The organism is Streptomyces sp. NPDC007945 (assembly GCF_042958885.1).
GTDB lineage: Bacteria > Actinomycetota > Actinomycetes > Streptomycetales > Streptomycetaceae > Streptomyces.
The window spans coordinates 1,075,823-1,130,903 of sequence record NZ_JBIBJV010000001.1; the positions used below are offsets into that span (position 1 = coordinate 1,075,823).

Genomic DNA, 55,081 nt, shown 5'->3' on the forward strand with positions numbered 1-55,081 from the left:
GCGGGATCGTCGACGAGAAGACCCTCGCCGGCGGCGGCTTCCGGATCGTCACCACCCTCGACCCCGATCGGCAGGCCGCGCTCGTCCGCGCCGTCGAGGACCGGGTCACCCGGCGCCTCGACCCGGCCGCGAACCCCGCCGACCGGTACGTACGCGCCGGGGCCGCCGCCGTCGAACCGGCCACCGGCCGCGTCGTCGCCCTCTACGGCGGCGTCGACTACACCCGGCAGTACGTCAACAACGCCACCCGCCGCGACTACCAGGTCGGCTCCACCTTCAAGCCCTTCGTCCTCACCGCCGCCGTGCAGAGCGGCGCGCGGACCCAGCACGGCGAGCCGATCACCCCGTACACCGTCTACGACGGCACCGACCGCCGACCCGTCGAAGGCTGGTCCGGGGCCCCGTACGACCCCGCCAACGAGGACGGCGAGAGCTACGGCGAGATCCCCGTCACCGCCGCCACCGACCTCTCCGTGAACACCGTCTACGCCCAGATGGCCGTCGACGTCGGCCCCGCGCACGTGCGCCGCACCGCCGTCGCCCTCGGCCTGCCGGCCACCACCCCCGACCTCACCGCCTCCCCCTCCATCGCCCTCGGCCCGGCCACCGCCAGCGTCCTCGACATGGCCCAGGCGTACGCGACACTCGCCGCGCACGGCCGGCGCGGCGACCACACCCTGGTCACGGCGGTCTCCCGGGACGGGGAGCCGCTGCCGCTGCCCGCCGCCGAGCCCCGGCAGGCCGTGGGCCGCGAAGCCGCCGACACCACGACCGCCGTCCTGCGCGGCGTCGTCGAGTCCGGTACGGGCACCGCCGCGCAGGCCGCCGGACGACCCGCCGCCGGCAAGACGGGCACGGCGGAGGACGACAAGGCGGCCTGGTTCGCCGGCTACACCCCCGAACTCGCCACCGTCGTCGCCCTGATGGGCCAGGACCCGGAGACCGGCGGCCAGGAACCGCTGTACGGCGCCCTCGGCCTGCCCCGCGTCAACGGCGGCGGCCCGCCCGCCGAGATCTGGGCCCGCTTCACCCGCGAGGCCCTCGCGGACACCCCGGTACGCGACTTCGACCTGCGCCCGATGCCGGGCGCCGAACTCCCCGACGTACCACCGACACCGGACGAGCCGGCCCGGCCCGAGGACGCCACGGAAGACAGCGGGGAGGACGGCCGGGAGAACGGCACGGAGGGCGATGCGGAGGGCAGCCGGGAGAACGGCACGGAGGGCGATGCGGACGGGGAGCGGTACGAGCCCGGCGAGGCGGGACCGGGACCCGCGCAGCCCGGGAGGCCCGCGACGCCCCTGAAGCCCGGGAAGCCCGGCGGACCGGGCCGTCAGTGACCCGAGGTCGCCTTCAGACCGACCACGGCGACCAGCAGCAGGACGACGAAGAAGATCCGGGCGGCGGTCGCCGGCTCACCGAGCACCACCATGCCGAGCACCGCCGCACCGGCCGCGCCGATGCCGACCCAGACGCCGTAGGCGGTACCGATCGGAAGGGTCTTCGCGGCCTGCGACAGCAGCACCATCGAGGCGACGATCCCCGCCGCCGTGAAGACGCTGGGCCAGAGACGGGTGAAGCCCTCGGTGTACTTCATCCCGATCGACCAGCCGACTTCCAGCAGACCGGCGACGACGAGCAGAACCCAGGCCATGACGAGACACCTCCGCGAGACGGAACGGGAACGGTGCGTCGTCTTTTCCGATGACCCGGTACGGCGCGTCTCGTCGGGGTACCCCCAGCCTAGCAAGGAAGCACCGAAGGCCCTGGTGACACCGGTCACCAGGGCCTTCCGCGTACGCGCGCCGCTACAGATAGAGCCCCGTCGAGTCCGAGCTCTGGAACCGGTCCGCCGCCACCGCGTGCAGATCCCGCTCCCGCATCAGCACGTAGGCGACGCCCCGCACCTCCACCTCGGCCCGGTCCTCGGGGTCGTACAGCACCCGGTCGCCGATCTCGACGGTCCGGACGTTCTGCCCGACCGCGACCACCTCGGCCCAGGCCAGGCGGCGGCCGACCGCGGCGGTCGCCGGGATCAGGATCCCGCCGCCGGAACGCCGCTCCCCCTCCGGGGAATCGGTGCGGACCAGGACCCGGTCGTGGAGCATCCGGATGGGCAGCTTGTCGTGGGTGTTCTCGCTCACGGGAACGAACCTACCGGCCCGGCTCAGCCCTTGTGCTTCCGGGACGAGCTCAGCAGCAGCCCGACGACCGCCACGGCCACGAGGGCGACCGGGACGACCCGCTCCAGGCGGGGCGCGCCCTCCTCGTCGGTGAAACGCGCCTTCACGTCGGAGACGACGCGATTGACGGCGACGAACGCCCGTCCCGCGGTCTCGTCCACGGTCGAGGCGACCCTGGCCTTGGCGTCCCCGATGATCGTCTTCGGGTGCATCCGAATGCCGATCTCGTCGAGCGTGACGGCGAGCTGCTCGCGCCGGCGGACGATGTCCGCCTCGATCTGCGCAGGGGTCCTGGCGTCCGACACCACGCTGCCTCCGTAGTCGTATTCCGGTCGATGGTGGACAGTCTGTCAGTTCCGCCGCCGGGAGGCTGTCCCCGACCCCCATTAGGCTCATCGCGTACGCGCACACCCCCCGAGGAGAGCGAGCCATGAGCGAGCGACTGCAGCCCGGCGACACCGCCCCCGCCTTCACCCTGCCGGACGCGGACGGCAACGAGGTCTCCCTCGCCGACCACAAGGGCCGCAAGGTCATCGTCTACTTCTACCCGGCCGCCCTCACCCCCGGCTGCACCAAGCAGGCCTGCGACTTCACCGACAACCTCGACGTCCTGGCCGCCGCCGGCTACGACGTCATCGGCGTCTCCCCCGACAAGCCGGAGAAGCTCGCGAAGTTCCGCGAGAAGGAGAACCTCAAGGTCACCCTGGTGGGCGACCCCTCCAAGGAGGTCCTGGCGGCCTACGGCGCCTTCGGCGAGAAGAAGCTCTACGGCAAGGTCGTCACGGGCGTCATCCGCTCCACGGTCGTCGTCGACGAGGAGGGCAAGGTCGAACACGCCTTCTACAACGTCAAGGCCACCGGCCACGTAGCCAAGATCATCCGCGACCTGGGCATCTAGGTTCTGTCGTCAAATGTCACGCCCACATCAGGAGTGACGCGAGGGTGACGGCTGCTTTGTAGGACTCGGCGGTCTTGTCGTACCGGGTGGCGATACCCCGCCACTGCTTCAGGCGGTTGAAGCACCGTTCCACCACGTTGCGGTGCTTGTATGCCTCGCTGTCGAAGGCCGGCGGGCGGCCTCCGCGGCTGCCTCGTCGGGCCCGGTTGCGGACCTGGTCGGCCCGCTCGGGAATCGTGTGTGCGATGCCCTTGCGGCGGAGCCAGGATCGGATCGCCTTCGAGCTGTAGCCCTTGTCGCCCAGGACGTGATCGGGCCGGACCCGGGGGCGCCCCGGTCCGATCCGGGGCACCCGGATCGCTTCCATCACGGCGGTGAACCGGGTGCAGTCGTTTGTGTTGCCGCCCGTGACGACGAACGCGAGTGGACGGCCCCGCCCGTCGCAGGCGAGGTGGATCTTGCTGGTCAAACCGCCTCGGGACCGGCCGAGGGCCGGGTCGCGGAGCCCCCTTTTCGGGCCCCGGCCGCATGCTGGTGAGCCCGGACGATCGTGGAGTCGACCGACACCAGCCACTCGACGTCGCCCGCCGCGTCCGCTTTCGCCTGGGCGGCCCGCAGCATCCGGTCGAACGTTCCGTCCGCCGCCCACCTGCGGAAACGCGTGTGCAGTGTGGCCCACGGGCCATAGCGCTCGGGCACGTCCCGCCAGGCCGTCCCGGTCCGGAACTTCCACACGATCCCGTTCAGGACCCTGCGGTCGTCCAGCCGCTTGCGTCCCCGCAACGACTCGGGCAGCAGCGGCCGGACGAACTCCCACTCCGCATCGGACAGTTCATGACGACGTATCACGACACCATCATCCACCAGGCAAGATCATTTGAAGACACTGCCTAGCCCCCGCGCCCCCACGACGGGCCCGCACCCCGCCACCCGGGGCGCGGGCCCGTCCGCGTCCCGTGCGCGACACGGCGCAACCGTCCGATTTTCGACTCGTCGATCCGTGCGAGATCCGTACTGGGGAGGGGGTCTGCTCCGATGGGGGCGGGCCGATCCGATGCGTCGGCTCGGAGTCGGGAAGAGCCGGCGGCGCATCACGGCGGCCGGGATCGATCACATCAACGGAAACCGGCTCGACAACCGCCGGGGGAACCTGCGCCACCCGTGCCCCAACTGCCACTCGATGGCCGAGGCCCGGTGCCGCGGAAAACATCGGCGCACCCCACGGAGGGGCAGCACGTGACCGCTACGATGGCTGTACTGGCGGCCGTGTCGTAACTGGCAGCCGAGCTGGGTTTAGGTCCCAGTGGGGTAACACCCGTGTGGGTTCGAATCCCACCGGCCGCACATGCGCGAAGGGCCGTCCGCGTCGGACGGCCCTTCGTTCTGGCAGCGGCCCTCAGCCCAGCAGCTCCCGCACCACCGGGGCCAGCGCGCGGAACGCCTTGCCTCGGTGGCTGATGGCGTTCTTCTCCGCGGGGGTCAGCTGGGCGCAGGTCACGTCGTGGCCCGCCGGCTGGAGGATGGGGTCGTAGCCGAAGCCGTGGGTGCCCACGGGGGCGTGGCGGAGGGTGCCTTCCATGCGGCCTTCGACGACGCGCTCGGTGCCGTCGGGGAGGGCGAGGGCCGCGGCGCAGGCGAAGTGGGCGGCCCGGTGTTCGTCGGCGATGTCGGAGAGCTGGGCGAGGAGGAGGTCCAGGTTGGCCTTGTCGTCGCCGTGGGTGCCGGACCAGCGGGCGGAGAAGATGCCGGGGGCGCCGCCCAGGACGTCGACGCAGAGGCCGGAGTCGTCGGCGACCGCCGGGAGGCCCGTCGCCCGGGCCAGGGCGTGGGCCTTGAGGAGGGCGTTCTCCGCGAAGGTGACGCCGGTCTCCTTGACGTCGGGGATGTCGGGGTACGCGTCCGCGCCGACGAGTTCGAGGTCGAGGCCGGCGTCGGCGAGGATCGCGTGGAGTTCGGTGATCTTGCCCGCGTTGCGGGTGGCGAGGATCAGGCGCTGTCCGGTCATGCCCCCAGTATCTACGGGGTGCAGACCTTGCCGATCTCGGCGGCCGCGTCGGTGACCGGGGTGATGTCGGGGCTGGTGTCGCCGTCCTTGACGGCCGTGCGGACCGATTCGACGCCCTTGGTCAGGTCGTCGACCGCCTTGGAGAGGTCGGCGTTGTCGGTGGTGCCCTTGAGGTTGCCGAGCTCGGTGGAGATGGAGTTCAGGGATTCCTCGATCTGCGTGACGTCGTTGGAGGCGTTGGAGACGGCCTGCTGGAGCTTGCCGACGGAGGTGGCTATCGCGTCGGCGGTCTTGACGCAGTCCATGGCCTTGTCGAGGGCTCCGCAGCCGGTCAGGGCGAAGGCGGTCACTGCGGCCGCCGTGGCGACGGCGAGACTGAGGGTGCGGCGGCGCTTCACTGTTCGGGTCCTCCCCTGGCTGCGTACGTTCGACGGGGCGCACGGTACGGCCGCGCGCCCCTTGCCGTAAAGGACGCACCGGCCGGAGGGGCAGTTGCTCGGGGTTTTCCCTTAGGGGATGGGCTCAGAGGGTGGCTTCGAGGGCCTTGCGCTGGAGGTCGGCGAGGTCGGCGCAGCCGGCGGCGGCCAGGTCGAGGAGGGCGTTGAGCTCGGTGCGGTCGAAGGGTTCGGCCTCGGCGGTGCCCTGGACCTCGACGAAGCGGCCGTCGCCGGTGCAGACGACGTTCATGTCGGTGTCGGCGCGGACGTCCTCCTCGTAGCAGAGGTCGAGGAGGGGGGTGCCGCCGACGATGCCGACGGAGACGGCGGAGACGGTGCCGGTGAGGGGCTTGCGGCCGGCCTTGACGAGCTTCTTGGTCTGGGCCCAGGCGACGGCGTCGGCGAGGGCGACGTAGGCGCCGGTGATGGCGGCGGTGCGGGTGCCGCCGTCGGCCTGGAGGACGTCGCAGTCGAGGACGATGGTGTTCTCGCCGAGCGCCTTGTAGTCGATGACGGCGCGCAGGGAGCGGCCGATGAGGCGGGAGATCTCGTGGGTGCGGCCGCCGATCTTGCCGCGGACGGACTCGCGGTCGCCGCGGGTGTTGGTGGAGCGGGGGAGCATGGAGTACTCGCCGGTGACCCAGCCCTCGCCGCTGCCCTTGCGCCAGCGGGGGACGCCTTCGGTGACGGAGGCGGTGCAGAAGACCTTGGTGTCGCCGAAGGAGATGAGGACGGAGCCCTCGGCGTGCTTGCTCCAGCCGCGTTCGATGGTGACGGGGCGGAGCTGTTCGGGGGTACGGCCGTCGATGCGAGACATGGGACGAGCCTAGTCCCATCGGCGGGGGGTCCCGGCCGGTGGCGGGGTGCGCACGAGGGCCCGTTCCCCTGCCGGAACGGGCCCTCGTCAGCTGGTGTCAGCTGCTCACATCATGTCTTCGATCTCGGCGGCGATCGGGTCCGCGTCGGTGCCGATGACGACCTGGATGGCGGTGCCCATCTTCACGACGCCGTGGGCGCCGGCGGCCTTGAGGGCGGCGTCGTCGACGAGGGCGGCGTCGGCGACCTCGGTGCGCAGGCGGGTGATGCAGCCTTCGACTTCTTCGATGTTGTCGATGCCGCCGAGCCCGGCGACGATCTTCTCAGCCTTGGTGGCCATGTCTTTCTCCCTGTCCGTCTCTGTTCGCGGGATACGCGAATCTCGGCGCACCGACGGTCCGCTGTGTCACGGTAACCCACGGTTGGCCCAACTTCGCGAGCGAATGCCGCCGTTCTGTCGAATGATGACGATCACCGGCGGCCTGTCCTCAGCGGGCTCCCGGAGCCTACCGCAAGTGGTCTACACCAGTGTGCAACGAGCCGCGGCCCCGGGGTGTTCCGGGTCAGGGAGGTCGCCGATGAGTACCGACAGCGCAGCAGCCGGCTCCAGGAAGGTCTCGTGGGGAGGTTTCTTCCAGGGGCTGCAGAAGATGGGCCGCAGTCTGCAGCTGCCCATCGCCGTGCTTCCCGCCGCGGGCATCATCAACCGGCTCGGGCAGCCGGACGTCTTCGGTGCCGACGGTCTGGGCTGGGACAACGTCGCGAAGGTGATGTCCGGCGCGGGCGGCGCGCTGCTCGACGGGAGCCTCGGCCTGCCGCTGCTGTTCTGCATCGGTGTCGCGATCGGCATGGCGAAGAAGTCGGACGGGTCGACCGCGCTGGCCGCGGTGGTCGGCTTCCTCGTCTACTACACGGTGCTGCGGCAGTTCCCGAAGGACTGCCCGACGGGGACGGAGGACATCGGCGGCGGCTGCCTGGGCGCGGACGACGCGTTCGCGGGGTACACGTACCAGAACCCGGGTGTCTTCGGCGGCATCGTCATGGGTCTGCTGGCGGCGTACCTGTGGCAGCGGTACCACCGCACGAAGCTGGTCGACTGGCTGGGCTTCTTCAACGGCCGCCGGCTGGTCCCGATCATCATGGCCTTCGTCGGCATCCTGTTCGCCGCACTCTGCCTGTGGATCTGGCCGCCGATCGGTGACGCCCTGGAGAGCTTCAGCGACTGGCTGGTCGGTCTGGGCGCGTGGGGTTCGGGCATCTTCGGCGTGGCGAACCGGGCGCTGCTCGTGATCGGTCTGCACCAGTTCCTGAACGTGCCGATCTGGTTCCAGTTCGGTTCGTACACGAAGCCGGACGGCACGGTGGTGCACGGCGACATCAGCATGTTCCTGGCGGGCGACCCGGAGGCCGGTCAGTTCCTGACGGGCTTCTTCCCGATCATGATGTTCGCCCTGCCGGCGGCGGCCCTGGCCATCACCCACTGCGCGCGGCCGAACCGCCGCAAGGAGGTCGGCGGTCTGATGCTGTCGGTGGCGCTGACCTCGTTCGTCACGGGGATCACGGAGCCGCTGGAGTACTCGTTCCTCTTCATCGCGCCAGTGCTGTACGCCATCCACGCGCTGCTGACGGGCGTGTCGATGGCGGTGACGTGGGCGCTGGGCGTGAAGGACGGCTTCAGTTTCTCGGCGGGTCTCATCGACTACGTCATCAACTGGAACCTGGCGACGAAGCCGTGGCTGATCATCCCGATCGGCCTGTGCTTCGCGGTGGTGTACTACGTGATCTTCCGGTTCGCGATCACCAAATTCGATCTGCCCACTCCGGGCCGTGAGCCCGAGGAGGTCCAGGAGCAGCTGGAGCGCGACAACGTGAAGTAGTGCCGGGCGGACGCGTCTGTTCCGGGGCCTTTCGGGCCCTGCGCGGAAGGCTGACAGGGCCCCTGGACCTCTTGGTCCGGGGGCCTTTTGTCACGCCTTCATCACTATGGCCCCGCACCGAAAATTCGCAGGTTCCTTATCTAAGTCTCACGTGCTAAAACTGGTCTACACCACTCATTGGTGTAGACCACGCGGTCCAGACCACCGCGTTCCACGAGACGCCGCCGTCCCCCCGTATCACTGTCCTCTGGCGGCGCCTTGCCTACTGGAGGAAGTTGATGAGTACGGCCACCGCCCAGGCCGCCGCTCCCGCGAAGAAGCGCGGATCCGGCCTGTTCCAGGGCCTGCAGAAGGTCGGTCGCAGCCTGCAGCTGCCGATCGCCGTGCTGCCGGCCGCGGGTATTCTGCTCCGTCTCGGCCAGGCCGACGTCTTCGGCAAGGACGGCCTCGGCTGGGACAAGGTCGCGTCGGTCTTCGCCACCGCCGGTGGCGCGGTCTTCGACAACCTGCCCCTGCTCTTCTGTATCGGCGTCGCCATCGGCTTCGCCAAGAAGGCGGACGGTTCCACCGCGCTGGCCGCCCTGGTCGGCTTCCTGGTCTACAGCAACGTGCTGAAGGCCTTCCCCGTCACCGAGGCCGTGGTGAACACCACCGCCAACAAGGGCGTCGACGTCGCCGCGACGTACAACAACCCCGGCGTCCTCGGCGGCATCCTCATGGGTCTGCTCTCCGCGGTCCTGTGGCAGAAGTTCCACCGCACCAAGCTGGTCGACTGGCTCGGCTTCTTCAACGGCCGCCGCCTCGTCCCGATCATCATGGCCTTCGCCGGCACCGCCGTCGGCGTGGTCTTCGGTCTGGTCTGGGAGCCGATCGGCAACGGCATCTCGAACTTCGGCGAGTGGATGACCGGCCTCGGCGCCGGCGGCGCCGGCCTCTTCGGCCTCATCAACCGCGCGCTGATCCCGGTCGGCATGCACCAGTTCGTGAACACCGTCTCCTGGTTCCAGATCGGTGACTTCACCAACGCCGCCGGCGAGGTCGTCCACGGTGACCTCAACCGCTTCTTCGCCGGTGACCCGAGCGCCGGAATCTTCATGTCGGGCTTCTTCCCGATCATGATGTTCGGCCTCCCGGCGGCCGCGATCGCCATCGCGCACGCCGCCCGCCCGGAGCGCCGCAAGGCCGTCATGGGCATGATGCTCTCGCTCGCGCTGACCTCCTTCGTCACCGGCATCACGGAGCCGATCGAGTTCACGTTCATGTTCATCGCGCCGGTCCTGTACGCGATCCACGCGGTCCTCACCGCGGTCTCGATGGCCGTCACCTGGGCGTTCGGCGTCCACGCCGGCTTCACGTTCTCCGCGGGCGGCATCGACTACCTGCTGAACTGGAACCTCGCGACCAAGCCGTGGATGATCATCCCGATCGGCCTCGTCTTCGCGGCGATCTACTACGTGCTCTTCCGCTTCGCGATCACCAAGTTCAACCTCCCCACCCCGGGCCGCGAGCCCGAGGAGGAGGTCGAGGACCTCACCAAGGCGTGAGCCTCGCCCCGTACGCCGAAGGGCCCCGGAACCTCGTGGTTCCGGGGCCCTTCGGCGTGTCGTCACACCTCGTAGACCGCGCCCGCCTTCGCCAGCTCCGCAGGGCCCCCGTACACCGCGCGCGCGTCCGCGAGGTTGCGCTCGCCGTCCGTCCACGGCGGGATGTGGGTGAGGACGAGACGGCCCACGCGGGCCCGGTCCGCCTGCGCGCCGGCCTCCCGGCCGTTGAGGTGGAGCTCCGGGATGTCCTCCTTGCCGTGGGTGAAGGACGCCTCGCAGAGGAAGAGGTCCGCACCGTCGGCGAGCGAGTGCAGGGCCTCGCAGACCCCGGTGTCGCCGGAGTACGCGAGGGCGCGGCCGCCGTGCTCGACGCGGATGCCGTACGCCTCCACCGGGTGGCACACCTTCGCGGTGCGGATCGTGAACGGGCCCAGTTCGAAGCTGCCGGTGGTCAGGGTGCGGAAGTCGAAGACCTCGCTCATCGCCGTCGGCGAGGGGGTGTCGGCGTACGCCGTGGTCAGGCGCTGCTCGGCGCCCTCGGGGGCGTACACCGGCAGGGCGTCGCAGCGGCCGCCCTCGTGCCGGTAGTAGCGGGCGACGAAGTAGCCGCACATGTCGATGCAGTGGTCCGCGTGGAGGTGGCTGAGGAAGATCGCGTCCAGGTCGTACAGGCCGATGTGGCGCTGCAGCTCGCCGAGGGCGCCGTTGCCCATGTCGAGGAGCAGCCGGAAGCCGTCGGCCTCGACGAGGTAGCTCGAACAGGCCGATTCCGCGGACGGAAACGACCCGGAGCAGCCGACGACGGTGAGCTTCATAGGAGCGAGAACCTCCGTGGACGGGTGCGGTCAGGCACGCGGAAAAGGGGAGGGGAGGCCGTGCGGTCAGACGAGAGTAAGGCGCACGGGGGCCCGTCGCTCCTTCGTGGCGTCCCGTTGTGGGGCAACTCACGGGCTCTGTCACCGGTTCGGATGGACGGCGGGGCGCGGCGGCGCGGCCCGGTCGGCGCCGGTAACGTCATGGGGTATGGACACGTCGTGGTGGCCCGCGCTGGTCGCGGTCGTGGTGATCGCGCTGGTGGTGGCGGTCGCGGGCGGAAGGTCGCGGACCTCCGCGCGGACCCGGCCGCCGGGGCGCCCGTCGCGTCGGCCGCCGTCCGGTGCGTCGACCCGCCCGTCGGGGCGGACCCGGCCGCCCGCGCGGAAGTTCGGGGGGCGCGCGCCGCGGGCGCGGGAGATCTGGTGGGCGGAGGTGCCCTTCGAGGACGGGCCCGGTGCGAAGGACCGGCCGTGCCTCGTGCTGTCCGTGCGCGGGGACAGCGCGCTGGTCGCGAAGATCACCAGCAAGTACCACGACGAGCGGCCCGGGGTCATCGCGCTGCCGCCGGGGGCGGTGGGGGACGCGCGGGGGCGGGCGAGTTTCCTGGAGCCGGACGAGCTGCGGGACGTGCCGCTGTTCGGGTTCCGGCGGCGGGTGGGCGAGGCGGACCCGGTCGTGTGGGACCAGGTCCGCCATCTCGCGCGCTAGCGGCGCGGGCCCGGGGGCGAGTCGGCGTGACGTTCCGGTGCGGCCGCCCGGGGCGTCAGGCCCAGAGCTGGCCCTGGACCGTGGCGATGGCCTCTTCGGTCGTCGCGGCGGTGTAGAGGCCGGTGGACAGGTACTTCCAGCCGCCGTCGGCGACGACGAAGGCGATGTCGGCGCTCTCGCCGGCCTTGACGGCCTTGTTGCCCACACCGATCGCGGCGTGCAGGGCCGCGCCGGTGGAGACGCCCGCGAAGATGCCCTCCTGCTGGAGGAGTTCGCGGGTGCGGGTGACGGCGTCGGCGGAGCCGACGGAGAAGCGGGTGGTGAGGACGGAGGCGTCGTACAGCTCGGGGACGAAGCCCTCATCGAGGTTGCGGAGGCCGTAGACGAGGTCGTCGTAGCGGGGTTCCGCGGCGACGATCTTGACGTCGGGCTTGTGCTCGCGCAGGTAGCGGCCGACGCCCATGAGGGTGCCGGTGGTGCCGAGGCCCGCCACGAAGTGGGTGATGGACGGGAGGTCCGCGAGGATCTCGGGGCCCGTGGTGGCGTAGTGGGCGCCCGCGTTGTGCGGGTTGCCGTACTGGTAGAGCATCACCCAGGTCGGGTTCTCCGCCGCGAGCTCCTTGGCGACGCGCACCGCCGTGTTGGAGCCGCCCGCCGCGGGGGACGAGATGATCTCCGCGCCCCACATGGCGAGCAGCTGCCGACGCTCCTCGCTGGTGTTCTCGGGCATGACGCAGACGATGCGGTAGCCCTTGAGCCTGGCGGCCATGGCCAGCGAGATGCCGGTGTTGCCGCTGGTCGGCTCCAGGATGGTGCAGCCGGGGGTGAGCCGGCCGTCCTTCTCCGCCTGCTCGATCATGTGGAGCGCGGGGCGGTCCTTGACCGAGCCGGTCGGGTTGCGGTCCTCCAGCTTCGCCCAGATGCGGACGTCGTCCGAGGGCGAGAGCCGGGGGAGGCGGACGAGCGGGGTGTTGCCGACCGCCGCCAGCGGGGAGTCGTAGCGCATGGGATCAGACCATGCCGCCGGCGACGGCCGGCAGGATCGTGACGCTGTCGCCGTCGGACAGCTTGGTCTCGATGCCCTCCAGGAAGCGGACGTCCTCGTCGTTCAGGTAGACGTTGACGAACCGGCGGAGCTTGCCGTCGTCCACGATGCGGGCCTCGATGCCGGTGTGGCGGGTCTCCAGGTCGGCGAAGAGCTCGGCGAGGGTCGCCCCGCTGCCCTCGACGGCCTTCTCGCCGTCGGTGTAGGTGCGGAGGATGGTCGGGATGCGGACCTCGATGGCCATGGGCGTGGGCTCCTGTCGGAAGGACTCTTACGTGTCGTGGTGGGCGCGCTGCTGGGGCCCCCGCGCGGAGGGGGGTCGCACGGTGAGGTGCGCTCGGCCGGTCGGTCAGAGCGCGGCGCGGGATGTACAGATCGCGCCGGCGACCCGGCACAGGTCGACGTGCAGGCGGGCCACGAGCAGCACGGTGCCCGGAGTCTCTTCGCTCACGTCGTGGGAAACCATGGGCTCATCGTATCGATTCCCGGTCCGGGTTCCGGAATGTGATCTCAGATGGTGGACGTTTTCCGATCGCCTGTCGGACAGGGGCCGCGCGGGGCCGCTCCCTGGGCCCATGCGCGGGCCTCTCCTAGGCCCCTTCGTAGGCCTCCACGACCTTGATCTCCTCCTCGGTCACGACGCCGTCGACGATCGTGTACGAGCGGAACTGGAAGGGGCCGGCGGCGTCGGTGTCCGCGGTGGAGACCAGCACGTAGTGGGCGCCGGGCTCGTTGGCGTAGGTGATGTCGGTGCGGGACGGGTACGCCTCGGTCGCCGTGTGCGAGTGGTAGATGATCACCGGCTCCTCGTCCCGGTCGTCCATCTCGCGGTAGAGCTTGAGGAGGTCGGCGGAGTCGAACTCGTAGAAGGTGGGCGAGCGGGCCGCGTTGAGCATCGGGATGAACCGCTCGGGGCGGCCGGAGCCGACCGGGCCCGCGACCACGCCGCAGGCCTCGTCGGGGTGGTCCGCCCGGGCGTGTTCCACGATCCGGTCGTACAGGTCTCGGGTGAGCGTCAGCATGCCGACAGGATAAGCAGACGGGCCGCCCCGTACCGAGGAGTGGTACGGAGCGGCCCGGATGCCGGGACGGCGCTGGTCAGGAGCGCTTGGCGAAGGCCGCGCCCTCGGGGTTGCGCGCCTTGAGCACCAGGTAGGCGACGGCGAGCAGCAGGCCCCAGACGGGGGCGCCGTAGAGGGCGACGCGGTTGCCGGCGTCCATGCCCATGGTGACGACGACCAGGCCGATGAAGGCGAGGGCGAAGACGCTGGCCCAGATGCCGCCGGGGGCCTTGAAGGAGGACTGGGGCAGTTCGCCCCGGTCGGCCTTGAGGCGGTAGCGGATCTGGCAGACCAGAATCATGATCCAGGCCCACATGCCGGAGATGGTGGCGAAGGAGACGACGTAGTTGAACGCCTCGCCGGGCCACTGGTAGTTGATCCAGACGCCGACCATCATCAGCGCGGCGGAGAACGTGGTGCCGATGAGCGGGGTGCCGCTCGCGGTCAGCCGGGTGAAGAACTTCGGTCCCTGGCCGTTGAGCGCGAGGTCGCGCAGCATGCGGCCGGTGGAGTACATGCCCGAGTTGCAGGAGGACAGGGCCGCGGTGAGGACGACGAAGTTGACGATCGCGGCGCCGATGCCGAGGCCCATCTTCTCGAAGGCGGCGACGAACGGCGAGACGCCCGGCTGGAACTCGGTCCACGGCACGACCGACAGGATCATGATCAGCGCGCCGACGTAGAAGACGGCGATGCGCCACGGCACGGTGTTGATGGCCTTGGGCAGGACGGTCTTCGGGTCCTTCGACTCGCCGGCGGTGACGCCGACCAGCTCGACCGCCAGGAAGGCGAACATGACCATCTGGAGGGTCATGAGGGTGGAGGCGATGCCGTGCTCCCCGGCGAAGAAGCCGCCCAGGTCCCACAGGTGGGTGATCGAGGCGGTGTCACCGGCGTCGGAGAAGCCGAGGGTGAGGATGCCGGCGCAGATCAGGATCATGCCGATGATGGCGGTGACCTTGACCATGGAGAACCAGAACTCCAGCTCGCCGAAGAGCTTCACGGAGATCAGGTTGGCGCCGTACAGGATGACGGTGAAGACCAAGGCGGACAGCCACTGCGGGATGTTCCACCAATAGGTCATGTAGGTGGCCGCCGCGGTGACTTCGGTGATGCCGGTGACGACCCAGAAGAGCCAGTACGTCCAGCCGGTCACGAAGCCCGCGAAGGGGCCGATGAACTCCCGCGCGTACTCCGAGAAGGAGCCGGAGACGGGGCGGTACATGAGGAGCTCGCCGAGCGCCCGCATGATGAAGAAGATGACGAGGCCCGCGAGGGCGTACGCGAGGATCAGGCTGGGTCCCGCCTTGGAGATGCCCTTGCCCGCTCCGAGGAAGAGGCCGGTGCCGATGGCGCCGCCGATCGCGATCATCTGGATCTGGCGGGCGCCGAGTGCCCGGTGGTAACCCTCGCCGGAGGCGGAGTCCGCGGCCTCATTGCCGTCGTGCTGCTTGTCGACCCGCACTGAGGTCATGGTGGTGCGCCTTTCTCCATGCTGATCCGCGCGACTGCGTCTGCTGCGGATCAGGTCCTGATCCCCCCGGATGTGGATGGAGTGCCACCGGCGGTCAGCCGGCCGAAGCGCCCTCGGGAACAGGGGTGGCGTCCCCGAGTGGTCGTGAAGATTTATCACGGGGCGGGGGGTGATCGACGGAGATGTGTGTGGTGCGCGCCACAAAAAAATATGGACATAAGTGATTCAAGATGACGAGGTGCCCGGTCAGATAACGAGTTCGTTATCCGGATTTGAGCGTCCGCTGAGCGAACACCCCGTGAAGCCCGTCCGTCAGGACATCAGCGTCTCCACCAATGACTCCTGAAGGGCGCCCAGCCAGAGGTACGCCATCACCATCGGCTTGCGCGGATCGCTGTCCGGCAGCCGGTAGAGCCGCTCGCTCTCCTCGTCCTCGGTGATCTCCAGCCGGGTGGCGATGGTGAGCCGCAGGTCGTTGAGGGTGCCGAGCCAGGCTCGAGACTCGTCCGGGGTCAGCTTCAGGAGCGCGGACTCCTCCGGGCCCTCGCTGACCATCCCGTCCAGCGCGCGCACCACGGAGAGGGCGTCCTCGCGCTTGCGGGTCCGCAGGTCGTTCTCGGTGTAGCGGCGGAAGTCGGCGGCGGCCGCCCGCAGCTCCTCGGTGTCGTCCCCGTACGCGTCCGGGAAGAGCCGGCGCAGGGCGGGGTCGGAGGGCGGCTCGCTGGGCCCCTCGGCGAAGAGGGCGGCGAGCGGGTCGGCGTCCGCCCCGAGTTCCTCGCCCGGGCCGATCAGCTCCAGGAGCTGGACGGCGAGGGAACGCAGGATGGAGACCTCGACCTCGTCGAGCGCGACGGCCGCTCCGCCGCCCGGCACGGCCTCGAAGTGGCCGGCCATCAGCCGCGGTCCTGGGAGAGCGTGGCCCACAGTCCGTAGCCGTGCATCGCCTGCACGTCCCGTTCCATCTCCTCGCGGGTGCCGCTGGAGACCACCGCGCGGCCCTTGTTGTGCACGTCGAGCATCAGCTTGTGCGCCTTGTCCTTGGAGTAGCCGAAGTACGTCTGGAAGACGTAGCTGACATAGCTCATCAGGTTCACCGGGTCGTTGTGCACGAGGGTGACCCAAGGGACGTCGGGCTCGACGACCGCGGAGACCTCCTCGGCCGACTCGGTCCGTTCGATCTCGATAGGCGCGATGCTCACTTACCCCATGCTGCCACCCGGGGCCCCCTGTCGCACAAACGGGGCACCGTCCGGGCCCCGTCACCACCTCCCCGGGCGCGCCCGGCGCTTGCCCCGGCGCCCTCCCCGACACCTCCGCGCCACCTCTCCGACGCCTCCCGGACCGACTATTCGTCAAACTGACGATTTCTGCGCTAGCATCGTCCCCATGAACGCTGTGGACCTTGGGCTCCCGGTGGACGTGCCGTCGACCGCGCTCTTCACCGACCAGTACGAGCTGACCATGCTCCAGGCCGCCCTCAGGGCCGGCACCGCCGACCGGCACTCCGTCTTCGAGGTGTTCACCCGGCGGCTGCCCGAGGGGCGGCGGTACGGCGTCCTCGCGGGCGTCGGCCGGGTCCTGGACGCCGTCGAGAACTTCCGCTTCGACCCGGCCGTCCTCGCCTTCCTGCGCGAGCGGGGGATCGTCGACGAGCCGACCCTGAAGTGGCTCGCCGGATACCGCTTCTCCGGCGACATCTGGGGCTACCCGGAAGGGGAGGTGCACTTCCCCGGCTCCCCCGTGCTGCGCGTCGAGGGCTCCTTCGCCGAGTGCGTGCTCCTGGAGACGGTGATCCTCTCGATCCTCAACCACGACTCGGCCATCGCCGCCGCCGCCTCCCGCATGTCGGCCGCCGCCGGCGGACGGCGGCTCATCGAGATGGGCGCCCGCCGCACCCACGAGCTGGCCGCCGTCGCCGCCTCCCGCGCCGCCTACGTCGGCGGCTTCGAGGCCACCTCCGACCTCGCCGCGGGCTTCCGCTACAACATCCCGACCGTCGGCACCTCCGCGCACGCCTTCACCCTGCTCCACGACAGCGAGCGGGACGCCTTCCGGGCCCAGGTCGACAGCCTGGGCCGGGGCACCACCCTCCTCGTCGACACCTACGACGTCACCGAGGCGGTCCGCACCGCCGTCGAGATCGCCGGCCCCGAGCTCGGCGCCGTCCGCATCGACTCCGGCGACCTGCTGCTCGTCGCCCACCGGGTGCGGGCGCAGCTCGACGAGCTCGGCGCCCGGGACACCAAGATCGTGGTCACCTCCGACCTCGACGAGTACGCCATCGCCTCGCTGGCCGCCGCGCCGGTCGACGCGTACGGCGTCGGCACCCAGCTGGTCACCGGCAGCGGCCACCCGACCTGCTCGATGGTCTACAAGCTGGTCGCCCGCGCCGCCTCCGACGACCGCAGGGCACCCCTCGTGCCGGTCGCCAAGAAGTCGCTGGGCGGCAAGGCGTCCGTCGGCGGCCGCAAGTGGGCCGCGCGCCGCAAGGACGCCCACGGGGTCGCCGAGGCCGAGGTCGTCGGCACCGGACCGGTCCCGGACGCGCTCGCCGCCGACCAGCTCCTCGTCGAGCTGGTCAAGGGCGGCGAGGTGGTGGCCAGGGAGCCGCTGGAGGCGGCCCGCACCCGGCACATCGCGGCCCGCGCCGGGCTGCCGATGTCGGCGGTCCAGCTGTCGCGCGGCGAGCCGGTGCTCCCGACCGAGTACCTGTAGCGTCCGCCCACCGCGCGCCTCCGGGCGGACGCGTCCGTCTGGAGATACGTCCAGAGCCCGGGGCTTCCCCTCCCGGACCGGAGGGGAAGTCTCTAGGCTCGGCCCCATCCCACCGCCCCGACCACCCGAGGACACCCGCCATGCACCGCGCACTGATCGTCGTGGACGTACAGAACGACTTCTGCGAGGGCGGCAGCCTCGCGGTGACGGGCGGCGCGGACGTCGCCGCCGCCATCACCGAGCTGGTGGGCGAGGCGGCGGGCTCCGTCTACCACCACGTCGTCGCCACCCGCGACCACCACATCGACCCGGGCGCGCACTTCGCCCCGGCCGGCGAGGCGCCGGACTACGTCACCTCCTGGCCGCGGCACTGCGTGGCCGGCACCGAGGGCGTCGGCTTCCACCCGAACTTCGCCCCGGCGGTCGCCGGCGGCGCGGTGCAGGCCGTCTTCGACAAGGGCGCCTACGAGGCCGCCTACAGCGGCTTCGAGGGGCGGGACGAGAACGGCGGCACGCTGGCCGGGTGGCTGCGGGAGCGGGAGGTGACCGAGGTCGACGTCGTCGGCATCGCCACCGACCACTGCGTGCGGGCCACCGCCCTGGACGCGGCCCGCGAGGGCTTCCGCACCCGGGTCCTGCTCGACCTCACGGCGGGCGTCGCCCGCGCGACCACCGACCGGGCGCTCACCGAGCTCCGGGAGGCGGGCGTCGAGCTCAAGGGCGAGCCGGTCGTCGCCTAGGGCCCCCCGCGCGCGGCTCGTAAGGCTGGCGCGCCCGGATCCGGGCTTTAGGCCGCCGGGGCCTTCGGCAGGGCCCTGGCGGGGTGCCACAGCTCCTGGGCGGCGCCCGGGGTGGACCTCCACAGCAGGCCGTCCGGGTGGTGGAGGACGGCGGTGATCTCGTCGCCGGTGGGCGGCTCGGCGTTCCCCCGCAGGTAAACCGACCGCAGGCCCAGGTTTCGCAGCCTGGTCAGGGCGCGGGCCCGGTTCGCGGCGTGGACGAGGAAGCGCACCGTGGCGCCGTCGCCGGCCGGACTGGGCAGCCCTATCGCCACCACCACACTGCCTCCCGGCAACTTGCAGAACCCGCCACCGGGCATGCGGAACCACTCCCCCGTGAGCCGACTGTCAATAAGGAGTCCCTGAGGACTCGGTCAGCTGCACCTAAACACGATCGGCCGTCGCCCGCTAGGGGGCGACGGCCGATCATGCTGTGACCTGCGGTTCTACTGTGAAGCTAGTCGATCAACGAGTCGACGGGCCCACGCGGACCGTGACCGTCTGGCCGTTCTTCGGCTCCTTGACGACCTCGATCTTGGTGTTGGTGTCAGTGACCTTCACGCCGGCGCGCTCGGTCTCCGGGTACCAGTAGGTGCCCTTGCGGTCGTCGAAGACCGGGTTGCCCGGCTGCGAGCGGATCCAGGTCGGGACGTCCTTCAGGTGCAGCTGGAAAGCGTCCGTCCGGTACGTTCCGAAGGTGGAGTCGTACGCCTGGACACGGTTGCGCATCAGGGTGCCGTCGCGGAACTTCAGCGGGGTCGGGTGGGCGTCGACCGGAAGGATCAGGCCCTGGCCCGGGTGCTGGGAGGTGTTGTTGTCCTTCTGGGACAGGTCCCACTTCCAGATGAGCAGACCGTTCTGGTACGGGTAGTGCTCGACCCAGCTCGCCTTGTCGCCGGTGAAGCCGAAGTTGTACGGGCCGACCTTGAGGGTGGCGTCGTACGAGACGTACTGGCGGTTCTCGGCGATGTAGTACTGCTCGTACTCGTTGGTGAAGCCCTTGCCCATCCGCTGGAAGCCCTTGGCCGTCCAGCCGTTGTCACCGTTCTCCGCGTTGTCGGAGAAGACGGTGGCACCGTCGGCGGTCAGCGAGATGGAGTCGGCCGCGAAGCCCTTGAGCGCGAGGCCGCCGTCCGTCTGGTAGCGGAAGCGGAGGTCGAACTTCTTGCCCGCGTACGCCGACAGGTCGAACGAGAGCGACTTGTAGGCGCCGGAGACGCTGGAGAGCGCCGGGGTGCCGGCCGCGTCGCGGTCGATCGGCTTGCCGTCGGCCGTGCCGTCCAGGGCGGTCCAGTTGGCGCCGCCGTCCGTCGACACCTCGGTGTAGAGGTAGTCGTACTCGGCCTCGATGTCGTACCAGCCCTTGAGGTTCAGGGTGGCGGACGACTTGCCGGTGAGGTCGACCGGGCGGGTCAGGGTGTTCTTGAGGTCGTCGCCCATGCCGCTCCACCACTGCGTGGCGCCCTCGGCGGGCTGCACGATGTCGGTGGTGACGGCCTTCTTCGGCAGCTCGACGAGGAGCGCCTGCGGGTTCTTGGTGTTGTACTCCGCCACGCCCAGCTTGTGGGTGGACTTCTCGGCGCGCTGCTCGTCGCTCACCTTGGTGTAGTTGAGCCAGCCGAGCTGGAGCTTGTCCCAGGCGTTCATGTCGCCGGGCATGTCGCCGATGGACTCCTTGCCCAGGCCGAGCCAGGAACCGGAGGACATCAGGGACCAGTAGCCGGTCGAGTTCTCGCCGCCCGCGGTGTCGTACAGGTCCGGCAGGCCGAGGTCGTGACCGTACTCGTGCGCGAAGACGCCGAGGCCGCCGTTCTCGGGCTGCATCGTGTAGTCGCCGACCCAGATGCCGGTGTCGCCGATCGGGGTGCCGCCGGCCTTGTTGTTCGCGGGGCCGGTCTTGCCCGCGCTGGTGCCGAAGGCGTACCAGCGGTGGGCCCACAGGGCGTCGGTGCCCTGGGCGCCGCCGCCGGCCGACTCGTCCTCGCCCGCGTGGACGATCTGGAAGTGGTCGATGTAGCCGTCGGACTCGTTGAAGTTGCCGTCGGCGTCGAAGTCGTAGCGGTCCCACTGGTCGTAGGACGCCAGGTCGGCCTTGATCTGGGCGTCGGTCTTGCCCTTGGCCTTCTGGTCGGCGACCCAGGCGTTCACGCCGTCGCGGACGGTGTCCCACACGTTGGCGCAGTTGGTCTGGCCGCAGTAGTTGGAGCCGTAGCGGGCCTCGTTGTACGGGACCTTGACCCAGTCGGAGACGGCGCCGTCGACCGAGTACCGGCCGGACGAGGTGCGCTCGTAGTAGGTCTTGAGGGAGTGCTTCTGCTGACCGGTCTTCGGGTCCTTGCCGGTGCCGAAGTACAGGTCCTGGAAGTGCTTCTGGTTGTAGTCGGCCTGCCACGCGGTCGAGTTGTCCTTCGACCGGTCCGGCTCGGCTATCCGATTGTGCAGCGGGCCGGGCTGGCCGCCGAACTTCGGCTTCAGCTCGTCCGTCTCGTCGTCCTTGCGGTCGACGAGGGTGGTGTTGTCCACCTGGTCGCCGAACTCGACGAGGATCGTGAAGATCTTGTCGGTCTTCTCGCGGCCCAGCTCGACGTACTTCTTCGCGTCGAGCTTCACGACCTGCGAACCGCCGCGGCGCTCGACCTTGGCCTCGCCGCTGAGCACCTGCTCCAGGGCGGCCTTGCGCTGCGCCGCCTGCTGCTTGCTGAAGGGGCCGTCGAGGTCGTGGTCGACCGTGGTCTTCTCGTGGCTGTGGCCGTCGCCCGGAGCCGGGTCGTGGCGGACGTCCGCCGCCGAGATCCTGCCGTCCTCGTTCGCCCACGCGGTGCTGAAGGTCGAGGCGGTGGCGGCCGTGGCCGCGAGCGCCACGACCACCGCGGACGCCCGAATCGCCCGTCGTCTGTTGGTCACTTGGTGTCGTTCCTCCCCGGCGCCCGCGCCCTCGGACCAGGAAGGTGGGGTGTCCGTCCGGGCGGGTCGCGCGTCACAAGTGACGACATTCGACCGGAGAGCGAGCAGAAAAGACAGATCTTGACTTGCACACACCAAGTGCACTATGCGGGTGTCGAAATCCGGTATGCGGACGGTCGGGAGGGGGAAGCGAAGCCGAAGTCCGGGTGCCGGCCCCGGCGTGCCACCCGTGCGCCCCCCGTGCTCCGGCACCGTGGGTCAGGTCACGCTTACCCGGCGTCCCCCGCGGGCATCGAGCGTCGTAGAGTCGACCGCGAGTCCGGAGGGGCGGTATCCGTCATGCAGCGTCCGAACGCAGCGCAGTACGCCTACGGTTCGGCCGTCGTGGTCCTCGCGACCGCCGCGCTCCTGCTGGTGACCGGGGCCACCGGGCCGCCGGCCGTCGCCGCGGCCTGTCTCGCCGGGCTGGTGCTCGGCGTGCTCGTGGCGGTGACGATGCCCTCGGCGGCGCGGCCCGTCAAGACCCCCGACGCCCCGGCGCCCGCCGCCGGGAACGACGCGGTCCGGGTACCGGCCGCGCGGATGGGCGCGGGAGCCGATACCCGGACCGGTCGGTGAGTCCGTCCGTGCCGCCGGCGGCTACCTCGGCACGGTGACGACCACCGTCTTCGCCGCCTTGTCGTGCAGGCCCTGCTTGTAGGGCTTGTCGACGAGGATGAGGATCAGGATGAGCAGCGGCCACAGGCAGGCGCAGCAGATCAGCGCCGGCAGCCAGAGCACGACGGCCCGCAGCAGCGACTGGCTCATCGGGGGCGTGGAGCCGTCGTTGAGCATGGCGACGCGCAGCTTCATCAGCCGCTTGCCGACGGTCTGCCCGTCCCGCGCCGTGAGCACGGTGTCGTACGTGACGTACGCGACGATCGTCAGGAGCTGGAAGACCAGCTGCCAGCCGCCGGTCCAGGTGGCCTGGAAGTCGTCGCCGTCGACCGTCGCCCGGTCGTAGATGTCGAACGGGATGCCGATGATCGCGAGCGGCACCGCGATGATCAGCCAGTCGATGAGCCGCGCCAGGACCCGGCGGCCGGTCTCGGCGAGCGGCGGCATCCCGGAGAGCGGGTCGGTGCCGCCGTAGCCCCCGCCGTAGCCGCCGTACGGGGGCGGGGGCGGGTACGGCGAGTCGTACGGGCTCCCGGGCGGCGGGGGCCCCGGCGGCGGGCCGTAGGGCGGTTCCCCGGGCGGTTCCTGGGGCCGCTTGGCGAAGGGGTCGTCGTCGGGGGGCGGGCCGGGCGGCGGCTGGTCGGTGCTCATGGGGGCATCGCATCCCGGCGGCCGGGCGGCCGCAACGGAAGGGCCCCCGTTCGGGGGACCGCCGTCCGCCCCGCGGCGGGCCGGCGGTCCGTGCCCCGGCGGGTCAGGTCCTCGCGACGAAGGTGCCGGCCGCCTTGTCGTGCCAGCACTGGCGCCACGGGCGGTCGAAGACGCACCAGAGCGCGTCGAGGACGCCGATCACCAGCAGGCCCAGGAAGGTGTGGACGAACCAGCGGCGCAGCGACCGCCCGAGGGTCGGCGGCTCGTGCGCCTCGATGTCCCTGACCTGGACGCCGCACAGCTTCTTGCCGAGCGTGCGGCCCCACTTGGCGGTGGGCAGCGCCTCGTACAGCAGGCCGAGGACGAGGAAGAGGCCGAGGGCGATGCCGAACTGGACGGAGGTGGTGCCGTCGACGAGCCACACCTGCACGGTGACGCCGGAGCGCTCGGCCGCGTCGATCTTGGCCTGGATGTGGTCCAGGGCGGCGGTGACGAAGGGGAAGGCGGCCCCGGCCGCCATCGCGCCGAGCAGGAGGGTGTCGATCACCCGGGCCACCAGCCGGCGCCCGAGCCCGGCCGGCGGCGCGGAGGACTGATCGCGGACGGCCGCGAGGAAGGGGTCCTCGACCGGCGGCTTCCACGGGACCACGGGCTGCTGCCCCTGCGCCGGCTGGGGCTGCGGTGCCTGCGGCTGGAGTGGGGACTGGAGCTGCGCCGGCTGGGGGTGGGGGTGGGCCCAGGAGGGGGCGACGGGGGCGGAGGCCTGCGCCTGCACGGGGGCGGGCTGGGGCTGCGGCTGTACCGGGGCGGGCTGCGGCTGCGGCTGTACGGGGGCGGGGGCCGGGGCCTCGTGGACGGGCGCCGGGGCCGGGGCGGGCGCGGGGGGCTCGTGGGCCGGGGCGGGGGCCGGGGTGACGGGCATGCCGCCGAGGCGGGCGGGGGCGCTCGGGACGCGGGGGTCCACGGCGGGCGCCTCCGCCTGCGCCGGGGCGGTCGGCCACTCGACCGGGGAGCGCGGGTCGGGCACGGCGGCCGCGGGGGCCTCCCAGGCCTCCGGCTCCTCGTCGAAGAAGACGGGCCCGGTCTCGTCGACGGCGGCCCGCGCGGGGGCGACGGCCGCGGGGGCGGGCTCGGGAGCGGGCGCGGGGGCCGGCGCCGGGGCGGGCTCGGGCGCCGCGGCAGGGGCGGGGACGGCCGGCGCGGGGGCGGGGCTCGGCGCGAGGACCGGCCCGGCCGGCATGGCCGGGGCGGGCGGCACGGGCGCGCCCTCGCCGTCCTTGGGGGCGGGCCGGCTCGTGCCGGGCACCCAGGAGCCGCCGTTCCAGTACCGGATGTATCCGGGAATCGACGGGTCCGGGTAGTACCCCGCCTGCGGTACCTCGCCGCCGCCTCCGGGTGGAGTAGCCACTGCCCCGACTCCGTTCAGTCACAACGTTCCGTCACCACACTAAGGAGGCACAGTAACGAAGAACCTCCGCCAGGGAGGAAAGAGCCCGCGAGAAAGCCCGCCTTCACGCGAAGGAGGACGGAATCGCTCACTCCCCGTGAGGTTCGGGCCCTGGGCCGGGGTCCCGGGCGGCCGGAGGAACTCCCCGAAAAAAACTTCCCCGAAGTCGCGTAATGCACCGCGTCCACCGCGCTCTCTCCAGGTGAAGGCCCGTCCGGGGCCCCTACGCGAGAGGCAGCAGTCATGCGGAACAACACGGAGCACACCACCGTCGAGCGCGAGCTGGAGCTGAAGCTGGTCCTGTCCCCCGAGCGCTCGGTCCCGGTGCCCGCCCGGCTCGCCTACCGCACCGACGACCCGTACGCCGTCCACATGACCTTCCACATCGGCTCCGAGCACCCGGTGAACTGGACCTTCGCCCGCGAGCTGCTCGTCGAGGGCGTCTTCCGGCCCTGCGGCCAGGGGGACGTGCGGATCTGGCCGACGAAGGTCGACGGCCGCAGCGTCATCCTGATGGCCCTCTCCTCCCCCGACGGCGACGCGCTCCTGGAGGCCCCGTCGGCGCAGGTGTCCGCCTGGCTGGAGCGGACCCTGCGCACGGTGCCGCCGGGCACGGAGTCGGAGCGGCTCGGCATCGACGACGGCCTGGCGGAGCTGCTGGCGACCACCGCGGTCGGCGACGACCTGTGGCTGCGGGACCCGTGGGGCTCGGACGACGCACAGGACGGCGAGCTGTGACGGACCCCCGGGGTCAGAACAGCTTTCCGGGGTTGAGGAGGCCCAGCGGGTCGAAGACGCGCTTGATCTCCCGCTGGAGTTCGAGTCCGACCGGCCCGAGTTCGCGGGCCAGCCACTCCTTCTTCAGGACGCCGACGCCGTGTTCGCCGGTGATGGTGCCGCCGAGGGAGAGGCCGAGCGCCATGATCGCGTCGAAGGACTCGCGGGCGCGCCGGGACTCGTCCTCGTCGGTGGGGTCGAAGCAGACGACGGGGTGGGTGTTGCCGTCGCCCGCGTGGACGCAGACGCCGATGGTGAGGGCGTACTCCTCGGCGATGGCGCTGGTGCCGGTGAGCATCTCGGCGAGCCGGGTGCGGGGCACGCAGACGTCGTCGATCATCGTGGCCGGCTTGAGGGTCTCCAGGGCGGTGAGGGAGAGCCGGCGGGCCTGGAGGAGGAGTTCGGACTCGGCGGCGTCGGCGGCGGGGACGACCTCGGTGGCCCCGGCGGCGGCGCAGAGCGCGCCGACGGCGGCGAGGTCGGCGGCCGGGTCCGGGGTGTCGAAGGCGCACAGGAGGAGCGCCTCGGTGGTCTCGGGGAGGCCCATCCGCGCCATGCGGTTGACGGCCTGGACGGTGGTGCGGTCCATGAGTTCGAGGAGCGAGGGCGTGTGTCCGCGCTCCATGATCGCGCAGACGGCGGCGCAGGCTGCGTCCGTGGAGGGGAACTCGGCGGCGAGGACGAGCTGGGCGGGCGGCTGCGGCTTGAGCGCGAGGACGGCCTTCACGACGACGCCGAGGCTGCCCTCGGAGCCGACGAAGAGCCGGGTGAGGTCGTATCCGGCGACGCCCTTGGCGGTGCGGCGCCCGGTGGTGAGGAGGCGTCCGTCGGCGAGCACGACGTCGAGGCCGAGGACGTACTCGGCGGTGACGCCGTACTTGACGCAGCACAGGCCTCCGGAGGCGGTGCCGATGTTGCCGCCGATGGTGCACGACTCCCAACTGGAGGGATCCGGCGGGTAGGACAGGCCGTGTTCGTTCACGGCGCGGGACAGGACGGCGTTGACGACGCCCGGTTCGACGACGGCGACGCGGTCGACCGGGTCGATCTCCAGGATCCGGTCCATCTTGACGAGGGAGAGCACGACACAGCCCTCGGAGGCGTTGGCGCCCCCGGACAGTCCGGTGCGGGCGCCCTGCGGCACGACCGGGACGCGGTGCGCGGTCGCCGTCCGCATGACGTGCCGGACCTCTTCGACGGTGCGCGGCAGCACGACGGCGGCGGGGGTGCCGGCCGCGCAGAAGCTCGCCATGTCGCGGGCGTAGGAGGCCGTCACGTCCGGGTCGGCGAGGACGGCGTCGGCGGGGAGTCCGGCGCGGAGGTCCACGAGGAGGGCCGCACGGGGATCCGGGCGGGGATCCCGGTGGGGCGTCTGGAGATCGTCCATGGTCCCAGCGTGGCACCGGGGGCCGATGGTGTGAACCCGCCGGAGCGGGCGGCTCGTGCGCTCTTCGTACGAGCGCGAGCGGGCGCACAGTGAGGCGCATGAGCGCGATGAAGAGCCAGAACGTGTCGCGGCTGGTGCTGGCCTCCGGGGCGGTGGCGGTGCTCGCGGCGACGGCGCTGCTGTACCTGCCGGAGCTGCTCGGCGGGGACCCGCCGCCGCGGCCCCCGAGGCCCGCCGAGCGGGCGGCGAGCGCGGCCCACGCGGGGGCGCCGGCGGCGCTGCCGGACCTCGTGGCGCTGATCCGCGACCGGGAGGAGTGGCTGGCGGACCACCCGGACGACGCCGCGTCGTGGGCGGTGCTCGGCGCGGCCTACACGGAGCGGGGCGCCCGGCTCGGCGACGTACGGGACCTGCCGAGGGCCGAGCGGGCGCTGAACCGTTCGCTGGCGGAGCTGCCGGCCGGGCGGGGGAACGTGGACGCGCAGCTGGGGCTCGCGGCGCTCGCCGGGGCCCGGGGCGACTGGAAGGGCGCCGAGGAGTGGGGCGAGCGGGCCAGGAAGGCGGCGCCGAAGCGGTGGAACGCGTACCCGCTCCTCATCGACGCGTACAACGGCCTCGGCGACTACGCGGCGGCCCGCAAGGCCATGGAGCGCCTCGACGAGCTGCACGGCGGGGCCATGGTGCGGGGCCGGGCCGCGCAGGTCTACCGGGACCGGGGCTGGCGGGAGGACGCCGACGCCACGGCGCTGGACGCGGCGGCGCTCGCGGCGTCGGACGCGGAGAAGGCGGAGGCGTACGCGCGCCTCGGGCGGTTCTCGTGGGAGCGGGGCGAGCCGGCCGAGGCCCTGGAGCGGTACGGGACGGCGCTGCGGTTCGTGCCCGACCACGGGCCGGCGCTCGCGGGCCGGGCGCGGGCGCTCGCGGCGCTCGGCCGGACCGGCGAGGCGCGGCGGGAGTGGCGGGCGGCGCTGGCTCGTCAGCCGCTCCCCGAGTACGTCCTGGAGGCCGGGGAGCTGGCGGAGTCACTGGGCCTGGACGCGGACGCGCGGGCGGCGTACCAGCGGCTGCGGGAGGGGAGTTGGGCCGCGGGGGACGTCGTCCTCGGGCTGCTCGACGCCGACCACGGCGATCCGGCCGCGGCGGTGGCCCGGCTGAAGGCCCTCTGGGGGAAGGGGCACCGGTCGGTGGCGGTGGCGGACGCGCTGGGTTGGGCGCTGCACCGGGCGGGCGAGTCGGAGGAGGCGCTGCCGTACGCCCGCGGGGCCACCGAGGAGGGGCTGCGGAGCGCCTCGTTCACGTACCACCTGGGGGAGATCGAGCGGGCGCTGGGGCGGACCGGTCAGGCGCGGCGGCACCTGGAGGAGGCGTTGCGGATCCACCCGTCGTTCTCACCGCTGCACGCGCCGCGGGCCGAGGCGGCGCTGGCGGAGCTGGGCGAGCCGGATCCGGAGGCGGTGCCGAAGGACGCGCTGCCGGTGCGGGCGGCGGCGGTGGAGGGGGACGCTCCGCCGGTGGGGGCGGCGGCCCGGGGGGACCGCTGAGCGGGGCGAGGAGGTGACCGCGTGTCCGGGACGGGCCCCGTGCCCCGCCCCGGACGCGCCGGCCGGTCCTACAGGTTGCCGCGCTTGTCCTGCTCGCGCTCGATGGCCTCGAAGAGGGCCTTGAAGTTGCCCTTGCCGAAGCCCATGGAGCCGTGGCGCTCGATCATCTCGAAGAAGACGGTCGGGCGGTCCTGGACCGGCTTGGTGAAGATCTGGAGCAGGTAGCCGTCCTCGTCGCGGTCGGCGAGGATCTTCAGCTCGCGCAGCTCGTCGATCGGCACGCGGGTGTCGCCGACCCACTCGCCGAGGGTGTCGTAGTAGGCGTCCGGGACGGACAGGAACTCGACGCCGGCGGCGCGCATCGAGCGCACGGTGGCGACGATGTCGTTGGTGGCGAGGGCGATGTGCTGGACGCCGGGGCCGTTGTAGAACTCGAGGTACTCGTCGATCTGCGACTTCTTCTTCGCGATCGCCGGCTCGTTGATCGGGAACTTCACCTTCTTGGTGCCGTCCGCGACCACCTTCGACATGAGGGCGGAGTACTCGGTGGCGATGTCGTCGCCCACGAACTCCTTCATGTTGGTGAAGCCCATGACGTCGTTGTAGAACGTCACCCACTCGTTCATCTTCCCGAGCTCGACGTTGCCGACGCAGTGGTCGATCGCCTGGAAGGTGCGCTTGGCCGGCGGCTCCACGATCGGGGCGGCAGCGGTGTACCCGGGGAGGTACGGGCCGGTGTAGGCCGAGCGCTCGACGAGGGTGTGGCGGGTCTGGCCGTAGGTGGCGATGGCGGCGAGGACGACGGTGCCGTGCTCGTCCTTCAGCTCGTACGGCTCCACCAGGCCGGTGGCGCCCTGCGCGACGGCGTGGGCGTACGCGGCGCGGGCGTCGGGGACCTCGATGGCCAGGTCGATCACGCCGTCGCCGTGCTCGGCGACGTGCGCGTCGAGGAAGCGGCCCCAGTCGCTGCTCGCCTTGATGACGGAGGTGAACACGAAACGGGCGGCGCCGTTGGTGAGGACGTAACTGGCGGTCTCCCGGCTGCCGTTCTCCGGTCCGGAGTAGGCGACCAGCTTCATGCCGAAGGCGGTGGAGTAGTAGTGCGCGGCCTGCTTGGCGTTGCCCACGGCGAAGACGACCGCGTCCATGCCCTTCACCGGGAAGGGGTCGGCCTCGCGCGCGGTGGAAGGGGTGTGGTCAAGGGTCTCAGTCATGGGGTCAGCGTCCCGCCGACCTGCAAGGTGCGCAATAGTTCGCAGTTGGGGTGGGCAAGATGTACAGCGCCACGCGAGTATGGCCGGGCGACTTGTACATCGTGACCACTCGGAGGGCGTCGTGGCGATCGATCATTTGGACGGGCGGCTGATCGTGCTCCTGGCGAGGGAGCCGCGCATCGGCGTCCTGGAGGCGTCGCGGCGGCTCGGCGTGGCCCGGGGCACCGTCCAGGCCCGCCTCGACCGCCTCCAGGCGAGCGGGGTGATCCGCGGCTTCGGCCCCCAGGTGGACCCGGCGGCGCTCGGCTACCCGGTGACGGCCTTCGCGACCCTGGAGATCAAGCAGGGCCAGGGCGCGGACGTCCGGGAGCACCTGGCGACGGTGCCGGAGGTCCTCGAACTGCACACCACGACGGGCCACGGGGACATGCTGTGCCGGCTGGTGGCGCGGTCGAACGCGGACCTCCAGCGGGTGATCGACAAGGTGGTCGCCTTCGAGGGGATCGTGCGGGCGTCGACGGCCATCGTGATGGAGAACGCGGTGCCGCTGCGGATCATCCCGCTGGTGGAGCAGGCGGCGGGCGGTGAGCCGGAGCAGCGGGGACGAAGGGGTTGATGCAAAGAAACCCTTGCAACGCTTTCTTTGCATCTCTACGCTCAGGGCATGCCCGAGCCCGAAGAGGCCGCGAAGGCCCCGCCCGAGCACGTCACCCGCGCGCTCGACCCGCGCTCCCTGCGCGGCCTCGCCCACCCGCTCCGCCTGCGGCTCCTCCGCACCCTGCGCCAGTACGGCCCCGCCACCGCGTCCCGGCTCGCCGAACGCCTCGGCGAGTCCAGCGGCGCCACCAGCTACCACCTGCGCCAGCTCGCCGCGCACGGCTTCGTCGAGGACGACCCGAGCCTCGGGAAGGGGCGGGAGCGGTGGTGGAGGGCCGCGCAGGAGGGCATCAGCTGGGACGACTCCCTGGTCGGGAACGCCGACCCCGAGGTGCGGGGCGCCGCCGACCTCCTCCTGCACGAGGTCGCGACCAACCACACCCAGGAACTGTCCACCTGGATCGCCACCCGGCACGAGTGGCCCGCCTGGGCCGGCGCCTCCGACATGAGCGACTTCACCCTGCGGCTGCCGCCCGCCGCCGCGCGCGAGCTCGGGGAGCGCCTGCACGCCCTGATCGACGAGTACCGGCACGTGCCCGAGGCCACCGCGCCGAACGCGGAGCGCGTACGGCTCCACCTGCACGCGTTCCCCCAGCGGGAGGAGTGAGCCGGGGGCGGCCGGAGTGAGCGGGCGGAGCGGTCCGGGGCCGGCGCGGGGCCGCTGCGCGCGGCCCACTCCCCCCGTCCCTGGACCCGCACCAGCCACGAACCGACCACCACGGAAGGGACCGCGAGACACGTGCGTGCCACCGGGAACAAGACCAGCAAGCGCCCCCTCGTCACCGTCCTCGCGGCCAACGCCATCTCCATCGCGGGGAATTCGCTCACCCTCATCGGCGTGCCGTGGTTCGCCCTGGAGACCACGGGCAGCCCCGGCAAGGCCGGGTTCGTCGCGTTCTGCGCGGCGCTCCCGGTGGTCCTCTCCGCGGTGGCGGGCGGGCCGCTCGTGGACCGGATCGGGCGGCGGCGGGTCAGCGTCGCGTCCGACCTGGTGTGCGGGCTCGCGCTCGCCGCGATCCCCCTGCTGCACCACACCGGACACCTCACCTACGGGCTGCTCTGCGCGCTGATGGCGGTCAACGGCCTCTTCCACGCCCCCGGCGAGACCGCCCGCCACGTCCTGGTGCCGCATCTCGCGGAGCGGGCCGGGACCCCGCTCGCCCGGGCCGCGAGCCTGTACGACGCGGTGTCGCGCGGAGCCAGGATGGGCGGCGCCGCGCTCGCGGGCGTCCTGGTGGCGACGGCCGGCGCCGAGACCGTCCTCCTGTTCGACGCGGGGACCTTCACGGTCTCCGCGCTGCTCGTCGCGCACGGGCTGCGCGGCGTACCGGCGGCCGAGCCTCGGCGCGACGGGCCCCGCCTCTCGGCGGAGCGCTATCGGACCGACCTGCGCGAGGGGTACGCCTACCTCTTCGGCGACCGGCTGATGCTCGGCATCACGCTCCTGGTGATGGTCACCAACGGACTCTCCCTGAGCTGGAGTTCGGTGCTGCTGCCGCTGCACGCCCGGGAACACCTGGGCGGGCCGGCCGCCCAGGGCCTGCTGGTCGCCGTCTTCGCGGGGTGCGCGCTCGCCGCGGCGCTGCTCTACGGGGCCGTGGGACACCGCTTCCCGCGCCGGGCGGTCTTCACCACCGGCTTCCTCCTGACCGGCGCCCCGCTGTTCGTGGTCGCGGCGACGACGGAGACGGTCGCCCCACTGCTCGTGACGGCGGTGGTGGCCGGTCTGGGGGCCGGGGTGCTCAACCCGGTGCTGACGACCGTGATGTACGAGCGGGTGCCGGAGGCGCTGCGGACCCGGGTCGCCGCGGCGTCCACGGCCGGGGTGCTGATGGCGACGCCGCTGGGCGGGCTGGTGACGGGTCTCGTGGTGGAGGCGGCGGGGCTGACGGCGACCCTGCTGGGGGTCGCCGCGCTCTACTTCCTGGTGACGCTCGCCCCGGCGGTCTTCCCCACGTGGCGTGCCATGGACGAGGTCTCCGTCAGCAGCTCGGGACCTTCGACTCCTGGCCCTGCCCGAGTGCCCGCAGCGAGTCCACCGCGTCGGTGAGCGCGGTGACGGGCACGAGCCGCATGCCGTCCGGGAGTTCGGCCCGCGCGTCGGAGCACTCGTCCTTGGGGACCAGGAAGACGGTGGCGCCGTCGCGGGAGGCGGCCTGCGTCTTGAGGGAGACGCCGCCGACCGCCCCGACCTTCCCGTCCGGCGCGATCGTGCCCGTACCGGCGACGACCCTGCCGCCGGTGAGCTGGCCACCGTCGCCGTCGCCGTCGAGCTTGTCGACGACGCCGAGGGCGAAGAGCAGGCCGGCGCTGGGGCCGCCGACGTCGGCGAGGTGCAGCTCCACCTTCACCTTCGCCGGGTCGAGCTCCAGGTACCTCAGGGCGGCCATGGCGGCGGCGTCCTGGGACTCCTTCATCTGCCCGATGTTCCGCTTCTCGATCTCCGCGTCGGACTTGCCCGGCGGGTAGACGGAGTCGTGCGGGAGCACCGCGCGGTCGGTGCGGAACCAGGCGTCGGCGACGTCCCCGAAGTCGATGTCCGTGCCGGGGCCGGTGGCGAGGATCGTCGTCATCCGCAGCTGCCCCGTGGTGGGCCGGACGGGGGCGCCGGTGATCGTGATGATCTCCCGGCCCCGGTCCCTGCCGAGGACGTCGGCGGTGCTGCCGGGCTGGGCGATCGCGAACGGCAGCGGCGCGAGCCCCGCCACGGCGACCAGCGCGACGACGGGCACGGCGCACGCCGCGAGCACACGGGACCGGGGCATACGGGAGAGACGCGAGAGCACGCGTCCAATCTACTGGGCCGGGCTCAGCGGCGGGCGCCGCCCGCCTCCCGGCCGGGGACACCGCGCCGCTCCCGGCCGGAAGCGCCCCGCAGCTCCCGGCCGAAGAAGCGGCGCAGCTCGTGGCGGACGGCCGCGAAGGAGTCCGCCGCGTCGCCCGGGCCGACGAGCCCGTCCCGTACGGCGTCCGGCACGAGCCCGGCGGCGTGCAGCCGGGGGACGATCGCCGCGTGATCGGTGAGGACCCAGTGGTTCGCGGCCCGCAGGGTGCGGCGCCGGGCCCGCAGGCCCGCCCAGGAGCGTTCGATCCGGTCGGCGCCCTCGAAGCCGTCGGTGCGGAGCAGGAGCAGCGGCCGGTCCCCCGGCCAGGGCTCCACGTCGAGATAGCCCTCCAGGTTCGCCACGGCCCGGATCCGGGGGTCGCGGGCGGCGAGCAGGGCGGCGGCGGTGCCACCGGCGGAGTGCCCGGCGATCCCGGTCCCGCACGGGTCCATGACGGCGGCGTGCGGCAGCTCGGCGAGCCGGTCGAGGACGAGCCGGAGGTCGGCGACGCGGGTGTCGACCATGGTGCGGAAGGTCTCCGGGTCCGGCGGCCCGTGGAGCACGGTCTCCCGGACCGTGCCGTCGGGCAGCTCCACCTGACTCGCCTCGCCGGGGTGGTCGACGAGGACGACGACCGCCCCGTGGCTCGCCAGGTCCTCGGCGAGGCCGGTGCCGAGGGTGCGGGCGTCGCCGCCGCCGGGCGTGTACAGCACGACCGGCCGGCGGCCCGGCAGCGGCGGCGCGCCGGCGTGCGCGTGGGTGAGCGTCCCGGCCCAGTCGACGCCGGTGGCGGGAAGCCCCCGCGCCATCGGGGCGAGCTCCCCGAACACGGCCGCCTCGCCGGGCGTGAGCTGCGGGGCCCGGGAGAACCCGGCGACGCTCCGGGCCGGGTACACGACCCCGACGACGACCTGCCGGGCTCCGAGCGCCGGATCCCACGGGTCGGTGCGCGCCGGGTCGGTGAACGCGTGCCGGACGACACCGACGGCGTACGGCCCGGTCGGCGCGGGCAGCACGGGCATGAGCCCGGCCGAGGCCCGCGCCGGGAGGGCGGACAGGCCGGCGGAGGCGGCGCCGAGGAACGCGGCGCCGAGGACGGTCCGGCGGGAGGGGGCGGTCCGGCGGGAGGGGACGGGGAGCGGGAAGGTGTCGTTCATGCGGGCATGCTGCTTCCCGTCCACGCCCGGGGACGAGCCTTTCGGCGGGGGCCTAAAGGCTCGTCCGGGGACGGTGGCGCGGACGGGGGCGTCTGTCGGACCGGGAGGTCCGTCCGGACCAGAACGTCCGTCCGCCCGGAGGGGAACGTCTGCCCGGGCGGGTGGCGGACGATGAGGGCCGCGCACGGTGGGAGGTGCGGGACGGTGAGAGCCGTGGACGGTGAGGGGCGCCCACGGTGACAGCCGTAAGCGGTGAGGGGGCGGAGTGCGGGTCCACTTCTCGGTGGAGGACTGGGGGCGGTTGCGGTACGCGCCGCGGCCCTCTCCCGTGCCCGAGCTGCACGCGGCGCTGCTGATGCTCGGCGCGCCGCACGAGGCGCTGCTGTTCGGGCGGTGGCGGGCGAGGACGGCCCGGGCCCTGTCGGCCGCGGCGGGGCCGCTCGCGGACCTGGTGCCGGGTGGTTCCGCGCCGGTGTTCCTGGACGTGCTGGGCGAGACCCGGCAAGAAGGGTTCGCGGAGATGCGGGCGGCCCCTCCGGAGCTCGTACGGTCCGAGCTGGAGCGGGTGTACGCGGGTCACGGCGGCCCGGCTCCGGCGTGGGTGCGGTCGCTGCACGCGGGCGGACCGGAGGGCTGGCGGACGCTCGCGGGCGCGCAGCGGGCGGCGTACGAGGCGGTCCTGGCGCCGGTGTGGGGGCTGGTGCAGGACCTGCACCGGGCGGAGTTCGCCCGGCACGCGGTGGCGCTCGCGGAAGGCGGGCCCGGGGCGGCGCTGACGGCCCTCGCGCCGGGCTCGGTCCTCCAGGGCGGGGTGTGGACCTGGCCGGCCGGGTCCGGGAGCCGGGAGGTGCGGCTCGGGGGGCGGGGGCTGGTCCTGCTGCCGACCTTCCACTGGCGGGGCGCGCCGCTGGTGCAGGACCGGCCGGGCCGACCGGTCGTGATCGCCTATCCGGCGGGCCCGGGGCTGCCTCCCGTACCGGCGGAGGCCCCTGGCGGGTCGCGGGAGCCGCTGGCGGGCGTCCTGGGCCCGACGAGGGCGGCGCTGCTGCGCGCCCTGCCCGGGCCGCGGACGACGACGGAACTGGCCCGGGCCCTGGGGGTGTCGGCGGCCACCGTCTCCGGCCACACGGCGGCGCTCCGCGAGGCCGGCCTGTTGACCACCGTCCGGACGGGCCGCTCGGTGCACCACGCCCGCGCAGCGGTCGCGGAGCTGCTCCTCAGGTAGGGCCGTGCGGGCCCGTACACGCGCCGCAGGGGTACCCGTGGTGCGTACGGGTACCCCCGCGGCGGATGCGGGCGGGGCGGCGGGCACTGGCGCGGGGGCACCCGTGGTGCCTACGGGTCCCCTTCGGCAGCCGGGCGTGGGCAGCGGGCACCAGCGCGGCGGTACCCCTGGCGCGTACGGGTACCCCCTCGGCAGAAGCGGGCGCGGGCGCGGGCTAGCGCAGCGCGTCCGCCACTTCCCGGGCCGCGTCGACGACGCGGGGGCCGACGCGCTCCGGCACGGCGTCCGCGAGCATGACGACGCCGACGCTGCCCTCGATGCCGGTGACGCCGACGAGCGGCGCCGCCGCCCCGCTCGCCCCGGCCTCCAGCTCGCCGTGGGTGAGGGTGAAGCCGGGTTCGATGAGGGTGCCCTGGCGGGCGGCGAGGATGGCGCGGCCCGCCGCGCCGCGGTCCAGCGGGTGGCGGAAGCCTGCCCGGTAGGCCACGTGGTAGTCCGTCCAGGTGGGCTCGACGACGGCGACGGCGAGCGCCTCCGCCCCGTCGACGAGCGTGAGGTGCGCGGTCGCGCCGATGTCCTCGGCGAGCGAGCGCAGGGCGGGCAGGGCCGCCTCCCGCACCAGCGGATGCACCTGGCGGCCGAGGCGCAGCACGCCGAGGCCGACACGGGCCCGCCCGCCGAGGTCGCGGCGGACGAGGGCGTGCTGCTCCAGGGTGGCGAGCAGGCGGTAGACCACGGTCCGGTTGACGCCGAGTTTGTTGGACAACTCGGTGACGGTCAGGCCGTGGTCGGTGTCGGCGAGCAGTTTGAGGACTCTGAGTCCCCGGTCGAGCGTCTGGGAGGTCTCCGCGGTCACGACGCCCTCTCCTTCGGAAAGTGAGTGGCGGCGGCTCCCACGGGGTTCGCGGCGCCGGTCCCGTCGGCGACGCACGTCAGAGGCCGCCGGCAGGAAGGGGTACACCGGCTGCGCTCCGCGGCGGCGCTGCCACGGGGCGGTTGCTTTGTGCCGGGACAGTAGCGACCCGCTCCGCTCAGCGGAAGACCTCGTCCAGAATCCGGGCGCGGGCGACCGGATGCGGACGGTTCAGGACCTTCGTCGGCCCTCCTCGGGACTTTGGCTGACAAGGACGGCTATGTCGTGCACGTAGCGTGGAGGGTGCCGGACGGCCGTCCGTGGGGGCCGGCCCCGGTGCCGTCCCGCCGTGCGCGGGACGCCGGAGAGGCCCGTACGACCGCCGTCGTACGGGCCTCTCTCACCTCGGAGGACCGGGGTCACCGCATCCGGGTGGCCCACTCCTGGACCTTCTTGATCCGTTCGCGGATCTGGCCGGCGGTGGCCTCGGCGCTCGGCGGGCCGCCGCAGACGCGCCGCAGCTCGGTGTGGATCACGCCGTGCGGCTTGCCGCTCTGGTGGACGTACGCGCCGACCATGGTGTTGAGCTGCTTCCGCAGCTCCAGGAGCTCCTTGTGGGAAACGACGGGCCGCCGCTCGGCCGGAAGCTCCAACAGGTCGGCCTCGGTGTCCGGCTTCTTGCGGCTGTGCGCGATCTGCCGGGCCTGCCGCTTCTGGAGGAGGAGCTGCACCTGGTCGGGTTCGAGGAGGCCGGGGATGCCGAGGTAGTCCTGCTCCTCCTCGCTGCCGGGGTGGGCCTGCATGCCGAACTCGGCGGCGTTGTAGAGGACGCGGTCGAAGACGGCGTCGGACTCCAGCGCCTCGAAGGGCAGCATGTCCTGCTCGCCGGTCTCCTCGTCCTGCTGCTTCTCCGCCTCCGCCAGCTCCTTCTCGGACTCGGCGTACGGGTCCTCGTCCTCGCCCGCCTTCTTCGGCTTGTCGAGGACGTGGTCGCGCTCGACCTCCATCTCGCTGGCGAAGCCGAGGAGGCTGGGGATGGTCGGAAGGAACACGGAGGCGGTCTCGCCTCGCCTGCGGGATCGCACGAAACGGCCGACGGCCTGCGCGAAGAACAGCGGCGTCGAGATCGTCGTCGCGTACACGCCGACGGCGAGGCGGGGCACGTCGACGCCCTCGGACACCATGCGGACGGCGACCATCCAGCGGTCGGTGGACTCGCTGAACTCGTCGATGCGCGCGGAGGCGGCCGCCTCGTCGGAGAGGACGAGGGTGGCCCTGGTGCCGGTGATCTCGCGGATCAGCTTGGCGTAGGCGCGGGCCGAGTCCTGGTCGGAGGCGATGACGAGGCCGCCCGCGTCCGGGATGGACTTCCGCACCTCGGTGAGGCGCTGGTCGGCGGCGCGCAGCACGTTCGGCATCCAGTCGCCGCGCGGGTCGAGCGCGGTGCGCCAGGCCTGCGAGACGGCGTCCTTGGTCATCGGCTCGCCGAGCCGGGCGGCGATCTCGTCGCCGGCCTTGGTGCGCCAGCGCATGTTGCCGCTGTAGGAGAGGAAGATGACCGGCCGGACGACGCCGTCGCCGAGCGCGTTCCCGTACCCGTAGGTGTAGTCGGCGGAGGAGCGGCGGATGCCGTCGTTCCCCTCCTCGTACGTCACGAAGGGGATCGGGTTCGTGTCCGAGCGGAAGGGCGTGCCGGTGAGGGCGAGCCGGCGGGCGGCCGGGTCGAACGCCTCCAGGCAGGCCTCGCCCCAGGACTTCGAGTCACCGGCGTGGTGGATCTCGTCGAGGATGACGAGGGTCTTGCGCTGCTCGCAGCGGTTGCGGTGGAGCATGGGCCGCACGCCGACACCGGCGTAGGTGAGGGCGACGCCGTCGTACTCCTTGCTGAGCGGCCCGGCGCTGTACTCCGGGTCCAGCTTGATCCCTATCCGCGCCGCGGCCGCCGCCCACTGCTTCTTCAGGTGCTCGGTGGGGGCGACGACGGTGATCTGCTGCACCACGTGGTGGTGCAGCAGCCAGGACGCGAGGGTCAGGGCGAAGGTGGTCTTGCCGGCGCCGGGCGTGGCGACGGCGAGGAAGTCACGGGGCTGTTCCTGGATGTACTTCTCCATCGCGCCCTGCTGCCAGGCTCGCAGCTTGTTGGCGGTGCCCCAGGGGGCACGGCCGGGGAAGGCGGGAGAGAGGTGATGAGAGGAGGTGGCGGTGGTGGTAGTCACGATCTCCGGTCACGGTTCGACGCTCGTCCAGACGCTCGTCCAGATATGACAACCGGGCCACCTTACCGGCGGGCCCACCGGAACCTCGATCGAACACGGGTCGGCCGACGCGCTGACCTCGGGCCGTGCGGTGAGCGTCACATCCGCCCCACGGCCCGGCCCCGGCTCAGCGGGCGAACCTCGGGAGCTGGGCGGCGATCTTGGGCACGTCGAGGGCGCCCTGGCAGACGTCCAGGACGAACGCCTCGGCCTCGTCCACGTCGAAGTCCGCGTCGAGCGGGTGCCCGTTCAGGTGCAGGAAGACCCAGGTCGCGTACCAGGCGATGCGCTTGTTGCCGTCCACGAGGCCGTGGTTGCGGGCCAGCGACTCCATGAGCGCGGCGGCCTTCTGCCACACGTCGGGGTACGCGTCCTGCCCGAAGACGCTGGACCGCGGGCGGGCCAGGGCGGAGTCGAGCAGGCCGTAGTCCCGCACCTCGTCCGCGCCCAGCCGGCCCGCGAGCTTCAGCAGCTCGGGCAGGGTGAGGTAGTACGTCACGCGAGCCTCCGGTTCAGCTCCTCACTGACCTTCAGCACGTGCTCCGCCGCCTCGTCGAAGAGGCGCGCGTGCTCGTTCACGGCCCGGATCACGGCGTCGTGGGCGAAGGACTGCATGCTGCGCCCCTCGGCCTCCGCCCGCTCCCGCAGCGCGTCCAGCTCTTCCTCGGTGAACCTGACATTCAGACCGGCCATACCTCACGGTACCGCGCGGTACCACACGGTGTCATGCGCTCTCCGACGCCGCCCGCAGCCGCGTCGCCACCCACGCCCCCACCAGCGCGACCCCCGCCATCGGCAGGAAGACCACGGCGAAGGCGGCGGGGTGCGAGGCCCCCGAGGCGGTGGAGGAGACGGCGTGGCCGACCGCCCCGCCGCCGAGGGCGGCGAAGGCCGCGCCGCCACCGGTGAGCAGCAGCACGTTCGACAGGCCGTCGGAGATCTGGAGCGCGGCGGAGTTGGCGCCCGCCTCCTCCGGCGGCGACAGCTTCATCAGCAGCACGCTCGTCGACGCGATCACCAGGCCCATGCCGAGGCAGCCGAAGCCCCAGGCGGTCGCGACCACGCCCACCGGCACGGCGGGCAGCAGCACGCTCGGCACGGCGGCGATGGCGAGGGCGACGAGCAGCATCCCGAGCACGACGAGCCGTTCCCGGTACGGCTCCGTCCACGGCCGCGACTGGATCCAGGATCCAAGCGCCCAGGTCAGGCCGCCCAGGGCCAGCGACAGCCCGGCCAGCGTGGGGCTGACCCCGCGCTGCGTGACGAGCATCAGCGGCACGAAGGACTCCGCCGCGATGAACGACCCGGCCGCCACGCCCCGCAGCAGCACCACGGCCGGCAGCCCGCGCGCCGCCCGCACCGTGCCGCGCGGCAGCAGCCCCCGCACGGCCGGCACCAGGAGCGCCACACCCGCGGCGGCGGGCAGCAGCGACAGCCAGCGCGGCTCCTGCCCCGCGTACTGGAGCAGCGCGGCGCCCGCCGATATCGCCAGCGCCAGCAGGACCCGGCGCCGGTCCCAGGGCGCGCGCGGCGCCGACGGGTCGGCGGGCCCGGAGGCGGTCCGCCGGATCGCCGGCAACGCGAGCGCCAGCGGCAGCACCACGAGGAGGGGGATCCCGACGAAGACCCACCGCCACCCCAGGCGCTCGGTGATCGTCCCCGAGACCAGCGGCCCGACCACCGACGGCACGACCCAGCTCGCGGCGAAGGCCGCCATGATCGCGGGCCGCAGGCGCTCCTCGTACGCCCGGCTGACGACCACGTACAACGCGACGATCACCAACCCGCCGCCCAGCCCCTGCACGGCCCGCCCGAGGATGAACACCCACATCGCGGTCGCCGTCCCGGACAGCAGCAGCCCCGCCGCGAAGGCGCTGATCCCCGCCGTCACCGGCACCAGGGGCCCGTTCCGGTCCGACCACTGCCCGGCGACGACCATGCCGAAGAGGCTGGTCGTGAAGTACGCGGAGAACGCGAAGGCGTACACCGACACCCCGTCCAGCTCCCGCGCCGCCACCGGCATCGCCGTCCCCACGGCCGTCGCCTCGAACGCGATGAGCAGCACGACGGACACGATGCCGACACTGAGCGCCCGATGGGCGGCGTCGAGGACGGAGCCCTGCGGGGCCTCGGCGGACGAGGGTTCGACGGCGGTCCCGGCATCACGGGGTTCGAGGGCACTCATGGGCCCCAGGGTAAGGGCCGTCCCCACCCCTGACCCCTGTCGCGCGCAGGATCCCGGCGTCCCCCTTTGGTCCTACGCCTCCTTCCGCGTCCGTACGCCCCTGCGCGCCGTCGAAGTCCGGATCGTTGCGGACGGTCGGGCCCTCGGCCACCGGATGGCGGACTTCCACCGTCCGTCGGCCTCGTCCTTCAACCGCGTAACCCACCGGCCGTCGGCAGCGAAGCCCTACGGGGTGGGCAACGGCTTCACCACGGGGGTCCCCTTGAGGGGGTCGCCCGCACAGCCGAGGGCGTCGGTGGCCCGTCCCGCCAGGATGTAGAGGAGTTCGATCTGCCGCTGCTTCGCCTCGGCGTCGTCCCGCCTCTCCGAGTTCAGCGTGTTGGACAGTTCGGCCCGGAACACCGCTTTACGGGAGGCGTCGTCGAGCTCACCCGGCAACCGGCAGGTCACGAAGAGCTTGGAGAGCCAGTAGGTCGACTCGACGCGGACACCGTTGACGTCGTAGCGGGTGATCTCCTCCGCGGGCACTCTGGTCCAGCCCGGGTCGTCAGGAGAGGTCCAGGAGAACTGGATGCTCACACCCTTCGCCTCCTGCTTGGGCCGGGGATCGTATTTGCACGTATAGACGGGTGTCGTGTGCCCCCCCGGCTTCATTTCGCGCAGCCCCACTCCGAGCCTCTGCACCAGCCTTTCGGTCGGCACGTGAAAGATTGTGATGAACCGATCAGACCGGAGCGTCCGCTGTACCGCCTTCTCACCGTCCGAGCCTTCGTCCATGCCGCAGAGATAATTCGAGGACGGCGACGGGGCGGACTCGGACGCGCAGGACACAGCCAGCACGGAAAGGGCAAGCAGTCCGACACAGCGCATGCGCATGTCAGCCAGCCTTCGGTGGCTGAAGATGCGCCCTGGCTGCCTCCCTGCCGCTCGTGAAGGCGTCATTGGCCTCGTCTTGCGCTGTTTTGAAGGCGTTGCCGGTCTCCACGTGCTCACGCTCGCCCCATTTCATGATCATGTCGTTCAGACCGTCCGAGCCTCTGGCATAGGCCCCGCTGCCCTCCCGCCTGGCCGTCTCCTCGGCATCGTCCTTGACGCTCTCTTGCCATTCGAATCCGATCGTGTCGACGAGCGAACTGGCCGCCGAACCCACCAACGGAATCTCTCCGACGACTCCGTTGACGCCGTTGACGGAGTACGTGGCGGTCTCTTCGGCCCACTTCTCCCTGTCATCCTGCTTGTCGACATAGACGTCGGCACCGATCCCGTTCAGCGCGCCCATGGCGTTGCCGATGCCACTGGCCCGAACGTTCCAGTCCGCGCTGTCGTCATGCAGGCTTCCGGAAAATCGCGGGGCGTCGTTCAGTATCGATGCCGCGTAGGTCCGCTCGGTGTCGTACAGCAGGGAGAACGCGGGGGCATCGTCCGCCACACCGCGCATGACTCGTACGAGGCTGCCCTGTCCCACCGCGATATGCGCCCGGTCTCCTGAACCGTGGATCGAGTCGCTTCCCCCGACACCGCCGTAGTTCATGTCCTGGCCGCCGAGGATCTCGTGCGTGTCCGCCACATAGTCGGCCATCGCCTGGGCCAGTGGCCGGCGCAGGTTCTCCAGGTGTTCCGGGAACTCGTCGCCGCCCATCTCGCTGTCGAGCAGCCGGATGGTGTCGTGCATCACGCGCGCCTGGCCCTCGGTGTGCGGGCCGGGCGGGCCGAGCTTCTCGCCGGGGGCGTGCCCCGTGGCCGCGGCTTGGACGGCCGCGCCCAGGCCTTCCGCCTTGGGTGCGCCCTCGAGGTTCCACTCGCGCTCGGAGAGCAGGTACGCGAGGTGGTCGTTCTTGTTCCCCTCGGCGGCCGGATCGAGGAAGTACTCGGCCGACTTCGGGTCCTCGCTCATGGTCTTGAGCAGTGCGTCCAGCGGATCGGCCACCAGGTTCGGGCGCTCGGGGTCATCGTCGTGCGCCCAGTCCACGTGCTCCCGCTCGGCGTCGATGATGCCGTGGCCCACGTCGTTGAGGAACTGCTTTCCGTAGCCTTCGCCGTTCTCCATCAGCGTCGTGAGGATCTGGTACCCGTGGACCGGGTTGTCGCCGCCCAGCGATTCGTCGCCGACGTTGTCGAGCTCCTGCATGAAGGGCCTGTAGGCGTAGCTGTTCGGATCCTTGGTGCCCGACACGAGCGTCGTGGCGAGGCTCGTGGTGATGGATTCGTAGAGCTTCTTGTCGGCTGCGGAGACGTCGCCGTCGTGGGCCGCCCTGTTCATCTGGTCGGCGAGTCGCAACGTCCCCTCCGCGCCCAGGCCGTACAGGTATCCCTCGCTGAAGCGCTTGTCGTCGGCGTTCTGGCTCAGCAGCTCCTGGTAGTGCCGGAGTTCTTCGGGGGATGCCTTCCCCGCGCGGACCTTCTCCGTGAGGGCCAGTGCCTCCACCGCCTCGACGTCGCCGACCGGCCTCGGGTTGAACCCGAACGGCCAGCTCGCGTCCGCGCCCGAGGCGTTCAGCAGAGCGCGCTTCACGTCCTCGTCCCACTCGTTGACCGCCTTCACCGCGTTCGTGATGGCGCGGGTGTGGGAGTCCTCGACGTTCGGGAGGTCCGGGTCGTGGCGGACGGTCTTCGCCGTGGCCGCGTCGACCTTGCTGAAGTCGTAGCTCGCGACGCCGCTCTCCGAGACCTTCATCCCCGCGTCGACGGCGTCCGCGACCGCCGACTTGACCGCCGACTTGAGTTCGACGAACCCGGCGTGCGCGTCACGAAGGAGTGACTCCATGGCGCGCGCTTCCTTCTGCGCCGAGTCGTATTCGCTGCGCGTCACCACGAAGGGCTGGATGGAGGCCGTGGCGCTCTCCCCGCTCCACCCGCCTCCTGTCGAGACGCTCTGGACCTCTTTCGCGAAGATGTCCTCCAGAGTCTTGAACTTGGCCGCCATGCTCTTCCAGCCGTCCGCGGCACCAGTGAGGGCGGAGAAGTCCATTTCCATGATCTGCTGATAGCTCGGCACGGGGCCCGCCCTACCGTTCCAGGCCCGAGAGACCGGAGTGCACGGAGCGGACCGTCAGGCCGGCCGTCGCGTCGGTTCCCGTCAGCGTGCTGACCGCGCCCCGCAAGCCCACCTTGTGCGAACTCAGCCGCCCCATCAGGTGCTTCACCTGGTCGTCCCACTTTTCGTGAGCCTTCTTGAGGCCCACGGCCGTGTCCCAGCCCGCGAAGGATCTGACAGCCGCGGCCGTCGGCCCGTCGGCGACGTCGGCCGCCTTCCGCGTACCCGGCTCCAGCGTGGTCTCGATGGTGTTGGCCGCCTTTTTCTTCTTCTCGGGCACGCTTCCCAGGACACCGGCCCCACCGGCACCGCCGGGAGTCCCGGCGGCTCCGGCGACTTGGTTCAGCCGCGTCTGCGTCGACTGTCGCTCAGCGGCTTCGGCCTTGAGCCGTTCCCACTCCTGCCAGGCCATCACGTACCCCCGTCCGTCACCAAGGCACCGGAGTTTACGCACGCACACGGGAACGCACAGACGTGCGTGTCGAAAACCGGCCAGGCGTCGACAACCAGGCCACCTCCTCCCACCAGGCGCCTTCTCCTGCGCGCATAAACGTTTACTCCTGCTATCGGCCACGCACCTCCGCGTCGAGTCCATCAAGTCCGCCGCCGGTTCTGTGAACGGCGTGTGGCGGCGGCATTGCAGTCCCGTGGCACGGTCCCGTTCTCCCTTGAGCCCCTCCCCCGGGGCGCCTAACGTCGTCGTTGTCGCCACACCGAAATGACCGTGTGCCCGAGTGGTTCAGGGGCTCGTCTGCAAAGCGAGTGACGTCGGTTCGAATCCGACCACGGTCTCCAGAAGCGGAGCCCCGCGCCCGTCCCGACGGGCGCGGGGCTCCGTCCGCCCGAGGCCGGGCATGCCGGGGGACCGCTTCACAGGCCCCGCTCCCGTGTGTCACAGTCCGCCGCATGGATGATCGAGTCAGACGCAGGGTGGGCATCCTCGTGGGTGTCGGGCTGGCCGGGGGGCTGCTTCCCGGGGTCACGATGGGGGCGGAGACGGTCGACGTCCTGCTCTCCGTGATGATCACGACGATGGTGCTGGTGGTGCTCACCCAGCTCGTGTTCATCGGGCCTTCGGGGCGGGTTCCGGCGCGGATGCTGCTCGTGTTCGCGGGGCTGGGGTTTCTTCAGGACGCGCTGATCTGGTGGTTGCTGTCCTGGCTGGCGCCGAAGATCTCGGCGATGCACGTCGAGGGCTGGGGGACGATCCTGCTGGCCGCGCTCCTCACGCGCACGGCGATGGTCGTCGCCTCTCAGCTGACCTCGCGGACGGAGATCGCGGCGGACTGACGGCGGTTCCTCGCGCGCGGCACCGGCGGGGAGACCGTCCCGCGGGGCGTGGCGCCGCCGGGAGCACGAAGGAGCGCGCACGGGTACGGCCGCTGGGGGCGCCGGTGTCCCGGCCGGAGGGACGAAACGACGGCGACCAACCGAAGGCCACCAACCGGCGGCGACCGACCGAGGCGAGCGGCGGAGGTCCGGCGTACCGCTGCCCGAGGTCGGCACGCGCGGACCACCCGCCTGAGGTTCGACTCCCGGGTCAGCCCCTGAGCGCCCCTGTCACGTCACGGCCCGGAACTACGCGGGCGCCGCCACCGCCGCCTGGGGGCGGATCGGGAGGCGGTTGACCGGGCGGCCGGTGGCCGCGCGGACGGCCGCCGCGACCGCCGCCGGGGAGGTGACGACGGGGACCGCGCTGGCCGCCTTCGCGCCGAAGGGGGCGACGACGTCGCGCTCCTCCACCAGTTTGACGATCCGGATGTCGGGGGCGTCCAGGGAGGTCGGCAGGGCGTAGCCGGTGAGGTCGGGGTGGCGGACCAGGCCCCGGGCGGTGCGCAGGTTCTCGGTGAGGGCCGCGCCGACGCCCTGGGTGACGCCGGCCTCGATGCGGGTGGCGAGCTGGGCGGGGTTGAGGATCCGGCCGACGTCCTGGGCGACGGCCATCTCCACGACGCGGACGGCGCCGAGTTCGATGTCGACGTCCACGACGGCGCGGATCGCGCAGAAGGCGAGGCCCACGAACGCGTCGCCCTGACCGGAGTCGTCCAGCGGCTCGGTGGGGTGCGGGCGGCACTGGGCGGTGGCCCAGAGCTCCTTGCCGTTCATCTCCTCGGCGACGGTGGTCGAGAGGACGCCGTCGTACGAGGTGATCTTGCCGTCGCTGATCTGGAGCAGCTCCGTCGACATGCCGAACTTGTGGGCCAGCGGCTGGAGGAGCTGGGTGCGGACCATCTTGGCCGCGCGTTCGACGGCGCCGCCGGAGACCCAGGTGTGCCGGCCGTGGGTGGCCGCGCCGGCCGGGGGCTGGTCGGTGTCGACGGGGGCGACGTGGACCTCGTCGACGCCGAGGGTCTCCTGGACGATCTGGCGGGCGAGGGTGGAGAAGCCCGAACCGGTGTCCACGGCCGAGCAGATGACCGTCGCGACGCCGTCGAGGACCCGGACGGTGGCCGTCGAGACCTCGTCGGTGCCCTCGGCGCCGAGCATGTGCACCATGCCGAGCGCGTAGCCCACGCCCCGCCGCACGGCGCCGGGTTCACCCGCGCCCTCGGGGCCGCCGGGCAGCAGCCAGTCCTCCTCCGGGGTGTCCTTGGGGAGCGCGGGCAGCGGGAAGTCCCGTACGGCGGCGAGGAGTTCGGCGACGGGCGCCGGGCAGGTGACGGTCTGCCCGGTGGGCAGCAGGTCGCCGGTGGCCATGACGTTCCGCATGCGCAGTTCGGCCGGGTCGATGCCGAGGCGGCCGGCGAGCTTGTCCATCTGCGCCTCGTACGCGGCGCACACCTGCATCGCGCCCTCGCCGCGCACGTGGCCGGAGGGCGGGTTGTTGGTGCGGACGGCCCAGCCCTCGACGAAGGCGTGCGGGACGACGTACGGGCCGCAGGCGAAGGCGACGGCGGCGGCGAGGGACTCGGACGAGGAGTCGGCGTAGGCGCCGGCGTCGAGGAGGATCTGCGCCTCCACCTTCACCAGGCGGCCCTCGGCGTCGGCGTGGTGGCGGTAGCGCAGCAGGGTGGGGTGCCGGTGGGCGTGGCCGAGGAAGGACTCCTCGCGGGTGGCGGTGAGCTTCACCGGGCAGCCGGTGCGCAGCGCGAGCAGGCCGAGCGGAATCTGGAAGCCGGGGTCCTCGCGGTCGCCGGTGGCGCCGGGCACACCGGTGACGACGACCTTGACCTGGTCGGGGGTGAGACCGAAGCAGGCGGCGGCGAGGTCGCGGTCGGTGTGCGGGTCGGTGGAGGCGGTGTAGAGCTCGACGCCGCCGTCGGGGCGGGGGACGGCGAGTCCGGCCTCGGCGCCGATGGGGGCGGGGTCCTGGCGGCCGACCCGGTAGAGGCCCTCGACGACGATCTCGCCGGTGGCCTCGGGGTCGCCGAAGCGGAGCGGGATGTGCCGGATCAGGTTGCCGTCGGGGTGGAGGGGTTCGGCGGCGAAGGCCTTCTCCGGGTCGGTGACGGGCTCCAGGAGCTCGTACTCGACGACGATGGCGGCGGTCGCGAGCCGGGCGGTGTCCGGGTGGTCGGCGGCGATGGCGGCGATCGCCTCGCCGTGGTGGCGGACGAGTCCGTCGGCGAAGACGGGCCGGTCGGCGACGCGTCGGCCGTAGGTGGCCGCGCCGGGCACGTCGGCGGCCGTCACCACGGCCCGGACGCCGGGCATGGCCTCGGCGGCGGAGGTGTCGACCGAGACGATCCGGGCGTGGGCGTGCGGGGAGCGCAGGATCGCGGCCCACAGCAGGCCCTCGGCCCACAGGTCGGCGGCGTACGGGAAGGTGCCCTCGGCCTTGGCCCGCGCGTCGGCCTGCGGGAGGGAGGCGCCGAGCCCCTGGCGCGGCGGCTCGGCCTCCGGAGCGGCCCCGGCGGCCTCCGCGAAGGGCAGGGTGGGGATGGCGGTCGTCGCGTCGCTGCTCACGCCGAGCCTCCGTCGTGCTGGTGCGGGATACGGGCGGAGGCGTCGTCCTCGCCCGCGGGGGCGTGCTCGGCGGCGGAGGCGGCGCGCTCGGCGACGACGTCCTCGACGGCCTGGAGCACGCCCTTGTAGCCGGAGCAGCGGCAGAGGTTGCCGGCGAGGGCCTGGCGGGCCTCCAGCGGGGTGGGGGCGTGGTTGCCTTCGAGCAGGTCGTGCACGGTCATGCACATGCCCGGGATGCAGAAGCCGCACTGGACGGTGCCGCAGCGGGAGAGCGCCCGCTGCACGTCGGACGGCTCGCCGTCGACCGCGAGGCCCTCGACGGTCCGCACCTCGGACCCGGCGGCGGTCGCGGCCGGCACCAGGCAGGAGGCGACGAGCCGCCCGTCCACCTGGACGTTGCACGCCCCGCACTCGCCCTGCGAGCAGCCGTCCTTGGCCCCGGCGAGACCGAGCCGCTCGCGGAGCACGTAGAGCAGCGACTCGCCGATCCAGGAGTCGGTGACGGGCCGGTCGGCGCCGTTGACCCGCAGCACGTAGGAGGTGTGCGGGTGCTCGTCGCTGTCGACGGAGGTGTACGAGGGCACCGCCGCGTCCGGTACGGGCGCGGCCGCCTCGACGACCGCCGCCGCCTGCGCCACGGCCGCCTCGACGCCCTCGGACGCGGGCGCGTCGACCGGGCCCGGGGCGGCCTCGGGGCCCGACTCCGGCTCCAACGCGGGCGCGGGCGCGGCGCCTTCGACGAGCTCGGGCTCCGGCTCGGCCTCGGGCGCCGGCACGGGTCCGACCTCGGCCGCGGGCCCGGCCTCGGAGACGCCCTCCGGCCCCGCCCCGGACACGGGCCCGGCCTCGAGCCCGGCCTCGGGCGTGGACCCGAGTCCGGGCACCGCCTCGGACACGGGCTCCGCCGCCGCGTCCGGCACCGCCCACGGCGCCGGGGCGCCGCCCGGCAGGGTCGCCGGGGCCTGGCCGTACGAGACGGCCTCGGACACGCCCGGTTCGCCCGGGAAGTCCCGGACGCCCGGGAAGCCCTGGACGTCCTGGACGCCCTCCGACCGGAACTCCCCCGGCTCGTCGGCCGGAAACTCGTGGACCGCTTCCGCCGGGAACCCCTGAAACCCCTCCGCCGGAAACGCGTGGACCCCCTCTGCCGGGTACTCCCGAACCCCGTCGGCCGGAAACTCCCGGCCCCCGTCGGCGGGGAACGCCCGGCCCCCTTCCGCCGGGGACCCCTGAAGCCCCTCCGCCGGGAACTCCTCAAGCCCCTCCGCGGGGAACGCCCCGACCGCTTCCCCGGAGAACTCCTGAAGTCCCTCCGAGGGGAACCCCTCGCGCCCCTCCACCGGGAACTCCTGGGCCCCCTCCGCGGAGAACCCCTCACGGCCCCCCGCCGGGAACTCCTGGCCCCCTTCCGCGAGGAACCCCTCGCGCCCCTCCGCAGGGTTCGTCCACTGACCCGTCCCGCCGAAATGCCACTCGGCCGTCGCGTGCGGGTCGTGGCCCATGTACGGCCGGGCGACCGGCGCGCCGGCGCCGTCCTCGCCGTACCCGTGCGGCAGCGACTCCGGCCGCTGCTCCGACTCGGGCGCGAAGAACTCGACGCCCTCCGCGGGCGGCTGCGCCAGCGGCTGGAGCGGCAGGATCATCGGCGGCGTGTAACCGTGGCCCGGGGCCTCCAGGGGGATCCCGTCCAGCATGAACTCCGGCGGCAGCTGCACGAAGGCGGTCGCGCCCTCGTCGTACCCCTCGCTCTGCGGGATCGGCTCCCAGCCGCCCGGCGCGGCGGGTGCCACGGTCTCGTTCGGCTCGTTGTTGCCGGTGTTCACGACAGGGCCCTCCCCAGTGCCCGGCGGGCGAGAGTGGCGACGGTGCGCCGGAGGTGCAGGACGGCGGGCGGCAGCTGTTCCCCGCCCGGCGGATCGGGGACGCAGGCGGCGGCCACGTACTCGCCGAAGGCGGTCAGCGCCTCCGGGGCGAGCGCCCGGTCGTTGTCCCAGTCGATCAGGGAGGCGATCCAGCGCTCGGCCTCCAGCGGGCGCAGCGGCATCGGGGCGACCGCGCCGACGGCGCAGCGGACGCCGCGCCGTGCCGGGTCGAGGACGACGGCGACGGAGGCGGAGGCGCGGGCCGGGCCGGTGCGGCCGGTGGCCTTGAGGAACACCTGCGGCGCGTGCAGCAGCGGCACCCGGACGAAGGCGACGAGCTCGCCGGGGGCGAGGAGGTCGCGGCCGGCGAGGAGGTGGGAGACGGGGATCTCGCGGCTGCCGAGCGGGCCGACGACGACGAGGTCGGCCTCCAGGGCGGCGAGCACGGGCAGCGAGTCGCCGGTGGGGGCGGCCGTGACGACGTTGCCGCCGAGGGTGCCGGCGTTGCGGATCTGGGGCGGTCCGGCCGCGCGGGAGGCGGCGGCGAGGGCCGGGATGAGGGCGGCGAAGTCGGGGCGGCCCATGCGGGCGTGCGTGAGGCCGGCGCCGAGGAGGGCGTGGCCGTCCTGGTACTGCCAGCCGCGGATCTCGTTGATGCGGCCGAGGCCGACGAGTCCGGCGGGGCGGAGCTGACCGCGGTTGACGGCGGCCATGAGGTCGGTGCCGCCGGCGACGGGGACGGCCGCCGGCATGGCGGTCAGCGCGGCCACGGCCTCGTCGAGCGAGGCGGGCAGCGTCACGGACTGCGCCGTCTGTGGTGCGTGCGTGGTCAACCCGCTGCCCCTTCCCGGTTGTCCCGGTCCGTCCCCGACTGTGCCCGGCCGCCGCGCGTGCGAGCGGGCGCACGGCGCGCCTGTGTGTGGGCGTACCGTACGTGCTCACAGGCCGGACGTGGCAACTCTGGCACATCTTCCGAGCCGTCCGGAGCGAGGGGCCGCGCGGGACCCTCCGCCCGGGACACCCCGCACGCCCGGGTTGTCCGCAGACGTCCCCGGGCGCGCCGGACGCCCCGACAGAGAAGGTAACTCCCGTTTCGCCGCTCCCGGGTGACCCCGGGGAGCGAGCTGGCTCACACGATCGGGGGCGGTCCGTCGATCGGGCGGCCGAGCAGACCGGGGCGGCGCTGCCAGGGGGCGGGCCCGGTGGGCGGGCGGTAGGCGACGCCGAGGGCGTCGAGGCGCCGGTAGTGGGTCTCCATGCGGCGCAGGAAGCCGGCCGTGTCGCGTTCGCCGGGGGCGGGCAGCGCGGACCAGGCGACCTCGGCGAAGGCGGCGAGGCGGGGGAAGACCTGGTAGTCGACGCGGTCGCGGTCCTCCATCACCTCGGTCCACACGTTGGCCTGGGTGCCGAGGACGTGGCGGGCGGCCGCCTCGGAGAGGCCGGGCGGGACGGGTTCGAAGCGGTACACGTCCTCCAGGGTGCGGACGAAGCCGATCGGCACGGGCTCGTCGGCGCCGCCGTCCTGCCGGTGGTCGAGGTAGACCTGCTGCTCGGGGCACATGACGACGTCGTGACCGGCCTCGGCGGCGGCGATCCCGCCGCCGTAGCCGCGCCAGGACGACACGGCCGCGCCGTCCGCGAGGCCGCCCTCCAGGATCTCGTCCCAGCCGATGAGGCGGCGGCCCCGGTCGGCGAGCCAGCGGTCGAAGTGGCGGATGAACCAGGACTGGAGCCCGTTCTCGTCGCCGACCCCGAGCTCCGCGACGCGGGCCTGCGCGGCCGGGGACTCCTTCCACTGGTCCTTGGGGCACTCGTCGCCGCCGACGTGCACGAAGGTCGACGGGAACAGCTCCAGGACCTCCTCGAAGACGCCCTCGTAGAAACGGAGAACGTCCTCGGTGGGAGCGAGGACGTTCGGGTTGACGCCCCAGGTGTCCCAGACGGTGAGGGCGGCGGTGTCGACGACGTCGGTGTTGCCGAGCCAGGGGTACGCCGCGATGGCGGCCTGCGAGTGGCCGGGGAGGTCGATCTCCGGGACGACGGTGATGTGCCGCTCGGCGGCGTAGGCGACGATCTCGCGGATGTCGTCCCGCGTGTAGTGGCCGCCATGCGGGGTGTCGTCCCAGAGCGGCGAGGCGCGGTGGCCGCGCTTGGAGCGGGCCCGCCAGGCACCGACCTCGGTGAGGCGCGGGTACCGCGCGATCTCGATGCGCCAGCCCTGGTCGTCGGTGAGGTGGAAGTGGAAGACGTTCAGCTTGTGCGCGGCCATCAGGTCGAGCAGCCGCAGCACGTCCTCCTTGGCGGTGAAGTGCCGGGCGACGTCGAGGAGGAGGCCGCGCCAGCCGAAGCGGGGGCGGTCGGTGACGGTCAGGTACGGCAGGTCCCAGTCGACGCCGGGGCGGACGGGGGCCCGGCGGTACGCGTCGGGGCCGAGGAGCTGGCGCAGGGTCTGGGCGCCCCAGAAGAGTCCGGCGGGGCCGCCGCCGTCGAGGGTGACGCCGTCGCCGGTGACGGAGAGCCGGTAGCCCTCGGGTCCGTGCTCCTCCTCCGTCCCGGGGGAGATCCGGAGCCGGACGGCGCCGGGGCCGGAGCCGTCGGGGAGGGGCAGACCGGTGGCGGCGCCGAGCGTGGAGCGCAGCCATCGGGCGGTGGGCCCGGTGCCGGGGCCCGCGTCGAGGGCGGTCCGCTCGTCGAGCGTGAGCCGGCCCTCGTGGGCGACGGCCGTCAGAGGTGCGGGAATCAGATCCGTGTCCGTCATCGCGTCAGTCCTTCACCGCCCCGCCCAGTCCGGAGACGAGGCGGCGCTGTACGAGTACGAAGAAGACGAGCACCGGGACCGTCATGACGGTCGAGCCGGCCATGATTCCTCCCCAGTCGTTCTCGTCGGGTTTGAAGAAGACCAGCAGCGCCATCGGGAGGGTGGACTGCGAGGTGTCGCTGATGAGGAACGACTTGGCGAAGAGGAAGTCGTTCCAGGTGGAGATGAACGAGAAGACGCTGGTCGCGACGAGTCCGGGCAGGACCAGCGGGAAGAGGATCGTCCACAGGAAGCGGGCGTGGCTCGCGCCGTCGATCCTGGCCTGTTCCTCCAGCGCCTCGGGGACGGCGCGGACGAAGCCGCGCAGCATCCAGATCGCGAAGGGCAGCGAGAAGGCGAGGTGCGGCAGGACGAGCGAGCCGAGGGTGTTGAGGAGTCCGGCGTCCCGCATGAGGAAGAAGAGCGGGATGGTCAGCGCCTCGACCGGCACCATCTGGGCCACCAGGAACATGATCAGGATCGTGGTGCGGAAGCGGAAGCGGAAGCGGGTGACGGCGGTCGCCGCGAGGAAGGCGACGACGGCGGAGGCGAGGACGACGGCGGTCGCCACGAGGAGGCTGTTGAGGAAGTAGCGGCCGAAGTCCTGCTGTTCGAAGACCCTCCGGAAGGAGTCGAGGGACGGGGAGAGGGTCCAGGGCCGGGCCTCGGTCGACTGGATCTCGCCGGCCGGTTTGAACGCCGAGAGCACCATCCAGTAGAGCGGGAAGGCGACGACGGCGGCGGTGAGCAGGGCGGCGGCCTCGGCGAGCAGCCGCCCGGGGCGGCGGACGCCGGGGATGCGGAGGGCGGTCACAGTTCCTCCCCCTGCCGGCGCAGGATCCGCAGGTACACCAGGGTCACGGCGAGCAGGATCAGCAGCATGACGACGCCGATCGCCGCGCCCAGGCTGTACTGGGAGGAGGCGAACGCCTGCTGGTAGGCGTAGACGTTGAGGACGAGGTTCTGGCCGGCGATGCCGCCTCCGTTGGTCATGACGTAGATCTGGGTGAAGACCTTGAAGTCCCAGATGACGGACTGGATGGTGACGACGGCGAGGATCGGGCGGAGCAGTGGCGCGGTCACGGTGCGCCAGATCCGCCACGGGGAGGCGCCGTCGAGGGCGGCGGCCTCCAGGATCTCGGTGGGGACGGCCCGGATCCCGGCGTAGACGGTCACCATCACGAAGGGGAACGAGCACCAGACGACTTCGAGGAGGACGAGCGCGAAGGCGCTGTACCTGCCGTAGGTCCAGGAGAAGTCGCCGAGGCCGAGGAGCTTGTTGACGGGGCCGAAGTCGGCGTCGAAGAGGAAGACCCAGACGGTGGAGCCGGTGACGGCGGGGGTGGCCCAGGCGCCGAGCGCGGCGAGCATCAGGGCGAGCCGGGGCAGCGCCCGGACGCGGGTGAGGAGGACGGCGAGGGCGCAGCCGACGGCGAGGGTGCCGGCGACGCAGGCGGCGGCGAAGACGACGGTGGCGAGCAGGACCTGGCGGAACTGCGGGTCGGTGAGGAGGGCCGTGTAGTTGCCGAGGCCCTGGAAGGAGGTGGGTTCGCCGCCGCTGACCTGGGCCTGGGTGTACTCCAGGAAGGAGATGAGGCCCAGTTGGTAGACGGGGTAGACGAGGAGGGCACCGAGGACGGCGAGGGCGGGCAGCAGGTAGAGCCAGGGGGTCCAGGCGGTGGCGCCGGTGCGGGAGGTGCCGGTGGAAGGTCCGCCGGGCTTGCCGGTACGGCTCCGGGGCCGGCGTTCGGTGAGGGTGGCCGTCATCCGGCTCGGCCCGCCTCGGCGAAGGCGGCGTCCATCTTCCCGGCCGCGTCGCGGGCGGCGGTCCGGACGTCCTTCCGGCCGCTGGCGATCTCCTGGAGCATCGTGGGGACGACGAGCGAGGAGTCGATGCGGCCCCAGGCGGCGGTGGCGGGGACGAACCTGGTGCCGGCGGCGAGGGTGTCGATGAAGGGCTTCACGAACGGCTTGCGCTCGGCGGCGGCGGCGCGGACGTCGGTGAAGGTGGGCAGGAAGCCCATGGCGTCGAAGAGCGCGGCCTGGCTCCGCTTGCCGGCGAGTTCCTTGGTGAGCTCGACGGCGAGGGTGCGGTGGGAGGTGGAGGCGAGGACGCCGATGTTGTTGCCGCCGGCGAAGGCGGGGGCGATGGAGCCGGGGGTGGCGCCGGGCAGCGGGACGACGGCGTACTTGCCCTCGACCTGTCCGGCCTGGACGGCGGCGTGGCTGAAGTCGCCGACGATGGCCATGCCGGCCTTGCCGGCGGCGAAGGCGGTGACGGTGGCGTTGCCGCCCATCTGGGCGCAGGTGGCGGCGGGGCAGTTGTCGTCGCCGAGGAGCGAGGTGTAGGCGGTGAGGCCGCGGACGGCGGCGTCGGAGTCGAGGGCGGCCTTGTAGGTGCCGGAGGCGTCCTTCGTGGCGAGGTCGCCGCCGGCGGCCCAGACGAAGGGGAGGGCGCCGTAGGTGTAGGCGCCGCCGACGGCGATGCCGTACAGCTCGGGCCTGGCCTTGCGGATCTTCCGGGCGGTGGAGGCGAGTTCGTCCTGGCTCTTGGGGGCGGCGAGGCCGAGCTCCCGGAAGACGTCGGTGCGGTAGTAGAGGGCGCGGACGCCGACGAAGAGCGGGGCGCCGTAGACCTTGCCGCCGACGGTGACGGACTCGCGGGCGGTGGGGTCGGTGTCCTTCGCCTGGTCCCAGGCGGTGAACTCGGCGGTGATGTCGGCGAGTCCGCCGTCCTTCACGTAGCCGGCGGTGTCGGTGTTGCCGTACTCGATGACGTCGGGGGCGGACTTCGGGTCGTTGAAGGCCGCCTTGACGCGCTGGGCGCGGGTCTCGACGGGGATGTACTCGACCTCGACGTCGGCGCCGGGGTGCTTCTGCTCGAAGGCGGCGACGGCGGCGTCGACGACCTTCTCCTTGGGCTGGTTGGCGACCTCCTGGAAGAGCCAGACGCGCAGGGTGCCGGTCTTCTCGTCCCCGCCGGCGGCGGGGGCGGCGGTCTGGGGGGCGCAGGCGGCGAGGACGAGGGCGGCGAGCGGCAGGGCGACGGGGGCGGTCATCCGGGCAGGAAGCTTCATGGCGGTTCCCCTCCGAGCGTGCGTTGCATCATGTGCAACGGGCGTTTCGTGCTGCACAACAACAGCGGTGAGGTTAGGCGCGCCCGGCGATCACGACAAGAGGTCTCGACCACTTCCCGCCCGACCCGGAACCGGAGGGCACCCCGGCGGACGGCCGCGCGCGGGCCCGGGAACGCGGAACGGCCCCCGTCGCGCGCACCGGTGGTGCGCGCGACGGGGGCCGTCCCCGACGGTCCGGGAGGAGGGGTTACTTCCCCTTGCCGCCCTTGCCGTCCTTGTCCTTGTCCCCGCCCGAGCCCATGGACTCGTAGA

55 protein-coding genes, 2 tRNA genes and 1 riboswitch (2 of these 58 cut by a window edge) are annotated in these 55,081 nt (G+C 72.5%); of the genes, 17 read left to right on the forward strand and 40 right to left on the reverse strand.

Going from position 1 to position 55,081, the window contains the following annotated elements; all coding sequences use genetic code 11:
* Positions 1-1,340: the 3' portion of a transglycosylase domain-containing protein gene (locus ACFZCF_RS04875; RefSeq protein WP_391284639.1), read on the forward strand. It extends 952 nt beyond the left edge of the window; only the last 1,340 of its 2,292 coding nucleotides appear in the window; its start codon lies beyond the left edge, outside the window; the stop codon is at positions 1,338-1,340.
* Here ACFZCF_RS04875 and ACFZCF_RS04880 read toward each other — a convergent pair.
* The 3 genes from ACFZCF_RS04880 to ACFZCF_RS04890 all read right to left on the reverse strand — a co-directional run bounded on the left by ACFZCF_RS04880 (position 1,334) and on the right by ACFZCF_RS04890 (position 2,488).
* Entirely contained in the window at positions 1,334-1,654 is a 321-nt protein-coding gene (locus tag ACFZCF_RS04880) for a multidrug efflux SMR transporter (protein WP_189945772.1), read from the reverse strand. The two genes, ACFZCF_RS04875 and ACFZCF_RS04880, sit on opposite strands and share 7 nt — an antisense overlap.
* A 32-nt stretch (positions 1,655-1,686) precedes the next feature.
* Positions 1,687-1,757: riboswitch (guanidine-III (ykkC-III) riboswitch) on the reverse strand.
* Between the two features lie 51 nt (positions 1,758-1,808).
* Complete coding sequence (locus tag ACFZCF_RS04885) at positions 1,809-2,144, reverse strand: co-chaperone GroES (protein WP_031011657.1); 336 nt, start codon at positions 2,142-2,144, stop codon at positions 1,809-1,811.
* A 23-nt stretch (positions 2,145-2,167) separates the two neighbouring features.
* On the reverse strand, positions 2,168-2,488 hold the full coding sequence (locus tag ACFZCF_RS04890) for a DUF3618 domain-containing protein (protein ID WP_388441476.1): 321 nt from the start codon (positions 2,486-2,488) through the stop codon (positions 2,168-2,170).
* A 125-nt stretch (positions 2,489-2,613) separates the two neighbouring features.
* Here ACFZCF_RS04890 and bcp point away from each other — a divergent pair, with 125 nt between their 5' ends.
* Positions 2,614-3,081 carry a thioredoxin-dependent thiol peroxidase gene (bcp, locus tag ACFZCF_RS04895; RefSeq protein WP_388441479.1) on the forward strand — a complete coding sequence of 156 codons (468 nt, stop codon included), beginning with the start codon at positions 2,614-2,616 and terminating at the stop codon, positions 3,079-3,081.
* Positions 3,082-3,097: 16 nt separating this feature from the next.
* On the opposite strand, the gene ACFZCF_RS04900 is transcribed toward bcp, so the two are convergent.
* Positions 3,098-3,927 (reverse strand): IS5 family transposase gene (locus tag ACFZCF_RS04900; protein WP_391284793.1). Its coding sequence is split into 2 segments (ribosomal slippage): positions 3,098-3,588 and positions 3,588-3,927, totalling 831 coding nucleotides; the frame shifts between segments, so codons are not numbered across the junction.
* A gap of 414 nt (positions 3,928-4,341) precedes the next feature.
* On the opposite strand from ACFZCF_RS04900, the gene ACFZCF_RS04905 reads away from it, so the two are divergent.
* Positions 4,342-4,425, forward strand: a tRNA-Leu gene (locus ACFZCF_RS04905).
* A 52-nt stretch (positions 4,426-4,477) separates the two neighbouring features.
* Here the strand turns inward: ACFZCF_RS04905 and rdgB are convergent.
* The 4 genes from rdgB to ACFZCF_RS04925 all read right to left on the reverse strand — a co-directional run bounded on the left by rdgB (position 4,478) and on the right by ACFZCF_RS04925 (position 6,712).
* Positions 4,478-5,086 carry an RdgB/HAM1 family non-canonical purine NTP pyrophosphatase gene (rdgB, locus tag ACFZCF_RS04910; RefSeq protein ID WP_388441483.1) on the reverse strand — a complete coding sequence of 203 codons (609 nt, stop codon included), beginning with the start codon at positions 5,084-5,086 and terminating at the stop codon, positions 4,478-4,480.
* A gap of 11 nt (positions 5,087-5,097) precedes the next feature.
* A complete protein-coding gene (locus ACFZCF_RS04915) occupies positions 5,098-5,484 on the reverse strand; it encodes a hypothetical protein (RefSeq protein WP_388441485.1) in 387 nt (128 codons plus the stop codon).
* A gap of 124 nt (positions 5,485-5,608) precedes the next feature.
* Entirely contained in the window at positions 5,609-6,340 is a 732-nt protein-coding gene (gene rph / locus ACFZCF_RS04920; protein ID WP_388441488.1) for a ribonuclease PH, read from the reverse strand.
* Between the two features lie 105 nt (positions 6,341-6,445).
* A complete protein-coding gene (locus ACFZCF_RS04925) occupies positions 6,446-6,712 on the reverse strand; it encodes a glucose PTS transporter subunit EIIB (RefSeq protein ID WP_388441824.1) in 267 nt (88 codons plus the stop codon).
* Between the two features lie 205 nt (positions 6,713-6,917).
* Between ACFZCF_RS04925 and ACFZCF_RS04930 the strand changes: the two genes are divergently transcribed.
* Positions 6,918-8,216 carry a PTS transporter subunit EIIC gene (locus ACFZCF_RS04930; RefSeq protein ID WP_391284645.1) on the forward strand — a complete coding sequence of 433 codons (1,299 nt, stop codon included), beginning with the start codon at positions 6,918-6,920 and terminating at the stop codon, positions 8,214-8,216.
* A gap of 278 nt (positions 8,217-8,494) precedes the next feature.
* Complete coding sequence (locus tag ACFZCF_RS04935; RefSeq protein WP_388441494.1) at positions 8,495-9,760, forward strand: PTS transporter subunit EIIC; 1,266 nt, start codon at positions 8,495-8,497, stop codon at positions 9,758-9,760.
* Positions 9,761-9,822: 62 nt separating this feature from the next.
* On the opposite strand, the gene ACFZCF_RS04940 is transcribed toward ACFZCF_RS04935, so the two are convergent.
* Positions 9,823-10,575: an MBL fold metallo-hydrolase gene (locus ACFZCF_RS04940; RefSeq protein WP_388441497.1), complete on the reverse strand. Its 753-nt coding sequence runs from the start codon at positions 10,573-10,575 to the stop codon at positions 9,823-9,825.
* A gap of 208 nt (positions 10,576-10,783) precedes the next feature.
* Here ACFZCF_RS04940 and ACFZCF_RS04945 point away from each other — a divergent pair, with 208 nt between their 5' ends.
* Positions 10,784-11,284, forward strand: a complete 501-nt coding sequence (locus ACFZCF_RS04945; protein WP_391284647.1) for a type II toxin-antitoxin system PemK/MazF family toxin — start codon at positions 10,784-10,786, stop codon at positions 11,282-11,284.
* A 55-nt stretch (positions 11,285-11,339) separates the two neighbouring features.
* Here the strand turns inward: ACFZCF_RS04945 and ACFZCF_RS04950 are convergent, their stop codons facing one another.
* The 7 genes from ACFZCF_RS04950 to clpS form a co-directional block, all read right to left on the reverse strand.
* Positions 11,340-12,290, reverse strand: coding sequence for a PLP-dependent cysteine synthase family protein (locus ACFZCF_RS04950; RefSeq protein ID WP_388441502.1), 951 nt, complete (start codon positions 12,288-12,290; stop codon positions 11,340-11,342).
* Between the two features lie 4 nt (positions 12,291-12,294).
* Entirely contained in the window at positions 12,295-12,573 is a 279-nt protein-coding gene (locus ACFZCF_RS04955; RefSeq protein WP_189945785.1) for a MoaD/ThiS family protein, read from the reverse strand.
* 105 nt (positions 12,574-12,678) lie between these two features.
* On the reverse strand, positions 12,679-12,795 hold the full coding sequence (locus tag ACFZCF_RS04960; RefSeq protein WP_346768217.1) for a putative leader peptide: 117 nt from the start codon (positions 12,793-12,795) through the stop codon (positions 12,679-12,681).
* Between the two features lie 124 nt (positions 12,796-12,919).
* Positions 12,920-13,351, reverse strand: a complete 432-nt coding sequence (locus ACFZCF_RS04965) for a Mov34/MPN/PAD-1 family protein (RefSeq protein ID WP_391284650.1) — start codon at positions 13,349-13,351, stop codon at positions 12,920-12,922.
* Positions 13,352-13,427: 76 nt separating this feature from the next.
* Entirely contained in the window at positions 13,428-14,864 is a 1,437-nt protein-coding gene (locus tag ACFZCF_RS04970; protein WP_388441510.1) for an amino acid permease, read from the reverse strand.
* Between the two features lie 312 nt (positions 14,865-15,176).
* Entirely contained in the window at positions 15,177-15,758 is a 582-nt protein-coding gene (locus ACFZCF_RS04975) for a DUF2017 domain-containing protein (protein WP_388441512.1), read from the reverse strand.
* Complete coding sequence (gene clpS, locus ACFZCF_RS04980; protein WP_189945789.1) at positions 15,758-16,063, reverse strand: ATP-dependent Clp protease adapter ClpS; 306 nt, start codon at positions 16,061-16,063, stop codon at positions 15,758-15,760. The genes ACFZCF_RS04975 and clpS overlap by 1 nt, the downstream gene beginning before the upstream one ends.
* 187 nt (positions 16,064-16,250) lie before the next feature.
* Between clpS and ACFZCF_RS04985 the strand changes: the two genes are divergently transcribed.
* Positions 16,251-17,579 (forward strand): nicotinate phosphoribosyltransferase, encoded by a 1,329-nt coding sequence (locus ACFZCF_RS04985; RefSeq protein WP_391284654.1) that lies wholly within the window; start codon positions 16,251-16,253, stop codon positions 17,577-17,579.
* A 140-nt stretch (positions 17,580-17,719) separates the two neighbouring features.
* On the forward strand, positions 17,720-18,319 hold the full coding sequence (locus ACFZCF_RS04990) for an isochorismatase family protein (RefSeq protein ID WP_391284656.1): 600 nt from the start codon (positions 17,720-17,722) through the stop codon (positions 18,317-18,319).
* Positions 18,320-18,366: 47 nt separating this feature from the next.
* Here ACFZCF_RS04990 and ACFZCF_RS04995 read toward each other — a convergent pair whose 3' ends face one another.
* Positions 18,367-18,678, reverse strand: a complete 312-nt coding sequence (locus ACFZCF_RS04995; protein ID WP_031011690.1) for a hypothetical protein — start codon at positions 18,676-18,678, stop codon at positions 18,367-18,369.
* A 145-nt stretch (positions 18,679-18,823) separates the two neighbouring features.
* A complete protein-coding gene (locus tag ACFZCF_RS05000; protein ID WP_391284658.1) occupies positions 18,824-21,262 on the reverse strand; it encodes an immune inhibitor A domain-containing protein in 2,439 nt (812 codons plus the stop codon).
* Between the two features lie 339 nt (positions 21,263-21,601).
* On the opposite strand from ACFZCF_RS05000, the gene ACFZCF_RS05005 reads away from it, so the two are divergent.
* Entirely contained in the window at positions 21,602-21,880 is a 279-nt protein-coding gene (locus ACFZCF_RS05005) for a hypothetical protein (protein ID WP_388441525.1), read from the forward strand.
* A 21-nt stretch (positions 21,881-21,901) separates the two neighbouring features.
* Here the strand turns inward: ACFZCF_RS05005 and ACFZCF_RS05010 are convergent, their stop codons facing one another.
* Positions 21,902-22,570 (reverse strand): RDD family protein, encoded by a 669-nt coding sequence (locus ACFZCF_RS05010; protein ID WP_391284659.1) that lies wholly within the window; start codon positions 22,568-22,570, stop codon positions 21,902-21,904.
* 103 nt (positions 22,571-22,673) lie between these two features.
* A complete protein-coding gene (locus ACFZCF_RS05015) occupies positions 22,674-23,978 on the reverse strand; it encodes an RDD family protein (protein WP_391284661.1) in 1,305 nt (434 codons plus the stop codon).
* Positions 23,979-24,260: 282 nt separating this feature from the next.
* On the opposite strand from ACFZCF_RS05015, the gene ACFZCF_RS05020 reads away from it, so the two are divergent.
* The gene (locus tag ACFZCF_RS05020; RefSeq protein WP_388441534.1) at positions 24,261-24,755 is read left to right on the forward strand and encodes an SsgA family sporulation/cell division regulator; all 495 of its coding nucleotides are present in this window, start codon (positions 24,261-24,263) and stop codon (positions 24,753-24,755) included.
* A 13-nt stretch (positions 24,756-24,768) separates the two neighbouring features.
* On the opposite strand, the gene ACFZCF_RS05025 is transcribed toward ACFZCF_RS05020, so the two are convergent.
* Positions 24,769-26,181, reverse strand: coding sequence for an FAD-linked oxidase C-terminal domain-containing protein (locus ACFZCF_RS05025; RefSeq protein WP_391284664.1), 1,413 nt, complete (start codon positions 26,179-26,181; stop codon positions 24,769-24,771).
* A gap of 98 nt (positions 26,182-26,279) precedes the next feature.
* Between ACFZCF_RS05025 and ACFZCF_RS05030 the strand changes: the two genes are divergently transcribed.
* Complete coding sequence (locus ACFZCF_RS05030) at positions 26,280-27,722, forward strand: tetratricopeptide repeat protein (RefSeq protein ID WP_391284666.1); 1,443 nt, start codon at positions 26,280-26,282, stop codon at positions 27,720-27,722.
* A 68-nt stretch (positions 27,723-27,790) separates the two neighbouring features.
* Here the strand turns inward: ACFZCF_RS05030 and hppD are convergent, their stop codons facing one another.
* A complete protein-coding gene (hppD, locus tag ACFZCF_RS05035) occupies positions 27,791-28,936 on the reverse strand; it encodes a 4-hydroxyphenylpyruvate dioxygenase (protein WP_388441543.1) in 1,146 nt (381 codons plus the stop codon).
* 121 nt (positions 28,937-29,057) lie between these two features.
* Between hppD and ACFZCF_RS05040 the strand changes: the two genes are divergently transcribed.
* From ACFZCF_RS05040 to ACFZCF_RS05050, 3 genes are read left to right on the forward strand one after another with little or no spacing between them, the layout of a single operon-like run.
* Complete coding sequence (locus tag ACFZCF_RS05040) at positions 29,058-29,552, forward strand: Lrp/AsnC family transcriptional regulator (protein ID WP_388441546.1); 495 nt, start codon at positions 29,058-29,060, stop codon at positions 29,550-29,552.
* A 48-nt stretch (positions 29,553-29,600) separates the two neighbouring features.
* Positions 29,601-30,200 carry a helix-turn-helix domain-containing protein gene (locus ACFZCF_RS05045; RefSeq protein ID WP_391284668.1) on the forward strand — a complete coding sequence of 200 codons (600 nt, stop codon included), beginning with the start codon at positions 29,601-29,603 and terminating at the stop codon, positions 30,198-30,200.
* Positions 30,201-30,254: 54 nt separating this feature from the next.
* Complete coding sequence (locus ACFZCF_RS05050; RefSeq protein WP_391284796.1) at positions 30,255-31,643, forward strand: MFS transporter; 1,389 nt, start codon at positions 30,255-30,257, stop codon at positions 31,641-31,643.
* Here the strand turns inward: ACFZCF_RS05050 and ACFZCF_RS05055 are convergent.
* Positions 31,576-32,358 (reverse strand): S16 family serine protease, encoded by a 783-nt coding sequence (locus ACFZCF_RS05055; RefSeq protein WP_391284797.1) that lies wholly within the window; start codon positions 32,356-32,358, stop codon positions 31,576-31,578. The genes ACFZCF_RS05050 and ACFZCF_RS05055 overlap by 68 nt on opposite strands.
* 44 nt (positions 32,359-32,402) lie before the next feature.
* Positions 32,403-33,575, reverse strand: coding sequence for an acetylhydrolase (locus ACFZCF_RS05060; RefSeq protein WP_391284670.1), 1,173 nt, complete (start codon positions 33,573-33,575; stop codon positions 32,403-32,405).
* 265 nt (positions 33,576-33,840) lie between these two features.
* Between ACFZCF_RS05060 and ACFZCF_RS05065 the strand changes: the two genes are divergently transcribed.
* Positions 33,841-34,800: a helix-turn-helix domain-containing protein gene (locus ACFZCF_RS05065; RefSeq protein ID WP_391284671.1), complete on the forward strand. Its 960-nt coding sequence runs from the start codon at positions 33,841-33,843 to the stop codon at positions 34,798-34,800.
* Between the two features lie 214 nt (positions 34,801-35,014).
* On the opposite strand, the gene ACFZCF_RS05070 is transcribed toward ACFZCF_RS05065, so the two are convergent.
* The 8 genes from ACFZCF_RS05070 to ACFZCF_RS05105 form a co-directional block, all read right to left on the reverse strand.
* The gene (locus tag ACFZCF_RS05070) at positions 35,015-35,656 is read right to left on the reverse strand and encodes an IclR family transcriptional regulator (RefSeq protein ID WP_169084335.1); all 642 of its coding nucleotides are present in this window, start codon (positions 35,654-35,656) and stop codon (positions 35,015-35,017) included.
* A 416-nt stretch (positions 35,657-36,072) separates the two neighbouring features.
* Positions 36,073-37,869 (reverse strand): DEAD/DEAH box helicase family protein, encoded by a 1,797-nt coding sequence (locus ACFZCF_RS05075; RefSeq protein ID WP_391284674.1) that lies wholly within the window; start codon positions 37,867-37,869, stop codon positions 36,073-36,075.
* Positions 37,870-38,035: 166 nt separating this feature from the next.
* Positions 38,036-38,407, reverse strand: coding sequence for a type II toxin-antitoxin system death-on-curing family toxin (locus tag ACFZCF_RS05080; protein ID WP_388441562.1), 372 nt, complete (start codon positions 38,405-38,407; stop codon positions 38,036-38,038).
* Entirely contained in the window at positions 38,404-38,601 is a 198-nt protein-coding gene (locus tag ACFZCF_RS05085; RefSeq protein WP_388441565.1) for an Arc family DNA-binding protein, read from the reverse strand. The genes ACFZCF_RS05080 and ACFZCF_RS05085 overlap by 4 nt, the downstream gene beginning before the upstream one ends.
* Positions 38,602-38,632: 31 nt before the next feature.
* Positions 38,633-40,093: an MFS transporter gene (locus ACFZCF_RS05090; protein WP_388441568.1), complete on the reverse strand. Its 1,461-nt coding sequence runs from the start codon at positions 40,091-40,093 to the stop codon at positions 38,633-38,635.
* Positions 40,094-40,318: 225 nt separating this feature from the next.
* Positions 40,319-40,672: a hypothetical protein gene (locus ACFZCF_RS05095; protein ID WP_388441571.1), complete on the reverse strand. Its 354-nt coding sequence runs from the start codon at positions 40,670-40,672 to the stop codon at positions 40,319-40,321.
* Between the two features lie 298 nt (positions 40,673-40,970).
* A complete protein-coding gene (locus ACFZCF_RS05100) occupies positions 40,971-43,088 on the reverse strand; it encodes a hypothetical protein (protein ID WP_391284677.1) in 2,118 nt (705 codons plus the stop codon).
* Between the two features lie 10 nt (positions 43,089-43,098).
* The gene (locus ACFZCF_RS05105) at positions 43,099-43,539 is read right to left on the reverse strand and encodes a hypothetical protein (RefSeq protein WP_391284680.1); all 441 of its coding nucleotides are present in this window, start codon (positions 43,537-43,539) and stop codon (positions 43,099-43,101) included.
* Between the two features lie 308 nt (positions 43,540-43,847).
* Between ACFZCF_RS05105 and ACFZCF_RS05110 the strand changes: the two genes are divergently transcribed.
* Positions 43,848-43,922 (forward strand) — tRNA-Cys (locus tag ACFZCF_RS05110).
* 111 nt (positions 43,923-44,033) lie between these two features.
* On the forward strand, positions 44,034-44,417 hold the full coding sequence (locus ACFZCF_RS05115; protein ID WP_391284682.1) for a hypothetical protein: 384 nt from the start codon (positions 44,034-44,036) through the stop codon (positions 44,415-44,417).
* A 288-nt stretch (positions 44,418-44,705) separates the two neighbouring features.
* Here ACFZCF_RS05115 and ACFZCF_RS05120 read toward each other — a convergent pair whose 3' ends face one another.
* From ACFZCF_RS05120 to ACFZCF_RS05155, 8 genes are all read right to left on the reverse strand, one after another.
* Complete coding sequence (locus ACFZCF_RS05120; protein ID WP_388441583.1) at positions 44,706-47,033, reverse strand: xanthine dehydrogenase family protein molybdopterin-binding subunit; 2,328 nt, start codon at positions 47,031-47,033, stop codon at positions 44,706-44,708.
* Complete coding sequence (locus tag ACFZCF_RS05125; protein WP_391284684.1) at positions 47,030-48,856, reverse strand: 2Fe-2S iron-sulfur cluster-binding protein; 1,827 nt, start codon at positions 48,854-48,856, stop codon at positions 47,030-47,032. Before ACFZCF_RS05125 ends, ACFZCF_RS05120 begins: the two co-directional genes overlap by 4 nt.
* Positions 48,853-49,728 (reverse strand): FAD binding domain-containing protein, encoded by an 876-nt coding sequence (locus tag ACFZCF_RS05130; RefSeq protein ID WP_388441589.1) that lies wholly within the window; start codon positions 49,726-49,728, stop codon positions 48,853-48,855. The genes ACFZCF_RS05125 and ACFZCF_RS05130 overlap by 4 nt, the downstream gene beginning before the upstream one ends.
* Before the next feature lie 296 nt (positions 49,729-50,024).
* Positions 50,025-51,653, reverse strand: a complete 1,629-nt coding sequence (locus ACFZCF_RS05135) for a family 20 glycosylhydrolase (RefSeq protein WP_391284687.1) — start codon at positions 51,651-51,653, stop codon at positions 50,025-50,027.
* A 4-nt stretch (positions 51,654-51,657) separates the two neighbouring features.
* Entirely contained in the window at positions 51,658-52,506 is an 849-nt protein-coding gene (locus ACFZCF_RS05140) for a carbohydrate ABC transporter permease (RefSeq protein WP_388441595.1), read from the reverse strand.
* Positions 52,503-53,459, reverse strand: coding sequence for a carbohydrate ABC transporter permease (locus tag ACFZCF_RS05145; protein ID WP_388441598.1), 957 nt, complete (start codon positions 53,457-53,459; stop codon positions 52,503-52,505). The genes ACFZCF_RS05140 and ACFZCF_RS05145 overlap by 4 nt, the downstream gene beginning before the upstream one ends.
* Positions 53,456-54,769 carry an extracellular solute-binding protein gene (locus tag ACFZCF_RS05150; RefSeq protein WP_391284690.1) on the reverse strand — a complete coding sequence of 438 codons (1,314 nt, stop codon included), beginning with the start codon at positions 54,767-54,769 and terminating at the stop codon, positions 53,456-53,458. The genes ACFZCF_RS05145 and ACFZCF_RS05150 overlap by 4 nt, the downstream gene beginning before the upstream one ends.
* Before the next feature lie 247 nt (positions 54,770-55,016).
* Positions 55,017-55,081: the 3' portion of a DUF3039 domain-containing protein gene (locus tag ACFZCF_RS05155; RefSeq protein WP_388441604.1), read on the reverse strand. Its footprint extends 229 nt past the window's final position; the window shows 65 of its 294 coding nt (coding positions 230-294); the start codon falls outside the window, past its right edge — the gene reads right to left on this strand; its stop codon occupies positions 55,017-55,019.

Coding starts and splice junctions, on each gene's coding strand:
- ACFZCF_RS04880 (WP_189945772.1), bottom strand. CDS start 1,654: ATGGCCTGGGTTCTGCTCGTCGTCGCCGGTCTGCTGGAAGTCGGCTGG.
- bcp (WP_388441479.1), top strand. CDS start 2,614: ATGAGCGAGCGACTGCAGCCCGGCGACACCGCCCCCGCCTTCACCCTG.
- rdgB (WP_388441483.1), bottom strand. CDS start 5,086: ATGACCGGACAGCGCCTGATCCTCGCCACCCGCAACGCGGGCAAGATC.
- rph (WP_388441488.1), bottom strand. CDS start 6,340: ATGTCTCGCATCGACGGCCGTACCCCCGAACAGCTCCGCCCCGTCACC.
- ACFZCF_RS04930 (WP_391284645.1), top strand. CDS start 6,918: ATGAGTACCGACAGCGCAGCAGCCGGCTCCAGGAAGGTCTCGTGGGGA.
- ACFZCF_RS04935 (WP_388441494.1), top strand. CDS start 8,495: ATGAGTACGGCCACCGCCCAGGCCGCCGCTCCCGCGAAGAAGCGCGGA.
- ACFZCF_RS04940 (WP_388441497.1), bottom strand. CDS start 10,575: ATGAAGCTCACCGTCGTCGGCTGCTCCGGGTCGTTTCCGTCCGCGGAA.
- ACFZCF_RS04945 (WP_391284647.1), top strand. CDS start 10,784: ATGGACACGTCGTGGTGGCCCGCGCTGGTCGCGGTCGTGGTGATCGCG.
- ACFZCF_RS04950 (WP_388441502.1), bottom strand. CDS start 12,290: ATGCGCTACGACTCCCCGCTGGCGGCGGTCGGCAACACCCCGCTCGTC.
- ACFZCF_RS04955 (WP_189945785.1), bottom strand. CDS start 12,573: ATGGCCATCGAGGTCCGCATCCCGACCATCCTCCGCACCTACACCGAC.
- ACFZCF_RS04960 (WP_346768217.1), bottom strand. CDS start 12,795: ATGGTTTCCCACGACGTGAGCGAAGAGACTCCGGGCACCGTGCTGCTC.
- ACFZCF_RS04965 (WP_391284650.1), bottom strand. CDS start 13,351: ATGCTGACGCTCACCCGAGACCTGTACGACCGGATCGTGGAACACGCC.
- ACFZCF_RS04970 (WP_388441510.1), bottom strand. CDS start 14,864: ATGACCTCAGTGCGGGTCGACAAGCAGCACGACGGCAATGAGGCCGCG.
- ACFZCF_RS04975 (WP_388441512.1), bottom strand. CDS start 15,758: ATGGCCGGCCACTTCGAGGCCGTGCCGGGCGGCGGAGCGGCCGTCGCG.
- ACFZCF_RS04985 (WP_391284654.1), top strand. CDS start 16,251: ATGAACGCTGTGGACCTTGGGCTCCCGGTGGACGTGCCGTCGACCGCG.
- ACFZCF_RS04990 (WP_391284656.1), top strand. CDS start 17,720: ATGCACCGCGCACTGATCGTCGTGGACGTACAGAACGACTTCTGCGAG.
- ACFZCF_RS04995 (WP_031011690.1), bottom strand. CDS start 18,678: ATGCCCGGTGGCGGGTTCTGCAAGTTGCCGGGAGGCAGTGTGGTGGTG.
- ACFZCF_RS05005 (WP_388441525.1), top strand. CDS start 21,602: ATGCAGCGTCCGAACGCAGCGCAGTACGCCTACGGTTCGGCCGTCGTG.
- ACFZCF_RS05010 (WP_391284659.1), bottom strand. CDS start 22,570: ATGAGCACCGACCAGCCGCCGCCCGGCCCGCCCCCCGACGACGACCCC.
- ACFZCF_RS05020 (WP_388441534.1), top strand. CDS start 24,261: ATGCGGAACAACACGGAGCACACCACCGTCGAGCGCGAGCTGGAGCTG.
- ACFZCF_RS05025 (WP_391284664.1), bottom strand. CDS start 26,181: ATGGACGATCTCCAGACGCCCCACCGGGATCCCCGCCCGGATCCCCGT.
- ACFZCF_RS05030 (WP_391284666.1), top strand. CDS start 26,280: ATGAGCGCGATGAAGAGCCAGAACGTGTCGCGGCTGGTGCTGGCCTCC.
- hppD (WP_388441543.1), bottom strand. CDS start 28,936: ATGACTGAGACCCTTGACCACACCCCTTCCACCGCGCGCGAGGCCGAC.
- ACFZCF_RS05045 (WP_391284668.1), top strand. CDS start 29,601: ATGCCCGAGCCCGAAGAGGCCGCGAAGGCCCCGCCCGAGCACGTCACC.
- ACFZCF_RS05055 (WP_391284797.1), bottom strand. CDS start 32,358: ATGCCCCGGTCCCGTGTGCTCGCGGCGTGCGCCGTGCCCGTCGTCGCG.
- ACFZCF_RS05060 (WP_391284670.1), bottom strand. CDS start 33,575: ATGAACGACACCTTCCCGCTCCCCGTCCCCTCCCGCCGGACCGCCCCC.
- ACFZCF_RS05085 (WP_388441565.1), bottom strand. CDS start 38,601: ATGGCCGGTCTGAATGTCAGGTTCACCGAGGAAGAGCTGGACGCGCTG.
- ACFZCF_RS05090 (WP_388441568.1), bottom strand. CDS start 40,093: ATGAGTGCCCTCGAACCCCGTGATGCCGGGACCGCCGTCGAACCCTCG.
- ACFZCF_RS05105 (WP_391284680.1), bottom strand. CDS start 43,539: ATGGCCTGGCAGGAGTGGGAACGGCTCAAGGCCGAAGCCGCTGAGCGA.
- ACFZCF_RS05115 (WP_391284682.1), top strand. CDS start 44,034: ATGGATGATCGAGTCAGACGCAGGGTGGGCATCCTCGTGGGTGTCGGG.
- ACFZCF_RS05135 (WP_391284687.1), bottom strand. CDS start 51,653: ATGACGGACACGGATCTGATTCCCGCACCTCTGACGGCCGTCGCCCAC.
- ACFZCF_RS05145 (WP_388441598.1), bottom strand. CDS start 53,459: ATGACGGCCACCCTCACCGAACGCCGGCCCCGGAGCCGTACCGGCAAG.
- ACFZCF_RS05150 (WP_391284690.1), bottom strand. CDS start 54,769: ATGAAGCTTCCTGCCCGGATGACCGCCCCCGTCGCCCTGCCGCTCGCC.